Source organism: Burkholderia sp. YIM B11467 (assembly GCF_052952715.1).
Window position 1 is genome coordinate 1 of the sequence record NZ_JBQVSQ010000015.1, and the last position, 44,788, is coordinate 44,788.

Annotated in this window: 46 protein-coding genes; 24 read left to right on the top strand and 22 right to left on the bottom strand. The window is 67.6% G+C overall.

From position 1 onward, the window contains the following. Nucleotides 1-181, top strand: a 181-nt coding sequence (locus ACTRWB_RS33870; protein ID WP_446904451.1) for a hypothetical protein, incomplete at its 5' end; no start/stop codon positions are given. Here ACTRWB_RS33870 and ACTRWB_RS33875 read toward each other — a convergent pair. The 6 genes from ACTRWB_RS33875 to ACTRWB_RS33900 all read right to left on the bottom strand — a co-directional run bounded on the left by ACTRWB_RS33875 (nucleotide 162) and on the right by ACTRWB_RS33900 (nucleotide 7,163). Beyond that, the gene (locus ACTRWB_RS33875) at nucleotides 162-1,706 is read right to left on the bottom strand and encodes a 2-isopropylmalate synthase (RefSeq protein WP_048249346.1); all 1,545 of its coding nucleotides are present in this window, start codon (nucleotides 1,704-1,706) and stop codon (nucleotides 162-164) included. The genes ACTRWB_RS33870 and ACTRWB_RS33875 overlap by 20 nt on opposite strands. A gap of 318 nt (nucleotides 1,707-2,024) precedes the next feature. Then, a complete protein-coding gene (gene pssA / locus ACTRWB_RS33880) occupies nucleotides 2,025-2,897 on the bottom strand; it encodes a CDP-diacylglycerol--serine O-phosphatidyltransferase (protein ID WP_129512616.1) in 873 nt (290 codons plus the stop codon). Between the two features lie 15 nt (nucleotides 2,898-2,912). Beyond that, nucleotides 2,913-3,557 carry a phosphatidylserine decarboxylase gene (locus tag ACTRWB_RS33885; protein WP_048249343.1) on the bottom strand — a complete coding sequence of 215 codons (645 nt, stop codon included), beginning with the start codon at nucleotides 3,555-3,557 and terminating at the stop codon, nucleotides 2,913-2,915. Nucleotides 3,558-3,684: 127 nt separating this feature from the next. Beyond that, on the bottom strand, nucleotides 3,685-4,701 hold the full coding sequence (ilvC, locus tag ACTRWB_RS33890; protein ID WP_048249341.1) for a ketol-acid reductoisomerase: 1,017 nt from the start codon (nucleotides 4,699-4,701) through the stop codon (nucleotides 3,685-3,687). Between the two features lie 95 nt (nucleotides 4,702-4,796). Then, complete coding sequence (gene ilvN / locus ACTRWB_RS33895; RefSeq protein WP_011352712.1) at nucleotides 4,797-5,288, bottom strand: acetolactate synthase small subunit; 492 nt, start codon at nucleotides 5,286-5,288, stop codon at nucleotides 4,797-4,799. 111 nt (nucleotides 5,289-5,399) lie between these two features. After that, nucleotides 5,400-7,163 (bottom strand): acetolactate synthase 3 catalytic subunit, encoded by a 1,764-nt coding sequence (locus ACTRWB_RS33900; RefSeq protein WP_048249340.1) that lies wholly within the window; start codon nucleotides 7,161-7,163, stop codon nucleotides 5,400-5,402. A gap of 352 nt (nucleotides 7,164-7,515) precedes the next feature. Between ACTRWB_RS33900 and ACTRWB_RS33905 the strand changes: the two genes are divergently transcribed. From ACTRWB_RS33905 to ACTRWB_RS33955, 11 genes are all read left to right on the top strand, one after another. Beyond that, nucleotides 7,516-8,079 (top strand): RNA polymerase sigma factor, encoded by a 564-nt coding sequence (locus ACTRWB_RS33905; protein WP_048249338.1) that lies wholly within the window; start codon nucleotides 7,516-7,518, stop codon nucleotides 8,077-8,079. Continuing rightward, nucleotides 8,076-8,504, top strand: a complete 429-nt coding sequence (locus ACTRWB_RS33910) for a DUF3619 family protein (protein ID WP_129512617.1) — start codon at nucleotides 8,076-8,078, stop codon at nucleotides 8,502-8,504. Before ACTRWB_RS33905 ends, ACTRWB_RS33910 begins: the two co-directional genes overlap by 4 nt. A 26-nt stretch (nucleotides 8,505-8,530) precedes the next feature. Next, nucleotides 8,531-9,292: a DUF3106 domain-containing protein gene (locus ACTRWB_RS33915; protein ID WP_446904452.1), complete on the top strand. Its 762-nt coding sequence runs from the start codon at nucleotides 8,531-8,533 to the stop codon at nucleotides 9,290-9,292. A 6-nt stretch (nucleotides 9,293-9,298) separates the two neighbouring features. Next, on the top strand, nucleotides 9,299-9,805 hold the full coding sequence (locus ACTRWB_RS33920; protein WP_446904453.1) for an RDD family protein: 507 nt from the start codon (nucleotides 9,299-9,301) through the stop codon (nucleotides 9,803-9,805). Nucleotides 9,806-10,037: 232 nt separating this feature from the next. Continuing rightward, the gene (locus ACTRWB_RS33925) at nucleotides 10,038-10,976 is read left to right on the top strand and encodes a UDP-2,3-diacylglucosamine diphosphatase (protein ID WP_048249332.1); all 939 of its coding nucleotides are present in this window, start codon (nucleotides 10,038-10,040) and stop codon (nucleotides 10,974-10,976) included. Between the two features lie 29 nt (nucleotides 10,977-11,005). After that, nucleotides 11,006-12,040: a glycosyltransferase family 4 protein gene (locus ACTRWB_RS33930; RefSeq protein ID WP_129512621.1), complete on the top strand. Its 1,035-nt coding sequence runs from the start codon at nucleotides 11,006-11,008 to the stop codon at nucleotides 12,038-12,040. Further along, nucleotides 12,037-12,573, top strand: coding sequence for a diacylglycerol kinase (locus ACTRWB_RS33935; protein WP_193098769.1), 537 nt, complete (start codon nucleotides 12,037-12,039; stop codon nucleotides 12,571-12,573). Before ACTRWB_RS33930 ends, ACTRWB_RS33935 begins: the two co-directional genes overlap by 4 nt. Nucleotides 12,574-12,779: 206 nt before the next feature. After that, entirely contained in the window at nucleotides 12,780-13,538 is a 759-nt protein-coding gene (locus ACTRWB_RS33940; protein WP_048249327.1) for a TetR/AcrR family transcriptional regulator, read from the top strand. Next, complete coding sequence (locus ACTRWB_RS33945; protein ID WP_446904454.1) at nucleotides 13,535-14,116, top strand: LOG family protein; 582 nt, start codon at nucleotides 13,535-13,537, stop codon at nucleotides 14,114-14,116. Before ACTRWB_RS33940 ends, ACTRWB_RS33945 begins: the two co-directional genes overlap by 4 nt. A 22-nt stretch (nucleotides 14,117-14,138) precedes the next feature. After that, nucleotides 14,139-14,900, top strand: coding sequence for an SDR family oxidoreductase (locus ACTRWB_RS33950; RefSeq protein WP_129512623.1), 762 nt, complete (start codon nucleotides 14,139-14,141; stop codon nucleotides 14,898-14,900). Nucleotides 14,901-15,129: 229 nt separating this feature from the next. Continuing rightward, nucleotides 15,130-17,022: an ArnT family glycosyltransferase gene (locus ACTRWB_RS33955; RefSeq protein ID WP_446904455.1), complete on the top strand. Its 1,893-nt coding sequence runs from the start codon at nucleotides 15,130-15,132 to the stop codon at nucleotides 17,020-17,022. A gap of 161 nt (nucleotides 17,023-17,183) precedes the next feature. Here the strand turns inward: ACTRWB_RS33955 and ACTRWB_RS33960 are convergent, their stop codons facing one another. The 14 genes from ACTRWB_RS33960 to ACTRWB_RS34025 all read right to left on the bottom strand — a co-directional run bounded on the left by ACTRWB_RS33960 (nucleotide 17,184) and on the right by ACTRWB_RS34025 (nucleotide 33,044). After that, entirely contained in the window at nucleotides 17,184-17,801 is a 618-nt protein-coding gene (locus ACTRWB_RS33960) for a DUF924 family protein (RefSeq protein ID WP_446904456.1), read from the bottom strand. Next, nucleotides 17,798-18,529 (bottom strand): alanyl-tRNA editing protein, encoded by a 732-nt coding sequence (locus ACTRWB_RS33965; protein ID WP_412023337.1) that lies wholly within the window; start codon nucleotides 18,527-18,529, stop codon nucleotides 17,798-17,800. Before ACTRWB_RS33965 ends, ACTRWB_RS33960 begins: the two co-directional genes overlap by 4 nt. A 104-nt stretch (nucleotides 18,530-18,633) precedes the next feature. Continuing rightward, nucleotides 18,634-19,044: a group II truncated hemoglobin gene (locus ACTRWB_RS33970; protein WP_129512627.1), complete on the bottom strand. Its 411-nt coding sequence runs from the start codon at nucleotides 19,042-19,044 to the stop codon at nucleotides 18,634-18,636. Nucleotides 19,045-19,087: 43 nt separating this feature from the next. Continuing rightward, the gene (locus ACTRWB_RS33975) at nucleotides 19,088-21,649 is read right to left on the bottom strand and encodes an ABC transporter permease (protein ID WP_446904457.1); all 2,562 of its coding nucleotides are present in this window, start codon (nucleotides 21,647-21,649) and stop codon (nucleotides 19,088-19,090) included. 50 nt (nucleotides 21,650-21,699) lie between these two features. Beyond that, the gene (locus ACTRWB_RS33980) at nucleotides 21,700-22,317 is read right to left on the bottom strand and encodes a DUF4126 domain-containing protein (RefSeq protein WP_048249428.1); all 618 of its coding nucleotides are present in this window, start codon (nucleotides 22,315-22,317) and stop codon (nucleotides 21,700-21,702) included. Between the two features lie 211 nt (nucleotides 22,318-22,528). Beyond that, nucleotides 22,529-22,849 (bottom strand): quaternary ammonium compound efflux SMR transporter SugE, encoded by a 321-nt coding sequence (sugE, locus tag ACTRWB_RS33985; protein WP_048249311.1) that lies wholly within the window; start codon nucleotides 22,847-22,849, stop codon nucleotides 22,529-22,531. A 165-nt stretch (nucleotides 22,850-23,014) separates the two neighbouring features. Further along, entirely contained in the window at nucleotides 23,015-23,296 is a 282-nt protein-coding gene (locus tag ACTRWB_RS33990; protein WP_129512628.1) for a DUF333 domain-containing protein, read from the bottom strand. 158 nt (nucleotides 23,297-23,454) lie between these two features. Beyond that, the gene (gene kdpE / locus ACTRWB_RS33995; protein WP_048249307.1) at nucleotides 23,455-24,153 is read right to left on the bottom strand and encodes a two-component system response regulator KdpE; all 699 of its coding nucleotides are present in this window, start codon (nucleotides 24,151-24,153) and stop codon (nucleotides 23,455-23,457) included. Continuing rightward, complete coding sequence (locus tag ACTRWB_RS34000; RefSeq protein ID WP_446904458.1) at nucleotides 24,146-26,989, bottom strand: DUF4118 domain-containing protein; 2,844 nt, start codon at nucleotides 26,987-26,989, stop codon at nucleotides 24,146-24,148. Before ACTRWB_RS34000 ends, kdpE begins: the two co-directional genes overlap by 8 nt. Nucleotides 26,990-27,135: 146 nt before the next feature. After that, a complete protein-coding gene (gene kdpC, locus ACTRWB_RS34005) occupies nucleotides 27,136-27,717 on the bottom strand; it encodes a potassium-transporting ATPase subunit KdpC (RefSeq protein WP_048249304.1) in 582 nt (193 codons plus the stop codon). A gap of 18 nt (nucleotides 27,718-27,735) precedes the next feature. Then, nucleotides 27,736-29,820 (bottom strand): potassium-transporting ATPase subunit KdpB, encoded by a 2,085-nt coding sequence (kdpB, locus tag ACTRWB_RS34010; protein ID WP_419684683.1) that lies wholly within the window; start codon nucleotides 29,818-29,820, stop codon nucleotides 27,736-27,738. A gap of 54 nt (nucleotides 29,821-29,874) precedes the next feature. After that, a complete protein-coding gene (gene kdpA / locus ACTRWB_RS34015; RefSeq protein ID WP_446904459.1) occupies nucleotides 29,875-31,680 on the bottom strand; it encodes a potassium-transporting ATPase subunit KdpA in 1,806 nt (601 codons plus the stop codon). Continuing rightward, nucleotides 31,677-31,769, bottom strand: a complete 93-nt coding sequence (gene kdpF / locus ACTRWB_RS34020; RefSeq protein WP_006752209.1) for a K(+)-transporting ATPase subunit F — start codon at nucleotides 31,767-31,769, stop codon at nucleotides 31,677-31,679. Before kdpF ends, kdpA begins: the two co-directional genes overlap by 4 nt. A gap of 300 nt (nucleotides 31,770-32,069) precedes the next feature. Next, a complete protein-coding gene (locus ACTRWB_RS34025; RefSeq protein WP_446904460.1) occupies nucleotides 32,070-33,044 on the bottom strand; it encodes a quinone oxidoreductase family protein in 975 nt (324 codons plus the stop codon). 254 nt (nucleotides 33,045-33,298) lie between these two features. Here ACTRWB_RS34025 and ACTRWB_RS34030 point away from each other — a divergent pair, with 254 nt between their 5' ends. Continuing rightward, the gene (locus ACTRWB_RS34030) at nucleotides 33,299-33,706 is read left to right on the top strand and encodes a hypothetical protein (protein ID WP_446904461.1); all 408 of its coding nucleotides are present in this window, start codon (nucleotides 33,299-33,301) and stop codon (nucleotides 33,704-33,706) included. Between the two features lie 82 nt (nucleotides 33,707-33,788). Here ACTRWB_RS34030 and ACTRWB_RS34035 read toward each other — a convergent pair whose 3' ends face one another. Next, on the bottom strand, nucleotides 33,789-34,181 hold the full coding sequence (locus tag ACTRWB_RS34035; RefSeq protein WP_129512633.1) for a methylglyoxal synthase: 393 nt from the start codon (nucleotides 34,179-34,181) through the stop codon (nucleotides 33,789-33,791). A gap of 52 nt (nucleotides 34,182-34,233) precedes the next feature. Continuing rightward, complete coding sequence (locus ACTRWB_RS34040; RefSeq protein WP_129512634.1) at nucleotides 34,234-35,013, bottom strand: SDR family oxidoreductase; 780 nt, start codon at nucleotides 35,011-35,013, stop codon at nucleotides 34,234-34,236. 227 nt (nucleotides 35,014-35,240) lie between these two features. Here ACTRWB_RS34040 and upp point away from each other — a divergent pair, with 227 nt between their 5' ends. The 11 genes from upp to ACTRWB_RS34095 all read left to right on the top strand — a co-directional run. Continuing rightward, nucleotides 35,241-35,891 carry a uracil phosphoribosyltransferase gene (upp, locus tag ACTRWB_RS34045; protein WP_048249293.1) on the top strand — a complete coding sequence of 217 codons (651 nt, stop codon included), beginning with the start codon at nucleotides 35,241-35,243 and terminating at the stop codon, nucleotides 35,889-35,891. Between the two features lie 217 nt (nucleotides 35,892-36,108). Next, the gene (locus ACTRWB_RS34050) at nucleotides 36,109-36,837 is read left to right on the top strand and encodes a YebC/PmpR family DNA-binding transcriptional regulator (protein WP_262535237.1); all 729 of its coding nucleotides are present in this window, start codon (nucleotides 36,109-36,111) and stop codon (nucleotides 36,835-36,837) included. A 104-nt stretch (nucleotides 36,838-36,941) separates the two neighbouring features. After that, entirely contained in the window at nucleotides 36,942-38,222 is a 1,281-nt protein-coding gene (gene purD, locus ACTRWB_RS34055) for a phosphoribosylamine--glycine ligase (protein WP_446904462.1), read from the top strand. Between the two features lie 406 nt (nucleotides 38,223-38,628). Further along, nucleotides 38,629-39,552, top strand: coding sequence for an oxygen-dependent coproporphyrinogen oxidase (hemF, locus tag ACTRWB_RS34060; RefSeq protein ID WP_129512636.1), 924 nt, complete (start codon nucleotides 38,629-38,631; stop codon nucleotides 39,550-39,552). 14 nt (nucleotides 39,553-39,566) lie between these two features. Continuing rightward, nucleotides 39,567-40,292, top strand: a complete 726-nt coding sequence (locus ACTRWB_RS34065) for a nicotinate-nucleotide adenylyltransferase (protein ID WP_205704381.1) — start codon at nucleotides 39,567-39,569, stop codon at nucleotides 40,290-40,292. Nucleotides 40,293-40,296: 4 nt separating this feature from the next. Then, the gene (rsfS, locus tag ACTRWB_RS34070; RefSeq protein ID WP_446904463.1) at nucleotides 40,297-40,746 is read left to right on the top strand and encodes a ribosome silencing factor; all 450 of its coding nucleotides are present in this window, start codon (nucleotides 40,297-40,299) and stop codon (nucleotides 40,744-40,746) included. Between the two features lie 19 nt (nucleotides 40,747-40,765). Continuing rightward, a complete protein-coding gene (rlmH, locus tag ACTRWB_RS34075; RefSeq protein ID WP_048249282.1) occupies nucleotides 40,766-41,236 on the top strand; it encodes a 23S rRNA (pseudouridine(1915)-N(3))-methyltransferase RlmH in 471 nt (156 codons plus the stop codon). 51 nt (nucleotides 41,237-41,287) lie between these two features. Further along, nucleotides 41,288-41,920, top strand: coding sequence for a Maf family protein (locus ACTRWB_RS34080; protein ID WP_446904464.1), 633 nt, complete (start codon nucleotides 41,288-41,290; stop codon nucleotides 41,918-41,920). 8 nt (nucleotides 41,921-41,928) lie between these two features. Beyond that, on the top strand, nucleotides 41,929-43,398 hold the full coding sequence (gene rng, locus ACTRWB_RS34085; protein ID WP_129512639.1) for a ribonuclease G: 1,470 nt from the start codon (nucleotides 41,929-41,931) through the stop codon (nucleotides 43,396-43,398). Nucleotides 43,399-43,524: 126 nt separating this feature from the next. Beyond that, on the top strand, nucleotides 43,525-43,860 hold the full coding sequence (locus tag ACTRWB_RS34090) for a YggL 50S ribosome-binding family protein (protein ID WP_419684699.1): 336 nt from the start codon (nucleotides 43,525-43,527) through the stop codon (nucleotides 43,858-43,860). Between the two features lie 321 nt (nucleotides 43,861-44,181). Further along, a partial coding sequence (locus tag ACTRWB_RS34095) for a PRC-barrel domain-containing protein (RefSeq protein ID WP_446904465.1) occupies nucleotides 44,182-44,788 on the top strand: 607 nt, incomplete at its 3' end.

Here is a 44,788-nt window from a genome sequence, read left to right on the forward strand (position 1 = left end):
GCCCCTCGGCCAGATGCTCTTGGACAATTTGTCGTCGAAGCTCATCGCTGTACTTCGTCATGAAAAACACCCCAAAGGTCGGATCAAAATCCAACTTTTGGGGTGCAGTTCAGCGGCACTGGGCCGCACGGGGCGTTTCGGCGATGCGCCGCGCGCGGCGCTTACGAGCGCTGCGGGTTGACCTTGTCGTCCTTCGAATGCAGCTTGTTCAGCGCGGAGATGTACGCCTTCGCGGACGCGGCGACGATGTCCGGATCAGTGCCGACGCCATTGACGATCCGCCCGCTCCTCGACAGCCGGACGGTCACTTCGCCCTGCGCCTGCGTACCTGTCGTGATCGCGTTCACCGAGTACAGCAGCAGCTCGGAACCGCTGCCGACTTCGCCCTCGATCGCGTTGAACGTCGCGTCGACCGGACCGTTGCCGCGCGCTTCGCCGGTCACTTCCTTGCCTTCGACCGCGAACACGATCTTCGCCTGCGGCTGCTCGCCCGTTTCCGAACGCTGCGACAGCGACACGAACTTGAAGTGCTCCTGCTCGTGCGCGAGCGCCGATTCCTCGGACACGATCGCGATGATGTCCTCGTCGAAGATCTCGGACTTGCGGTCGGCCAGATCCTTGAAGCGCATGAACGCGGCGTTCAGTTCCGCTTCGCTGTCGAGCGACACGCCGAGCTCCTGCAGGCGCTGCTTGAACGCGTTACGGCCCGACAGCTTGCCGAGCACGATCTTGTTCGCGGTCCAGCCCACGTCTTCCGCGCGCATGATCTCGTAGGTGTCGCGCGCCTTCAGCACGCCGTCCTGGTGGATGCCCGATGCATGCGCGAACGCGTTCGCGCCGACCACGGCCTTGTTCGGCTGCACGACGAAACCGGTGATCTGCGACACAAGCTTCGACGTCGGCACGATCTGCGTCGTGTCGATGCCGACGTCGAGGCCGAAGTAGTCCTTGCGCGTCTTCACGGCCATCACGATTTCTTCCAGCGACGTGTTGCCCGCGCGCTCGCCGAGACCGTTGATCGTGCACTCGATCTGACGCGCGCCGCCGATCTTCACGCCGGCGAGCGAGTTCGCGACGGCCATCCCGAGGTCGTTATGGCAGTGCACCGAGAAAATCGCCTTGTCCGAGTTCGGAATGCGTTCGCGCAGCGTCTTCACGAGGTTGCCGTAAAGCTCCGGCACGCCATAACCGACCGTGTCGGCAATGTTGATCGTCGTCGCACCTTCGGCAATCACGGCTTCCAGCACGCGGCAGAGGAAATCCAGATCGGAGCGGCTGCCGTCTTCCGGCGAGAATTCGACGTTGTCGGTGAACTTGCGCGCGAAGCGCACCGCGAGGCGCGCCTGCTCGAACACCTGGTCGGGCGTCATCCGCAGCTTCTTTTCCATATGCAGCGGCGACGTCGCGATGAACGTGTGGATCCGGAAGCTGTTGGCCGGCTTCAGCGCGTCGGCCGCGCGCTGGATGTCCTTGTCGTTGGCCCGGGCCAGCGAACAGATCGTGCTGTCCTTCACGAGACCGGCGATCGTGTGAATCGCGTCGAAGTCGCCGTTCGAGCTGGCCGCGAAGCCAGCTTCGATCACGTCGACCTTCATCCGCTCGAGATGCTTCGCGATGCGGATTTTCTCTTCCTTCGTCATCGACGCGCCGGGCGATTGTTCGCCGTCACGCAACGTCGTATCGAAAATGATCAGCTTGTCTGTCATGGGGGGCTCCAGGGCTCTTTATACGGAAGTCAAACGTAATGAGATCGCGCCACCGCTGGCGACGCTCAACAACAGACGAAGCTTGACGGAGGGCGAGAACGGTCAGCGCGGCAGGCGCGCCAACGCTAGCGCGCGTAGCGGCGCACCGGCTAGAAGGAGGGAGAGGCGGGGAAATGCAGTCATGCCGAAGACTATAGCGGCATTCCGCTGGACGCGCAATCGGACGGCACCCGGGCGCTCCGGGCCGCCCCATTCAAACAGGGGCAAATGAAAACGGCGGCCTCGAAGCCGCCGTTTCCGGTCAAATCGCGTATCGGGTCAGTGATCGCGCTGCGACGAGCGCGCCGGGTTCGCCCGCCCGCGGATGGCCATATAGCCCCAGAACACATAGCCGGACAGCCCATACAGCACGAACAGGCAGAACAGCATCAGCGGCGGATCGGACGACACGAGCACGAACGCGACGACGACGAGCAGGATCGCCGCGAACGGCACGCGATGCCGTACGTCGAGCGCCTTGCCGCTGTAGAACGGCGCGTTGGACACCATCGTCACGCCCGCGTAGATCGTCAGCACGAACGCGACCCACGGCAGCCAGCCGAGCTTCATCGGCACGCGGTTGTCGGTCGCGAGCCACACGAAGCCCGCGATCAGCGCGGCGGCGGCCGGGCTCGGCAGCCCCTGGAAGAAGCGCTTGTCGACGACCCCGATGTTGGTATTGAAGCGCGCGAGACGCAGCGCGGCGCCCGAGCAGTAGACGAACGCAGCGAGCCAGCCCCAGCGGCCGAGATCCTTCAGCACCCACTCGTACATCACGAGCGCGGGCGCGACGCCGAACGACACCATGTCGGACAGGCTGTCGAACTGCTCGCCGAACGCGCTCTGCGTATGCGTCATGCGCGCGACGCGCCCGTCCATTCCGTCGAGCACCATCGCGACGAAAATCGCGATCGCGGCGATCTCGAAGCGCACGTTCATCGCCTGCACGACCGCGAAGAAGCCGCAGAACAACGCGGCGGTCGTGAACGCGTTCGGCAGCAGGTAGATGCCGCGCGTCTTCAGGAAGCGCTGGCGCGACGCGCGGCGGCTCTCGATGGGCACCGGATCGGGCGCCATCCCCTTGTTGCGGCGGAACGGGCGTGGCGTCTGGCTGGAGCCGTTGCGCGGCCGGCGCGGTTTGAATGCGGCCATCGTGCGCCCCGCCGCTTACTGTTCGAGCTCGGCGAGGATCGTCGACGACGCGTAGACCTTCTCGCCGATCGACACCTTCGCGCGGCTGCCGATCGGCAGGTACACGTCGACGCGCGAACCGAAGCGGATGAAACCGTAGCGCTGACCGCGCGACAGCGGCTCGCCGGCGCGTACGTAGCAGAGAATCCGGCGGGCAACGAGGCCGGCGATCTGCACGGCAGTGACGGTCTTGCCGCTCGCCGTCTGGATCACGACCGCATTGCGCTCGTTCTCGGTCGACGCCTTGTCGATCGCCGCGTTCAGGAACGCGCCCGGGAAGTATTCGACCTTGGTGATCGCGCCATCGACCGGCGAACGCTGCGAATGGACGTTGAAGACATTCATGAACACGCTGATCTTCAGCGCTTCGCGGTTCGCATACGGATCCTGCGTGGTCTCGACCGCGACGATGCGGCCGTCCGCCGGGCACAGCACCGCGTTCGGCTGCGCCGGGATCGGGCGCTGCGGATCGCGGAAGAACTGGACGACGAAAGCGAGCAGCAGCCAGAACGGCCACGCGAAGCCGAAGCCCCCGACGGCGTGGATCAACAGCGCGATGACGGCAGCAATCGCGATGAACGGCCAGCCTTCGCGCGCGATGATCGGATGAGGATAGTTCATGGATTCGTTCTGTGTTCGGTGAATTGCAAAGCCCGTAGCATAACAAAAGCCGCCCGGGGCACTGCTGCCTTCGGACGGCTTTTTGATGCCGACCCTTCACTCGAAGGGCCGGAACAGCACGCGGTGCTTAGTTCTTCGACTGGTCGACGAGCTTGTTCTTCGCGATCCACGGCATCATCGCGCGCAGCTTCGCGCCGACCTGCTCGATCTCGTGCTCGGCCGTCAGGCGGCGGCGCGATTGCAGCGTCGGAGCGCCTGCCTTGTTCTCGAGAATGAAGCTCTTCGCGTACTCGCCCGTCTGGATGTCGGTCAGGCACTGCTTCATCGCCTTCTTCGTCTCTTCCGTGACGACGCGCGGGCCCGTCACGTACTCGCCGTACTCGGCGTTGTTCGAGATCGAGTAGTTCATGTTCGCGATGCCGCCTTCGTAGATCAGGTCGACGATCAGCTTCAGTTCGTGCAGGCACTCGAAGTACGCCATTTCCGGCGCGTAGCCCGCTTCGACCAGCGTTTCGAAACCAGCCTTGATCAGCTCGACGGTACCGCCGCACAGCACGGCCTGCTCGCCGAACAGGTCGGTTTCGGTCTCTTCACGGAAGTTCGTCTCGATGATGCCCGCACGGCCGCCGCCGTTCGCTGCCGCGTACGACAGCGCGATGTCGCGTGCCGCGCCCGACTTGTTCTGCGCAACCGCGATCAGGTGCGGCACGCCGCCACCTTGCGAGTACGTGCCGCGCACGGTGTGGCCCGGTGCCTTCGGCGCGATCATGATCACGTCGAGGTCGGCGCGCGGGATCACCTGGCCGTAGTGGACGTTGAAGCCGTGCGCGAATGCCAGCGCCGCGCCCTGCTTGATGTTCGCGTGCACTTCCTTCGCGTACACGTCGGCGATCTGCTCGTCCGGCAGCAGCATCATCACGACGTCCGCGCCCTTCACGGCTTCCGCAACTTCCTTGACCGACAGGCCGGCGTTCTCGGCCTTGCTCCACGACGCGCCGCCCTTGCGCAGGCCGACCGTCACGTTCACGCCGCTTTCCTTCAGGTTCAGCGCGTGTGCATGGCCTTGCGAGCCGTAGCCGATGATCGTGACTTGCTTGCCCTTGATGAGGGAGAGGTCAGCGTCTTTGTCGTAGAAAACGTTCATGATGGTTCCTTCGCTAATTCAAAAAATTCAATAATTCGTTCAGATGGAGTACTGCGGGCCGGGACATGACGGCGCACCCGGCGTGCCTTTGGGCATCACACCTTCAGGATGCGCTCGCCGCGTCCGATGCCGGAGCTGCCGGTGCGCACGGTCTCGAGGATCGCGCCCGCGTCCAGCCCCTGGATGAATGCGTCGAGCTTGTCGCTCGCGCCCGTCAATTCGATCGTGTAGGTCTTTTCGGTCACGTCGATGATGCGGCCGCGGAAAATGTCCGCCATCCGCTTCATTTCTTCGCGCTCCTTGCCCACTGCACGTACCTTGATCAGCATCAGCTCGCGTTCGATGTGTGCACCGTCGGTCAGGTCCACCACTTTCACCACCTCGATCAGGCGGTTCAGATGCTTCGTGATCTGTTCGATCACGTCGTCGGAGCCAATGGAAACGATGGTGAGCCGCGACAGCGATTGGTCTTCGGTCGGCGCCACCGTCAAGGTTTCGATGTTGTAGCCGCGTGCGGAAAACAGACCGACCACGCGCGACAGCGCGCCCGGTTCGTTCTCCAGCAGGACGGAAATGATGTGTCTCATGTTCGCTTCTTCCAGAATGTGTCCGTGTCGATTCACTCGCGCCGCGCGCCGCCGCGTGCCGCACCGCCCTTCGTGAAGGCGGCCGCATCCGGGCCCGCGCGCGTCGCGCCGTTACAGATCTTCCGATCCGAGCAGCATCTCGGTGATGCCCTTGCCGGCCTGTACCATCGGCCAGACGTTTTCGGTCGGATCGGTCTGGAAGTCGAGAAACACGGTGCGATCCTTCAGGCGCAGCGCTTCCTTCAGCGCCGGCTCCACATCCGAGGTCTTTTCGATCCGCATGCCGACATGGCCGTACGCTTCGGCGAGCTTCACGAAATCGGGCAGCGCATCCATGTACGAATGCGAATAGCGCTTGCTGTATTCGATCTGCTGCCACTGGCGAACCATGCCGAGGTAGCGGTTGTTCAGCGAAATGATCTTCACGGGCGTGTCGTACTGCAGGCAGGTCGACAGTTCCTGGATGCACATCTGGATCGAGCCTTCGCCCGTGATGCACAGCACGTCGTCGTCCGGGTGCGCCATCTTGACGCCCATCGCTGCCGGCAGGCCGAAGCCCATCGTGCCGAGGCCGCCGGAGTTGATCCAGCGACGCGGCTTGTTGAAACGGTAGAACTGCGCAGCCCACATCTGGTGCTGGCCGACGTCCGAACACACGAACGCATTGCCGTCCGTCAGTTCCCACGCCTTCTCGACCACGTACTGCGGCTTGATGATCTCGCTTTCGCGGTCGAACTTCAGGCAGTCCTTCGAGCGCCAGCCCTCGATGTCCTTCCACCATTGCGCGAGCGCCTCGGTGTCGGGGCCATGCTCGGCCGTCTGCAGTTGCTCGATCAGCTCCTTCAGCACTTCCTTCACGTCGCCGACGATCGGGATATCGACCTTCACGCGCTTCGAGATCGACGACGGGTCGATGTCGATGTGGATGATCTTGCGCGGACGCGACGCGAAGTGCGCCGGGTCGCCGATCACGCGGTCGTCGAAGCGGGCACCGATCGCGATCAGCACGTCGCAGTGCTGCATCGCCATGTTCGCTTCGTAGGTGCCGTGCATGCCGAGCATGCCGAGGAATTTCTTGTCCGACGCGCGATAGCCGCCGAGGCCCATCAGCGTGTTCGTGACCGGGTAGCCGAGCAGGTCCGCGAACTGGTTCAGTTCACGCGACGCGTCGGCGAGGATGATGCCGCCACCCGTGTAGATATAGGGACGCTTCGCCGTCAGCAGCAGCGACACGGCCTTGCGGATCTGACCCGAATGGCCCTTCGTGACGGGGTTGTACGAACGCAGCGACACGCTCTTGACCGGCACATACTCGCACGGCGTCTTCGAGATGTCCTTCGGGATGTCGATCAGCACCGGGCCCGGACGGCCCGTGCGGGCGATGTAGAACGCCTTCTTGACGGTTTCCGCGAGGTCGCGCACGTCCTTCACGAGGAAGTTGTGCTTCACGCAAGGACGCGTGATGCCGACCGTGTCGCATTCCTGGAATGCGTCCTGGCCGATCGCAGCCGTCGGCACCTGGCCGCTGATCACGACCATCGGGATCGAATCCATGTACGCCGTTGCGATGCCGGTCACCGCGTTGGTGACACCGGGGCCGGACGTCACGAGACAGACGCCGACATTGCCGGTGGAACGCGCATACGCATCGGCTGCGTGCACGGCCGCCTGTTCGTGGCGCACCAGCACGTGCTGAATCTTGTCCTGCTTGTAAAGCTCGTCGTAGATGTAGAGAACCGAGCCGCCGGGGTAGCCCCAGATGAATTCGACGTTTTCGTCGGCCAGTGCCTTCATGAGCACGGTACCGCCGATGGAGTCGCTATCGGGAGGGGAAAGGGGTTCCGACGTGGAGAATTCCGCGCTGGGCATGTTCATTTTGACCTTTCGAATTTTCGGCAAAAAATTGATTGGGTGCTCTCTGCCGGGCTTGTGGCTCGGGTTCAAGCGGCGCGTCCAGTTTGAAGGGCGGGCTTCTTGGGCCAGCCTCAAATGAGACCATCACTTCATGTTGCGAATCATTGACGATAGCGGGTCATGATTGGGGCGTCAAGCAAAATATCCCGCAGCGCATCATGCGCGCCGCCCGGCACCCCGCCGCCGCGGCTCGCGCGCAACGCGCGGCGGCCAACCCGGTGCCAATCGGCACGAAAATTTGATAGCATCCGCGGGTTTTACGAAATTTTTCGACCTTTCACACGCCGCAGTCCGCAGCGCATACCTTTACGGAATGGCATCAGACAAGGAACTCGCCGACTTTCTGGCGGGCGTCGAAAGGCGCGCGTTCAAGCAGGCTGCGTACGCCGTGCGTGACGACGATGCGTCGCTCGACATCGTGCAGGACGCGATGATCAAGCTTGCGGAGAAGTACGGCGACCGGCCGGCGGCCGAATTGCCGCTGCTTTTTCAGCGGATCCTGCAGAACGCGATCCACGACTGGTTTCGCCGGCAGAAAGTCCGCAACACCTGGGTTACGCTCTTCTCGTCGCTGAACAACACCGACGACGACGACTTCGACCCCCTCGAAACGCTCGAATCCGCGGACGACAACGCGGGTGTCGAGAGCAGCGAGCACCGCCTCGAACGAGAGCAGGTTCTGGCCCTGATCGACGAAGAAATCCAGAAACTTCCGGCACGTCAACGGGAAGCGTTCCTGATGCGTTATTGGGAAGATATGGATGTCGCCGAGACTGCCGCCGCGATGGGGTGCTCCGAAGGCAGCGTCAAGACGCACTGCTCACGAGCCACCCACACCCTGGCGCACGCGCTCAAGGCCAAAGGAATCACGCTATGAGCTTCGCTCCCGCAAATCGAGAACACGAATTCGCGCTGAAGGTGCGCCGCGCGCTGGACGAGCACGCGGCCGCTCTGCCAGCCGAGACCACCGACCGGCTGGCCGTCGCCCGTCGGGCTGCGCTCGCGCGCAAGAAGCCCGAAGCCGCGACCGCGCCGGTGTTCGTGCCGGCCTTCGCCGGCGCGGCCGGCGGCGCATTCGGCCCGGCGCCCACGAGCCGCCCGCAGGCGTCGCTCGCGCGCCGCCTGCTGCGCGCGTGGCCGCTCGCGCTGCTGCTCGCGGGGCTCGTCGGCATCGCCTACTGGGAAGACCTGCAGCGCACCGCCGAACTCGCCGATATCGATGCGGCGATGCTCAGCGACGACCTGCCGCTCAACGCGTATCTCGATCACGGGTTCAACGCGTATCTTTCGCGCGCTCACTAACAGACAATAACGAGGGGATCGCACGGGTGAGTCAGAAGCGCGGCCTGGCCGTATTTTTCGGATGCGTGATCGCGATCGCCGTTTCCTACGTCGCCACCTATTCGCGATTCAACCCGCCCCCCGCGACGACCACCGTCGCGGCCAGCAACCCTGCCGCGCCCGCATCGGCCGCGACCGGGCTGAGCACCGACCTCACCCCGCTGCCCCTGCCGCTGCCGGCCGCCACCGGCCCGCTGTCGTGGGCGCGTCTCACGCCGGCGCAGCACGCGGCACTCGCGCCGTTCGCCGACCAGTGGGACGGCTTCAGCGATGCCCGCAAGCGTAAATGGCTGAAGATCGCATCGCGTTTCGCGAAATTGACGCCCGATGATCAAAAGCGTCTGCAGGACCGGATGGCCGAATGGGCGCGCATGACACCCGACCAGCGCCGCGTCGCGCGCGAGAACTACCAGAGCGCGAAGGAGCTTTCCGCCCAGGCGCGCGAGCGCGCGTGGAAGGCCTACCAGCAACTCCCCGAGGAGCAGAAGGAACGTCTCGCGGCTGCCGAGCGCCGCCGCCGGCCGAGCGTCGTCAGCGCGCCGCCGACCGTCGCCGACCGTGACGTCCGCCGCCTCGTCAATTCGCACGAACACCCGGCAAGCGGCGCGGCCGCCGCGACGGCGCCCGCATCGGCCGGCGCCGCCGCGACGCCGGTGCCCGCGTCGTCGACGGCCGGCACCGCTTCCGCACCGGCCGCCGTCGCGCCGGTGTCGCCCGCCGACGCACCTTCGCTGTTCAAGGGTTCCTGAGCGACCGTGGCGAACGCCCCCGCACCCGAGACACCGGCCGCCGCGCCGTCCGTGCGGCGGCGCCTCGCCGCGCTGCTCTACGAAGGCGTGCTGCTGTTCGGCGTCGTGTTCTTCGCCGGGCTCGCGTTCAGCCTTGCGACGCAACAACGCAACAGCCTCGTCCACCACAACCTGCTCGCCGCCTGGATCGCGCTCGTCGTCGGCGCGTACTTCGTCTGGTTCTGGACGCACGGCGGCCAGACCCTGCCGATGAAGACCTGGCGGCTGCGGCTCGAATCGTCGAGCGGCCGGCCGTTGAGCGCGGCCCACGCGCTCGCTCGTTATGCGCTCGGCTGGCTGTGGTTCCTGCCGCCGCTCGCGCTGCATCCGCTGCTCGGCCTGTCGGTACCCGTCACGCTCGCGCTCGCCGCCGCGTGGATCGTTGCGTGGGCCGGCGCCGCCCGGCTGCATGCGGGCCGCCAGTTCCCGCACGACCGGCTCGCGCGCACGCGCGTCGTCGCCATGCCGCGCTGACACGCCAACGCGCCGCATTCGCCAGACGAAAGCCATTCACCCAGGCTTCTCCCACCCGATCTGACGACCGGTCGGACAACCGCCGGCCGTTCGGTGCGGCAGATTACACAACACCCTTTCATTCACTGCTAAACACCCTGCAACGGTCGTAATAAGAACGTCTCGTGACTGTCATGGCACAGTCACGCCCGCATGGCGGAATGCCGGTAATGTCAACCGGCGCGAGTCATGCATGGGCCAGAAATCGTCCGCGACCTCCCTCTTCCGTCACCCGATCGGCGCCCGCGCCGTCACCGCCTTCCTGTCCGGCTCGGCCGCAGCCGATGACCTGGCATCGCAAGAACCACCTGCCGAGCACGTCACGCCGCACGACGACCCCGACTCGTCCGCGCATCGCTATCGCACCATCTGGCTGTCCGACATCCACCTCGGCTCGAGCGGCTGCCAGGCGCCGTACCTGCTCGACTTCCTGCGCCACAACGATTCGGAATACCTGTACCTCGTCGGCGACATCATCGACGGCTGGCAGCTGAAGAAGGGCTGGTACTGGCCGCAGGCGCACAACGACGTCGTGCAGAAGATCCTGCGCAAGGCGCGCAAGGGCACGCAGGTCGTCTACATCCCCGGCAACCACGACGAAGGCGCACGGCAGTTCTGCGATCTCGCGTTCGGCGACATCCAGGTGCGCGGCGAGGCGTTCCACACGACGCTCGCGGGCAAACGTTTGTGGATCGTGCACGGCGACCTGTTCGACGGCGTGATCCAGCACGCGAAATGGCTCGCGTACCTCGGCGACACGCTCTACACGCTGATCCTCGTGCTGAACCGCTGGTTCAACCGGATCCGCAGCCGGCTCGGCTTCCAGTACTGGTCGCTGTCGCAATACCTGAAGCACCAGGTGAAGAACGCGGTCAACTTCATCTCGCAGTTCGAAACCGTGATGACCGACGAGGCGCGCCGCCGCGGCTGCGACGGCGTCGTGTGCGGCCACATCCACAAGGCGGAGATCCGCGACATCGACGGCGTGCTGTACTGCAACGACGGCGACTGGGTCGAAAGCCTGTCCGCACTCGTCGAAACGATGGAAGGCGAACTGAAGATCGTCTACTGGACGGTGATGCGCGCCGCACCGTCGGAGACCTCGTCGCGCAAGGCCAAGGCCACTGCCTGACACAACTCTACTTACAGGACAATGCCGCGATGAAGATCATGATCGTCACCGACGCGTGGGAACCGCAGGTCAACGGCGTCGTGCGCACGCTGAAGAGCACGGCGCGCGAACTCACCGCGCTCGGCCATCGCGTCGAACTGCTGACACCGCTGGAATTCCGCACGGTGCCCTGCCCGACCTACCCCGAGATCCGCCTGTCGATCCTGCCGTACCGCAAGCTGCGCGCACGGATCGACGCATTCGCGCCCGACGCACTGCACATCGCGACCGAAGGCCCGCTCGGCCTCGCCGCGCGACGCTATGCACGCTCGCGCAAGCTGCCGTACACGACCGCGTACCACACGCGCTTTCCGGAATACGTGCAGGCGCGCTTCGGCATCCCGCTGGCCGCGACCTACCGCTTCCTGCACTGGTTCCACGGCCCGTCGCTCGCGGTGATGGCGCCGACGCCGGTCGTCAAGGACGACCTCGAGAAATTCGGCTTCACGAACGTCGTGCTGTGGACCCGCGGCGTCGATCTCGACGTGTTCCGGCCGATGGAGTCGAAGGTGCTCAACACCGCGCGGCCGATCTTCCTGTACGTGGGCCGCGTCGCGATCGAGAAGAACGTCGAGGCGTTCCTGCGCCTCGACCTGCCCGGCTCGAAGTGGGTCGCGGGCGAAGGCCCCGCGCTCGCCGAACTGAAGTCGCGCTATCCGGAGGCGAACTATCTCGGCGTGCTGTCACAGGCCGAGCTCGCGAAGGTGTATGCTGCGGCCGACGTGTTCGTGTTCCCGAGTCGCACCGACACGTTCGGCCTCGTGCTGCTCGAGGCGCTCGCCTGCGGCACGCCGGTTGCCGCGTATCCCGTCACGGGCCCGATCGACGTGCTCAGCGGCGGCGACGCGGGCTCGATGCACGAGGACCTGCAAGAAGCCTGCCTCGAAGCGCTGAAGATCGAACGCACGACCGCGCGCGCGTGGGCGGAACGCTTCTCGTGGCGCGCCGCATCCGAGCAGTTCGCGTCGCATCTGAAGCCGCTGCCGAAGACCGCGTACTCGCCAGCCGAAGGTGCCGCCGTTTGAAACGAGACCTGAACGACAAAACCCCGCCCCCCGCCGCGCCGCAGCATCGGCACCGCCCGTTCGACGAGGACGAGCCGCACGCCGAAGCGGACGTGCACGCGCACGAACCGCTCGGCCCCGACGATCAGCTGACCCCGCTGCCGCCGAACCCGTACAAGCGCCACCGCGGCATCACGCGCGCCTGGTACGCACTCAAGCATTCGCTGAACGGCTTTCGTGTCGCGATCCGCGAGGAAAGCGCGTTTCGCCAGGAGCTCACGCTCGCCGCGCTGATGCTCCCGATCGGCGCGTTCGCGCCGGTGCCGGCCGCGTCGCGCGCGCTGCTGATCGCCTCGGTGCTGCTGGTGCTGATCGTCGAGCTGCTGAACTCGAGCGTCGAGGCCGCGATCGACCGCATCTCGCTCGAACGCCATGAGCTGTCCAAGCGCGCGAAAGACCTCGGCAGCGCGGCCGTGACGGTCGCGCTGTTCGCGTGCGTGACGACGTGGGGCTTCGTGCTCGGCCCCGTCGTCGCACACTGGCTCGGCTTCTAGACGGCTGCCCGGCGGGTGCCCCAGGCACCGCCCGCGTGCGGCGCTGCACCATGCGCCGCGCGGGGCCGCGATCACGAAATGCGCCCGATGTGGCGAAACCCCGGTTTATAATCGTCCGCTAGACATAGAACAGCAACCCGCGCCGGACGAATCACGCAGCATCGATTGCAGCGCCCGCCAGTCCGGCACACACAGGGCCGGACGACATGGAAGCGAAACCTCCCCGCCGCACCCGCGAACGGATTCTCGAGTTGTCGTTGAAACTCTTCAACGAGATCGGCGAGCCGAACGTCACGACCACGACGATCGCCGAGGAAATGGAAATCAGTCCAGGCAACCTGTACTACCATTTCCGCAACAAGGACGACATCATCAACAGCATCTTCGCGCAGTTCGAGCAGCAGATCGAACGGCGGCTGCGCTTCCCCGAAGATCATCGTCCGACGATCGACGAAACCTGGTCGTATCTGCAGTACATGGCCGATTTCATGTGGACCTACCGGTTCCTGTATCGCGACCTCAACGACCTGCTCGCCCGCAACCGCACGCTCGAGACGCACTTCAAGCAGATCATCAGTCACAAGGTGCGCTTCGCGCACGACATGTGCGAGCTGCTCGTGTCCGACGCGGAGATGGTCGCGACGCCCGCCGAGATCGAGGTCATCGCGACCAACATGGCTGTCATCTCGACGTACTGGCTGTCGTATCAGTACGTGATGCATCCGCGCAAGTACAACGACCAGGACGCGATCCGCGAGGAACTGCACCAGGTCAGCATGCACGTGATCTCCGTGATGGCGCCGTACCTGCGCGGGCGTTCGCGCCAGCTGTTCGACGATCTGGTCTCCGGCAAGCTGCCCAAGCGCCAGTTCACCGACTACCTGCCGCCGCGCGACGGTTCGCCGCGCCCCGCCGGCGGGCCGGTCACCGTCGGGCAGGCCCCCGCGAAGGACGCCAAGCAATGAAGGCTGTGTGCGTTTATTGCGGCTCGTCGTCAGGCGTGCGGCCCGTCTATGCCGACGCCGCGCGCGCGTTCGGCCGTGCGCTCGTCGATGCGGGCCTCACGCTCGTCTACGGCGGCGGCCGGGTCGGCCTGATGGGCGTGATCGCCGACGAAGTGATGGCGGCCGGCGGCCATGCGGTCGGCGTGATCCCCGAACTGCTCGTCGACAAGGAAGTCGGCCATACGGGGCTGTCGGAACTGCACGTGGTGCCCGACATGCACCACCGCAAGAAAATGATGGCCGACCTCGCCGACGCGTTCGTCGCGATGCCCGGCGGCGCCGGCACGCTCGAGGAGTTCTTCGAGGTCTACACGTGGGCGCAGCTCGGTTATCACCGCAAGCCCGTCGCGCTCTACAACATCGATTCGTTCTACGATCCGCTGATCACGTTGCTGCGCCATACGGTCGACGAGGGTTTCATGCGCCCGACCTATTTCGACGCGCTGTGCGTCGACTCGAAGCCTGTCGAACTGATCGAGCAGTTGCGTCGCTACGAGCCGCCCGCCAGCGACAAGTGGGCGCCCGACGCGGCAAAGTAACCCTCACCGGAAACCGCACGCGATGACCGCACCGTCCGACCGCAAGGCCGTCCTCATCACCGGCGCGAGCCGTGGCATCGGCCGCGCGACCGCCGTGCTCGCGGCCGAACGCGGCTGGGACGTCGGCATCAACTACGCGCGCGACGCGGCGGCGGCCGAACTCACCGCGCAAGCCGTCCGCGACGCGGGCGGCCGTGCGTGCGTGGTCGCGGGCGACGTCGCGAACGAGGCCGACGTCGTCGCGATGTTCGACGGTGTCACCGCCGCATTCGGACGCCTCGACGCGCTCGTCAACAACGCGGGCATCGTCGCGCCGTCAATGCCGCTCGCCGACATGCCGGCCGACCGGCTGCGGCGGATGTTCGACACCAACGTGCTCGGCGCATACCTGTGCGCGCGCGAAGCCGCGCGCCGGTTGTCCACCGACCGTGGCGGCCGCGGCGGCGCGATCGTCAACGTGTCGTCGATCGCGTCCCGGCTCGGCTCGCCGAACGAATACGTCGACTACGCGGGCTCGAAAGGCGCGGTCGACTCGCTGACGATCGGTCTTGCGAAGGAGCTCGGCCCGCACGGCGTGCGCGTCAACGCGGTGCGCCCCGGCCTGATCGAGACTGAAATCCACGCAAGCGGCGGCCAGCCGGGCCGTGCGGCCCGCCTCGGCGTGCAGACGCCGCTCGGCCGTGCAGGCGAAGCGCACGAGATCGCCGAAGCGATCGTCTGGCTGCTGGGCGACGCGGCATCCTACACGACGGGCGCCCTGCTCGACGTCGGCGGCGGCCGCTAAACCCGCATTCGCGGTACATAAAAATCGCCGCCTGAAACGATCTGTCGTCACGACACCACAAATCTCCACAATTTTGTGACAGTTTCAGTAAACACCCGTAACAATTCCGTGTTCTACTAGCGGACATTCAGACAGGTGTCATCCAAGCCTGTCCGCCGCCCCCTGATGTGGCCCTTATCGGTCCTGCCCATGCCGCCGGACCGGCTCGACTCGACCCGAGATCCTTTCCATGCCTGGAACCGCAGCGCCCAGCCGGCGACGCACGTCTGTGCCCGCTCCGGCCCAGCACACCCGCTCGACCGCCGACGCCAACCTCACCGCGACACTGGACGCCGCCGGCACGCCCGTCGTGGCTGCGACGGCCGCGACCAGCGCCACGAGTGGCCGCTCGCTGCTGCTCGGCTGGCGGGCCTGGCTGCTCGTCGCCGCACTGGTCTGCGCGTATGTGCTGCCGGGCGTGCTCGGCCACGATCCGTGGAAACAGGACGAAACCTACACGTTCGGCATCATCCAGCACATGCTCGAGACCGGCGATTTCGTCGTGCCGACCAATGCCGGCCTGCCGTTCATGGAAAAGCCGCCGCTTTACGCATGGGTGGCGACCAGCCTCGCATGGCTGCTGCAGCGCGTGATGCCGCTGCACGACGCGGCACGGCTCGCAAGCGCGCTGTTCGCGGCGCTCGCATTCGGCTTCATCGCGCGCGCCGCGCGCGTGGCCAGCCGCGCGGACAGCTGGTTCGACCTGCGCGTGATCGGCCCCGTCGTGCTGAGCGCAGGCACGCTCGTCGTCATCAAGCACATGCACGACATGATGACGGACGTCGCGCTGTTCGCCGGCACGGCAATGGGCTTCTGCGGGCTGCTCGAACTCGTGATGCAGCACGTCGCGCGCGCGCAGCAGATGCGGCACGGACTGCCGGTCCGGCCGTCGGGTCGCTGGGCCGCGCCGATCTTCGGCGCGGGCGTCGGCATCGCGCTGATGACGAAGGGGCTGTTCGTGCCGCTCGTGTTCGCGGCCACGCTCATGGGCACGCTGGTGCTCTACCCGGCCTGCCGCACCCGCGCGTTCGCGCGCTCGCTCGGCATTGCCGCGCTCGTATTCGCGCCGTTCGCGCTGATCTGGCCGACCGCGCTGTTCCTGCGCTCCGAAACGCTGTTCATGACGTGGTTCTGGGATAACAACGTCGGACGCTTCTTCGGCTTCTCCGTCCCGGAACTGGGCGCAGAAAACGACAAGCCGTTCTTCATCCTGCGCGCATTCCTGCTCGTCGGCTTCCCGGTCGCGCCGCTCGCGATCGTCGCACTCGCGCGCGGTGCCTGGCGCGACTGGCGCACGCCGCGCATCGCGCTGCCCGTGCTGTTCACCGGCATCGGGCTCGCGGTACTGCAAGTGTCCGCGACGTCGCGCCAGCTCTACATCCTGCCGTTCTTCGCGCCGCTCGCGCTGGTCGCCGCACAGGCGATCGAACGCCTGCCGCGCCAGCTGCATCTCGCATGGGATTACCTGAGCCGCATCCTGTTCGGCACCACCGCCGCACTCGCATGGGCGATCTGGGCGGTGATGGCCGACCCGGCCGCGTCGCGCGCGGATCTCGCACCGCTCGGCCGCTGGCTGCCGCTCGACTGGACGATGCCGATCGAGCCCGCGCTCGTGACCGGTGCGCTCGCGCTGACGATCGGCTGGCTGACGCTGCTGCCGAAGCTGCGCACGACGGGCCGCTGGCGCGGTGCGCTGTCGTGGGGTGCCGGCGCACTCGTCGCATGGGGGCTCGTCTATACGCTGCTGCTGCCGTGGCTCGATATCGCGAAGAGCTACCGCTCGGTGTTCGACGACCTGAACGCGCATCTCGCGCTCGAATGGAACGACGGCGACTGCATGGCGAGCCTGCACGGGCTCGGCGAATCGGAAGCGCCGATGCTGTACTACTTCTCCGGCATCCAGCACACGCCGATCGACAACGCGCGGACGACGCGCTGTACCTGGATGATTGTCCAGGGTGTGCGGGCCGTCGATCCGGCGCCCGGCAGCGAATGGAAACTGTTCTGGACCGGCGCCCGCCCGGGCGACAACGAGGAACTGCTGCGCGTCTACGTACGCACGCCCGAACAGCATTTGCAGTGACGCAGGACGGCGCGCCGCGCCGTCGTGCCTGGCTTGATGTGCGGCAGCGGTCGGGATCGGCCGCCTGAGCGCAACCGTCTCGCATCTTCCGTTGACCGCCACGGCGCCCGCACGACTCCGCGGGTGTGCCACTTCTCCTCAGCGGGCAGCCGCCCGACCGCTCAAAACGACGAACCCGGTTCGCGCAGGAACGCCGTCTCCTCATCGGTCGACGCGCGGCCGAGAATCGCGTTCCGGTGCGGGAAGCGGCCGAAGCGCTCGACGACGGCCGCATGCCGCAACGCGAAGCGGTGATAACTCTCGCACCCTGCCTCGTCGCGAATGCCCGCGCACAGGCGCACGGCCTCGCGCTGGCTCTCGACCGACTCGTCGTGCTCGAACGGCAGATACGCGAATGCGCGGTGATGCCCGCTCGGCAACTGCGCATCCCACCCGGCCGCGACGACGCGGCGCGCGAGCGCGAGCGCCCTCGGATCGGCGGCAAACGCGCGCGGCGTGCCGCGATGGATGTTGCGCGAGAACTGGTCGAGCACGACGATCAGCGCCAGCGCCCCCGACGGCGAGCCGGCCCAGTGATCGCATGCGCCGTCGCACGCGGCGTCGAGCAACGCGCCGTAGCGCGTGCGCAGCACATCGTCGAACGCCGCGCCGCCGTTGAACCAGATCTTGCGTTCCTGCCCGAACTCGGCCGAACCCGGTTCGCCGAACCAGAAATCCAGAATTTCCGCCGCTTGCGAATCCAGCGACGCCGCGCCCGCCGTGCCGGTGCCGATCGTCATGCAAACTCCAGTACGAGGCGCCGAGTCCGCGCGCTCTTCTTTTCAAGTTTCGCGACCCGCAGCCCGCCGATTTCCGACGTGTTGCGCACATGCGTGCCGCCGCACGGCTGCAGGTCGACATTCTCGATGCGCAGCAGCCGCACGCGGCCGAGGCCCATCGGCGGCTTCACGCTCATCGTACGCACGAGTTCGGGCCGCTCGGCCATCTCGTCGTCGGTGATCCATTCGGTCGTGACCGGATGTGCGCCGACGACCAGACCGGCAAGGCGCCGCTCGACGTCGTCGCGGTCGATCGCTTCGGACGTCGCGAAATCGAGCCGCACATAGTCGGCCGTCACGCTGCAGCCGTCGACCGCGTACGGCAGCACCGCGCACATCAGGTGCGCGGCCGTATGCAGGCGCATGTGCCGGTAGCGGCGCAGCCAGTCGATCGTCGCGACCACGCGCGTGCCGGGCTCGAGCGCGGCGACGCGCGCCTCCTGCCCCGGCGCCGGCACGTGCACGGCGTCGTCGGGCGTCGCGCCGTCGAACTTTGCCTTGCGCGTATCGGCAATGTCGATCGTGCTGCCGTCGGGCAGCGTCAGCGTGCCGGTGTCGCCGGCCTGACCGCCGCCGAGCGGATAGAACACGGTGCGGTCGAGCCGGATGCCGTCGTCGCCGACGGCCTGAACGATCGCATCGCATTGCGTGAGGTACGCGTCTTCGCGAAACAGCGCTTGTGTCGTCATCGGGCGAGCCTCGTATCGATGGGGGAAACGATCAGTGTCGCGCCGCGCGGCGTGCGCGCCCAGACGCAGATCGTCCCGCGCGTGGGCAGCGGCGTACCGGTCGATCAACCGGGCCGGTTGCGCATCCAGTCGGCCGTTTCGTAAAACGAATGCATGAGCCGCTCGCGCAACGGCTCGGGCAGCCCGATATCCTCCATTGCCCACGCCATGCAGCGCAGCCACTGGTCGCGCTCGACCGACGCGATCGGGAACGGCAGGTGCCGCGCGCGCAGCCGCGGATGGCCGAACCGGCTGATGTAGTGGTCGGGGCCGCCGAGCCAGCCGCACAGGAACCAGAACAGCTTGTCGCGCGAACCGTCGAGCGAGGCCGGGTGCACCGCGCGAATCTGCGCGAACTCGGGCTCGAGGTCCATCAGGTCGTAGAAGCGGTCCACCATTTCGCGCACGCGGGCTTCGCCGCCCACGAGTTCGAACGCCGTCGGTTGCGACGGCGCATCGTCATTCACATCGGTCATACGGATAGTCGGAAAACAGGATCTTCGGGGCCGCCAGCGACGCTCATGCGTCGCGCAGCGACTGCAGCGCGGGGCGCCGCAACACATTATGCAGGCTCAGCCAGCCGGCCGCACCGGCGCATGCGACGCCAGCCACGATGCCGGCCGGCACGAGCCACGGATCGACGGCCAGCTGGAAGTCGAATACGCGCGACGCCAGCACCCAGCCGACCGCGATCGCGCCCGCCGACGCCAGCACGCCGGCCAGTGCGCCGACCACGACGAATTCCGCGCGCTGCACCGCGTTGACCTGCGCACGCGACGCGCCGAGCGCGCGCAGCAGCGCGGCCTCGCCCACCCGCTCGTCGCGCGAGCCGGCGAGCGCCGTGTACAGCACGAGCACGCCGGCCGCGAGCGTGAACAGAAACAGGAACTGCACCGCGCCGACCACCTGCAGCATCATCCGCTGCAACTGCGCGAGGATCGGCGCGACGTCGATCGCGGTCAGGTTCGGGTAGCGCGCGATCAGCGGATCGAGCAGCGCGGCATCCGATGCCGGTAGATGGAAGCTCGTGAGGTAGACGGCCGGGAAATCCTTCAGCGCCGCCGGCGGCATCAGCACGAAAAAGTTGACGCGGAACGTACCCCAGTCGAGCTTGCGCACGCTCGTGATCGGCGCGTCGACCGTCAGCCCCGTCACGTCGAAGCGCAGCACGTCGCCCGGTTTCACGTTCAGCGTCTTCGCCAGGCCGGCCTCGATCGAGATCTGCGGTGTGGCGGCAGTGCCGAACCAGTCGCCTTCGACGATCCGGTTGTCGGACGGCAACTCGGTCGTGTACGACAGGTTGAACTCGCGGTCGACGAGCCGGCGCGCCTCGTCGGACGGGTAGGCGTCCGGATTCACCGGCTTGCCGTTGATCGCGACGAGGCGGCCGCGCACCATCGGCGCGAGCACCGCGTCGCGCACGCCGTGCGCGGTCAGATAGGCCGCGACGTCGTTGCGCTGGTCGGGCTGGATGTCGATCAGGAACTGGTTCGGCGCATCGGGCGGTGTCGATTGCCGCCAGCCCGCGACGAGGTCGTTGCGCGTGATCGCGATCAGCAGCAGACACATCAGGCCAAGCGCCAGCGCGGTGATCTGCAGCGCGCTGGAGGTGCCGCGCCGGTGCAGCGACGCGAGCGCGTAGCGCCAGCCGACGCCCGCCGCCACGCGCGCGTTGCGCACCGCGCGCGCGGCCGCGAACAGCACGAGCCGAGCGATCAGCGCGAAACCGACCAGCGCACCGGCGAAGCCGCCCGCGACGATCAGGCCGAGCTTCAAGTTGCCGGCCGCGACGATCAGCAGCCCCGCGAACAGCACGACGCCGATCGCATACGCGGCCCACGCGGTGCGCGACGCATCGCCCCACTCACGCCGCAGCACGCGTACCGGCGGCACGCGCGTGAGCGGCACGAGCGGCGGCAGCGCGAAGCCGAGCAGCAGCACGAGTGCGGCGGCCACGCCGATGAGCGCCGGCCACAGCGTGGGCGGCGGCAGTGCGACCTCGATCAGCCCGCCGAGCGCGGTCAGCAACGCCCAGTGGCCGCCGTAGCCGAGCGCCGCGCCCACGGCGCCCGCCACGACCCCGATGCCGACGAATTCGAGCGCGAACAGCGCGCCGAGCGTGCGGCGGCTCACGCCGAGGCAGCGCATCGTCGCGCAGCCATCGAGATGGCGCCGCATGTAGCGCTGCGCGGCCATCGCGATCGCGACCGCCGCGAGCAGCGCGGTCAGCAGCGCGACGAGCGTCAGGAAACGGCGCGCGCGATCGAGCGTCTGCCGCACTTGCGGCTGGCCTTCCTGCAACGACTCGAGCCCGACTCCACGCAGCTTCCCGCCGTCGACGCGCGCGTGCGCATACGTTTCGAAGCGCGTGACGGCCTGCGCGTCGCCGGCGACCAGCAACCGGTACGTGACGCGGCTGCCATAGCCGGTGAGCCCGGTCGCGGCGAGTTCGTCCGCGCGCATCATCAGCCGCGGCGAAAAATTGACGAACGAAAAACCGCGATCGAGTTCGCGGGAAATCGACGCGGCGACCGTGAACGTGCGCAGCCCGACGCGCACCGTATCACCCGCCTTCAGGTGCAGCGCGTCGAGCAGCGCGGGATCGGCCCAGACGGTGCCGGGCGCCGGAATCGCGGCCGCCTTGTGCGCGACGGTGGCGCCGGCCGGCAGGATATCGACCGCGCCGCGCAGCGGATACCCGGGCGACACGGCCTTCACGGCAGCGAGGCGCGAGGGTGCCGCGTCGGTCGCCTGCCCGCCCGCGGCGGACGCGATCATGCTCGGGAAGATCGCGGTCGTTGCGGTCTGCAGGCCGAGCGCGCGGGCCTGCCGGTCGAACGACGGATCGACGGGGCGATCGGCGCGCACGACAAAATCGGCGCCGAGCATCTGGCGCGCGTCGCGCTCGAGCCCCTGCCGCAGCCGGTCGGCAAGAAAGCCGACGCTCGTCAGCGCCGCGACCGCGAGCACCAGCGCGAGCACGAGCAAGGTCAGCTCGCCCGCGCGCCAGTCGCGCGCGGTCATCCGCGCGGCCTGGCGGACCAGGTCGCGCAGGCCGAAGCGGCCGGCATGCGCGTGCATGTCAGGGCCGGGGTGCCCGGCCGGCGGCTGCGCCGCGTGTTGCGGCCCCTTCAATCGCGCTTCCCCCCGATCGAGTTAAGCCGCGACACCATGTGGTTCGCCATCCCGCGAAAACCGCCCGACACACCGCGCCACAGGCGCGGCAGCGCCCACGCCGAAGCGGCGATGAAGGCGGCAAGCAGCACGAGGAACGCGAGCGGAACGAAGAACGCGAGTACCAGCCCGCCGACCACGAGGCCATCCTCGGTCGACGACGCGACCCAGTTCGAAATCGGTTCGGGAGACAGGTTGATCAGCGCGCGCGTACCGGCCTTCGCCACGTGCGCGGCACCGGCAAGCGAGCCGCCGGCGAGCCCCGCGACCGCCAGCACGGTCGGATCGGCATGGCCGAGCGCGCCGGCCGCGAGCACGGCACCGGCCGGGATGCGGATGAAGGTGTGCACGGCATCCCACAGCGAGTCGAACGCGGGGATCTTGTCGGCAAGAAATTCGGTGAGGGCAAGCACAGCCGCGGCGCCGATGACCCACGGCGACATCAGGACGGCAAGCGTGTCGGGCAGATGGAGCCAGCCGACCCGCGCCAGCACGCCGGCGATCAGCACCGTCAGGTACAGGCGCAGCCCGCTCGCCCACGCGAGCCCCGCGCCGAGCGAAATGGCTTCGATCATGGCCCTCTCCTTGCACTTTCCGTGCGATTTGCCGATTGATCGGATCGGGTCGGTCTGACCGGCCGCGCGGCGCGTGGCGACCGGCACCGCGTGCCGCGAACGGCGCATCGGCATTCAGGCCCGAATGCGTTCCATTATAGACAGGCTATCCGGGCGACCGGCGCAATTCCGCAGCGCGGCCCCCGGGTGCTCGCGCGCCCGGGGGCCGGCATCAGGCGGCCGACGACAGCTTGAGGCCGATCAGCCCCGCGACGATCAACGCAGCGCTCGCGACGCGCGCGGCGGTCAGCGCCTCGCCCATCATCACGATGCCGAACACGAATGCGCCGACCGCGCCGATGCCCGTCCACACCGCGTACGCGGTGCCGAGCGGCAACTGGCGCATCGCGACCGCGAGCAGCCCGAAGCTGGCCAGCGCGGTGACGATCGTAAACACCGACGGACCGAGCTTCGTGAAGCCGTCCGACGATTTCATGCCGGCCGCCCAGGCCACTTCCAGCAAACCGGCAATCAACAACAATACCCACGCCATCTCGACGTACTCCGTATCGGATGGGGTCGTCCCCGTTGAAGCGAATGACCCGGGGTCGTCCCCGGGCGGCGCCGAGTATAACAAGATGCTTACGGACACGCCGGGCGCGGCGCACGGCCGGCGGCCGATCCGGGGCAGGATCGGCCGGGCCCGCTCAAAACGACGTCAGTTCGACACGCGCTTCGGCGCGGCGCCGCCGACGCAGCGGTCGTCGCGGTACAGCGTCCACTCCTCGCACACGCGGCCATCCTTGAACATGCACATCCCGACTTGCCCGCGCGGCAGGCTGCGGATCACGTGGCGACCGCCGAGTTTCTCGCAGTTGACCGACGCGGGATTGGCCAGCGCCGCCTGACCGGGCGGCTGTTGCCCCGGCGGCAGCGGTTGGGCGAACGCGCCGGGCGCAGCAAGCGCCAGCGCACAGATGACGGTCAGACGGACGGACATTGCACGCTCCTTGTTTTTGTTCGCTGAGCGGTCAGCATAACGGGGAATCCGCGGCCGGTGTGCACGGCGGGCGTCGGTCGCGAGACTGTCGCGTCGCCGCAACCCCGCCGGCGCGTGGCGTCACGCCCGCATGCGCTGCTGGCGCCGGGCGCTGCCCGTCACGCGGCGCCGACGAGCCGGTAGCCGACGCCCGTCTCGGTGACGATGTACTCGGGCTGCGCCGGATCGCGCTCGAGCTTCTGGCGCAGGTGCGCCATGTAGATGCGCAGGTAATGATGGCTTTCGACGTGCGACGGCCCCCACACGTCGCGCAGCAACTGGCGGTGCGTGAGCACGCGCCCTGCGTGCCGCACGAGCGTCGCGAGCAGCCGGTATTCGAGCGGCGTCAGGTGCACGATCTCGTTGTCGCGCCACACCTGGCGCAGCGCGAGATCAACGATCACGGTGCCGAAGCTCACCTTCGGCGACTCGTTCGCGCCGCCCTGGTTGCGCCGGCGCAATTGCGCGCGGATCCGCGCGCGCAGTTCGGACACGCCGAACGGCTTGGTCAGGTAGTCGTCGGCGCCCGCGTCGAGCGCGGCGACCTTCTCTTCTTCCTGGGTTCGCGCGGACAGCACGATCACCGGCACCTCGGACCAGCCGCGCAGCTCGCGGATCACGTCGAGGCCGTCGGTATCGGGCAGGCCGAGGTCGACGATCACGAGATCGGGCTTGCGCGTCGCCGCGTCGATCAGCCCCTGTTTGCCCGTCTCGGCCTCGAACACGGCGATGTCCTCCTCTTCGAGCGCGGCGCGCACGAAACGGCGGATCTGCTTTTCGTCCTCGATCAGGACGACGGTCAGGCTGGGTTCACTCATGGTCTGGCAATGGCTCGGATGGGGACGATGCGCCCGGCACGTCGGCTTCGTCATCGGGTACGGCGGGTGCGGCCGGCGGCGTCTCGACCGGCAGCGTGAACCAGAAGCGCGCGCCCGTCACGTGGCCGTCGGGCGCGGTGCGGTTGAGCGCGCCGATTTTACCGCCGTGCGCCTCGACGATCGCGCGGCAGATCGCGAGGCCGAGCCCGATGCCCGGCGTCGCCGATTCCTTCTCGCCGCGCGTGAACTTGTCGAAGATTCGCGTTTCCATGCCGGCCGGCAGGCCCGGGCCGTGATCGTCGACGTGTACGCGCACGAACGGCAACCCGTCGTCGGTCATGCGCTCCGCGCCGATATCGATAGGCGTGTCGGGCGGCGTGTACTTCGCCGCGTTCTCGAACAGGTTGGTGAACAGGCGCTCCATCAGCACCGCGTCCATCTGCAGCAGCGGCAGGTCGGCCGGCAGCGTGACACGGGCGGGATGGCGCGCGAGCACGCGCTTGCACGCGGCGAGCGCGGCGCCGACGGCTTCCTCGAGCAGCGACCACTGGCGCTTCAGCTGCAGGCTGCCGGCCTGCAGCCGCGCCATGTCGAGCAGGTTCGTGACGATGCCCGTCATGCGCAGCGCCTCGTCGTGAATCGCGTCGACGAGCTCGCCCTCGCGCTGCGCGAACCGTTCGGCCGCCGCAACGTCGCCGCCCTGCGCGGCCGCACGCCCGTTCGCGAGCATCGACGAGAAGCCGACGATCGTCGTGAGCGGCGTGCGCAGGTCGTGCGAAATCGCCGACAGCAGCGAGTTGCGCAGTCGCTCGGACTCCATGTTGACGAGCGCGTCGCGCGCGATTTCAACGTAGTGCACACGTTCGAGCGCGAGCGCGATCTGCGCGGCGAATGCGTCGAGCATCCGCTGCTGCTCGGGCACCTCGAGTTCGCGCGGCTCGCGCGACGCGACCGCGAGCACGCCGCGCGTGCGCATCGGCGCCTTCAGCGGCAGGTACAGCGCGACCGTCGCGGGCAGCGTATCGGTGCCGCGGCCGGCCGGCTTCTGCTGGTCGTACACCCACTGGCCGACGTCGCTGTCGAGATCGGCGCCCGTCAGCGTGACGGCCGCATCGGGCTCCTCGATCTTCTGGCGCACCTTGTCCGCGCTGTCCGGCAGCAGGAACGCGACGCGCGCGCGGAACACCTCGCCCACGTGACGGCTGCCGATCTCGACGATCTGCTCGGTCGTCAGCGCCGCGCCCAGCTCGCGCGCCATCGCATAGATCGCGCCGGTGCGGCGCTCGCGGCGCTGCGCGACGCTCGCCTGGCGCGTCAGCGTCGACGTCAGGTGGCTGATCACGAGCGACGTCAGCAGCATGCCGAAGAAGGTCAGCAGGTACTGCGTGTCGCTGACCGAGAACGACATGCGCGGCGGCACGAAGAAGAAATCGAACGCGGCCACCGACAGGAACGACTGCAGCACGCCCGGGCCGCGCCCGAGCCGCACGGCCGAGAACACGACGCCGAGCAGGTACAGCATGACGAGGTTCGTGAGGTCGAGCCGCTCGGACACGAGGCTCGCGACGACCGTGATCGCCGCGCAGATCGCGGCCGCGTACGCATAGTGCCGCGGCGGCGAACGATGTGTGCCGAACTGCGCGAACGCGTCGCGCCAGTCGCGCGCACGCGGGTCGAGCGGCGCGGCGCGCGCCTCGTCGCTCGCGGACGCGCGGATCAGCATCAGATCGACGTCGCCCGCGCGCTCGGCGAGCTTCTCGCCGAACGGCCGCGCGAAGCGGCGCATCAGCCCGACCTTCGGCGAGCCGCCCGCGACGATCTTCGACACGTTGCGGACTTTCGCATAACCGATCAGCGCAGCGACCGCGTCGGTGCCGGCGAGCGTCGCCGTCTCGGCGCCCAGCTCGGCCGCGAGCTTCAGCGCGTCGAGCGTGCGCTGTCGCTGCGCATCGGGCAGCCGCTGCAGGCGCGGCGTTTCGACATACACGGCGATCCAGTCGGCCTTCAGGCTCGCGGCGAGCCGCGCGGCCGCGCGCACGAGCGTCGGCGCTTCGGCGCCGGGCCCGACGCACACGAGCAGCCGCTCGCGCGCCTGCCAAATGCGCTGGATCGAACGGTCGGCGCGGTATTCGCGCATCTGCGCGTCGACGCGATCGGCCGTGCGCCGCAGCGCCAATTCGCGCAGCGCGATCAGGTTGCCCTTGCGGAAGAAGTTGCGCACCGCGCGCTCGGCCTGCTGCGCGAGATAGACCTTGCCGTCGCGCATCCGCTCGAGCAGTTCCTCGGCCGGCAGGTCGACGAGCGTGACCTCGTCGGCCGCGTCGAACACGCGGTCCGGCACGGTCTCCCACACACGGATGCCGGTGATCGCGCCGACCACGTCGTTGAGGCTCTCGAGGTGCTGGACATTGACGGTCGTATAGACGTCGATACCCGCGTCGAGCAGTTCGTAGACGTCCTGCCAGCGCTTCAGGTGCCGTGCGCCCTGCACGTTCGAGTGCGCGAGTTCGTCGACGAGGATCAGTTGCGGCTGGCGGGCGAGCGCGCCGTCGAGATCGAATTCGGCGAGCGTGCGGCCGCGATAGTCGATGCGCGCGAGCGGCAGCACGTCGAGGCCGTCGAGCAACGCGGCGGTTTCGCTGCGGCCGTGGGTCTCGACGATGCCGACGACGACGTCGACGCCTTCCTGCAGGCGCTGGCGCGCGGCCTGCAGCATCGCGTAGGTCTTGCCGACACCGGCCGATGCGCCGAAGAAGATCTTGAGCTGGCCGCGCCGCTGCTTTTCTTCGTCTCGCTGCAGCTTGTCGAGGAGTTGGTCTGGGTCGGGACGGTTCATGCGTCAGGAAGGCGGAGCGCCCGGATGCGCGCGAGTACGAGCATTGTTGTTCCAAATCGCCGCAAAAGGCAAAGACGGCGCATGCGCCGTCGGAAAATACGCGTCCGGCGCGGGTCGAACCGCGCCGGACGCCGATCAGTGTGCGATCAGTGCGCGGCCTGCGCCGCGTCGAGCGCGAGGTTCAGCTTCAGCACGTTCACGCGCGGCTCGCCGAGCACGCCGAACTGGCGGCCCGTCGTGTTCGCGGCGACGATCTGCGCGACCGCATCGGGCGTCAGGTTGCGCACCTTCGCCACCCGATCGACCTGATACGCGGCGGCGGCCGGCGTGATCTCCGGATCGAGGCCGCTCGCCGACGCCGTCACGAGGTCGACCGGCACGGGCTTCGACATGTCGGTGCCCGCGTCGCGCAGCGCGGCGATGCGCCCCTTCACCTGGTCGGCGAGCGACGGGTTCAGCGGGCCGAGGTTCGAGCCGCCGGAGCCGGTCGCGTTGTACGGCATCGGCGACGTGGCCGACAGCCGGCCCCAGAAGTACTTCGGCGCATCGAACTGCTGGCCGATCAGCGCGGAGCCGACCGCCTTGCCATCCTTCTCGATCAGGCTGCCGTTCGCCTGCGACGGGAACACGGCCTGGCCGAACACGGTCATCACGGCCGGATACGCGAGCCCCGTCACCGCGGTAAGCACGACGAAGAGCACGACGAGCGGACGAATCAACGTTTTCATGATGTTTCCTTCAAGACCTCAGGCCCAGCCGAGTGCGGCGAGCGTCATGTCGATCAGCTTGATGAACGGGAACGGCAGCAGCACGCCGCCGAGGCCGTAGACCAGCAGGTTGCGGCGCAGCAGCGACGCGGCGCCGAGCGGCCGGTAGGTCACGCCCTTCAGCGCGAGCGGGATCAGCGCGACGATGATCAGCGCGTTGAAGATCACCGCCGACAGGATCGCCGACGCCGGCGACGTCAGGTGCATGATGTCGAGCACGCGCAGTTGCGGATAGGTGGTCACGAACGCGGCAGGGATGATCGCGAAGTACTTCGCGATGTCGTTCGCGATCGAGAACGTCGTCAGCGAGCCGCGCGTCATCAGCATCTGCTTGCCGATCTCGACGATCTCGATCAGCTTCGTCGGGTTCGAGTCGAGGTCGACCATGTTGCCCGCTTCCTTCGCGGCCTGCGTGCCCGTGTTCATCGCCACCGCGACGTCGGCCTGCGCGAGCGCCGGCGCGTCGTTGGTTCCGTCGCCCGTCATCGCAACAAGCCGGCCGGCCGCCTGGTGTTCGCGGATCGTCGCGAGCTTGGTTTCCGGCGTCGCTTCCGCGAGGAAATCGTCGACGCCTGCTTCCGCCGCGATCGCCGCCGCCGTCAGCCGGTTGTCGCCCGTCACCATCACGGTCTTGATGCCCATCTTGCGCAGTTCCGCGAAGCGCTCCTTGATGCCGCCCTTCACGATGTCCTTCAGCTCGATCACGCCGAGCACGCGTGCCGCCCCTTCATGCAGGTCGGCCACGACGAGCGGCGTGCTGCCGCGGCGCGCGACTTCGTCGACCGCGCGGCGCACTTCTTCCGGGAAGCGGCTGCCGTGCGTCTCGACGTAGCGGCGGATCGCGTCGGCCGCGCCCTTGCGAATTTCACGGCCCGGGAGATCGACGCCGCTCATCCGCGTCTGCGCGGAGAAGCCGATGAACGTCGCATGAAGCTGGGCCATGTCGCGCTGGCGAATGTTGAAGCGCTCCTTCGCGAGCACGACGATGCTGCGGCCTTCCGGCGTTTCGTCGGCGAGCGAGGACAGTTGCGCGGCGTCGGCCAGCGCTTCCTCGGTCACGCCCGGCGCGGGCACGAACATCGATGCCTGGCGGTTGCCGAGCGTGATCGTGCCGGTCTTGTCGAGCAGCAGCACGTCGACGTCGCCGGCCGCTTCCACCGCGCGGCCCGACGTCGCGATCACGTTCGCCTGCATCATCCGGCTCATCCCGGCCACGCCGATCGCGGACAACAAGCCGCCGATCGTCGTCGGGATCAGGCACACGAGCAGCGCGACGAGCGCGGTGATCGTCACCACATGGCCGGCCTTCATCGCTTCGACCGAGAACATCGAGAACGGCAGCAGCGTCGCGGTCGCGAGCAGCATCACGATGGTCAGCGCGACGAGCAGGATCGTCAGCGCGATTTCGTTCGGTGTCTTCTTGCGTTTCGCGCCTTCGACCATCGCGATCATCCGGTCGAGGAACGCCTCGCCGGGGTTCGCGGTGACCTTGACGACGATCCAGTCGGACAGCACGCGCGTGCCGCCCGTCACCGACGAGAAGTCGCCGCCCGATTCGCGGATCACCGGCGCGGATTCACCGGTGATCGCCGATTCGTCGACCGATGCGACGCCGTCGACGACCTCGCCGTCGGCCGGGATCACGTCGCCGGCCTCGACGAGCACGACGTCGCCCTTGCGCAGCTCGGTCGCGGTCGTGATGCGGATCGGCGACTTCGGATGCGGCTCGTTGAGCTTCTTCGCCATCACGTCTTTCTTCGCGCTGCGCAGCGATGCGGCCTGCGCCTTCGAGCGCCCTTCGGCGAGCGCTTCGGCGAAGTTCGCGAACAGCACCGTGAACCACAGCCACAGCGCGATCGCGAGGATGAAGCCCGACGGCGCCTCGGCCTGGCCGGAGAGCGCCGCGATCCACAGGATCGTGGTCAGGATGCTGCCGACGTACACGCAGAACATCACCGGGTTGCGGAACTGCGTGCGCGGCGTGAGTTTCTTGAACGAGTCCACGATCGCCGGGCGCAGCAGCGCCGGATCGAACATGGACCGTGTTGCGGAATGTTGAGTCATTGCGATCTCTTCAATCTCTTCAGTCTTTTCAATGTGTCGCCATGCGGGCGCGCTTTACGCGCCCAGCCACATCATCAGGTGCTCGACGCCAGGGCCGAGCGCAAGCGCCGGCACGTAGGTCAGCGCGCCCACCAGCAGCACGGTGCCGAGCAGCAGCACGACGAACAGCGGACCGTGCGTCGGCAACGTGCCGCTCGTTACCGCGATGCGCTTCTTCGCGGCGAGCGAGCCGGCAATCGCCAGCACCGGCACGATCGTGCCGAAGCGGCCGAACCACATCGCGATCGCGGTCATCCAGTTGTAGAACGGCGTGCCGACCGTCAGGCCCGCGAACGCGCTGCCGTTGTTGTTCGCGGCCGAGCTGAACGCGTACAGGATTTCCGAGAAGCCGTGCGGACCCGGGTTCGCGATGCCGGCCTTGCCCGCATCGGCGAGCACGGCGATCGACGTGCCGACCAGCACGAGCAGCGGCGTGAGCAGCACGACGATCGACACCATCTTCATCTCGTACGACTCGATCTTCTTGCCGACGTATTCCGGCGTGCGGCCGATCATCAGGCCGGCGACGAACACCGCGAGCAGCGCGAACACGAGCATCCCGTAGAGGCCCGAGCCGACCCCGCCGAAGATCACCTCGCCGAGCTGCATCAACAGCATCGGCACGAGACCGCCGAGCGGCGTCAGCGAATCGTGCATCGTGTCGACCGCGCCGCACGACGCGGCCGTCGTCGCGACCGTGAAGATGCCGGTCTGCGCGATCCCGAAGCGCGTTTCCTTGCCTTCCATGTTGCCGCCCGGCTGCAGCGCGCTCGTCGACTGGTCGACGTGCAGCGCGGCGAGCGTCGGGTTGCCGCCCTGCTCGGCGCTCACCTCGAAGCCGACCGCGACCACGAACGCAACCGTCATCGCCGCGAGCACGGCGATGCCCTGCCGGCGGTCGCCGATCATGCGGCCGAACACGAGACACAACGCGGCCGGGATGATCAGGATCGAGAAGATCTGCAGGAAGTTCGCGAACGGCGTCGGGTTCTCGTACGGGTGCGCGGAGTTCGCGTTGAAGAAGCCGCCACCGTTGGTGCCGAGCATCTTGATCGCTTCCTGCGATGCGACCGGGCCCATCGCGAGCGTCTGCTTCGTGAGCGGGGTCGGCACCGTCACCGGGTTGCCCTTGTCGTCCTTCACCGGGTTGCCTTGCGCGTCGAGCTTCGGCGCCGCATAGGTGCTCGTCTGCAGCACCGGCACGTCCTCGTACGACTTCATGTTCTGGATCACGCCCTGGCTCATCAGCAGCCCGGCGATGATCATCGCCATCGGCACGAGCACGTACATCGTCACGCGCGTGAGGTCGACCCAGAAGTTGCCGATCGTCTGCGCCGTGTGACGCGCGAAGCCGCGGATCAGCGCGATCACGACGACGATGCCGGTCGCCGCCGACAGGAAGTTCTGCACGGTGAAGCCGAGCATCTGCGCCAGGTAGCTGACGGTCTGTTCGGGCGTGTAGTCCTGCCAGTTCGTGTTGGTGACGAAGCTGACGGCCGTGTTGAATGCGCCGTCGACCGTCATCGCGCCGAACTGCTGCGGGTTGCCGGGCAGGAAACCCTGCAGGCGCAGCAGGCCATAGAGGAACAATGCGCCGAGCGCGTTGAACGCGATCGTCGCGATCGCGTACTGCTTCCAGCTCATCTCGCTGCCGGCGTCGACGCCGGCGATGCGGTACAGCACGCGCTCGAGCGGCCCGAACACGCGCACGACGCGCGAAGTGCCGTCCATCACCGCCGTCAGGTAGCGGGCGACCGGAACGGCCGCCGCCAGCAGCACGACGATGAACAACAGCGATTGCAACAGGTTGTTCGCGTTCATTCGATGTCCTCCGCGCGCAGCAGCGCAAAGACGAGATACGCGAACAGCAGGGCCGTCGATGCGCCCGCCAGCCAAAGCATCCAGGTCATGCTCGCCCCCCGCGACCGTATTGCACGAGCTTCTCGCAACCGGCGATCAAACCGAGGATCAGCGCGGTGAAAAGCACCAGGGCGCCGACAAATACCCCATCCATTTTTGTGTTCTCCGTCATCGAAGTGAGACGACTAGAACCTTATGGGAACGCACGTAAAGGACGGGTCAAAGGTATCGGGGCGGATATAAAAAACGTGTAAACGCGAGGGCGGGAGCGATTCGGGGGCGGGACGGGCGGCGCCGCAGCGCCGCCCGCGAAGGCGCGTGCCGGCATGGCGCCGGCACGGAGGGAACGGTCAGGGAACGAGGATCGTCGAGCCGGTGGTCTTGCGCGCTTCGAGATCGTCATGCGCGCGGCCGACTTCCGCGAGCGGATAGCGCTGGTTGATGCTCGTCTTCACCTTGCCCGACAGGAGCACGTCGAACAATTCGGCCGCGGCCGCTTCGAGATCGGCGCGCTTCGCGATGTACGAGAACAGCGTCGGCCGCGTGAAGAACAGCGAGCCGCGCGACGAGAACTCCTTCGAGTCGATCGGCGGCAGCGGGCCCGACGCATTGCCGAAGCTGACGAACAGCCCGAGCAGCGCGAGGCTGTCGAGCGAACCGATGTAGGTGTCCTTGCCGATCGAATCGTAGACGACCGGCACGCCCGCGCCGTTCGTGATCTCCTTCACGCGCTGCGTGAAGTTCTCGCGCGTGTAGACGATCGGATGGTCGCAGCCGTGCGCCTTCGCGAGCGCGGCTTTCTCGTCGGAGCCGACCGTCCCGATCACGGTCGCGCCGAGCGCCTTCGCCCATTGGCACACGAGCAGGCCGACACCGCCGGCCGCCGCGTGGATCAGGATCGTGTCGCCGGCCTTCACCGGGTACGTGCGGCGCAGCAGGTAGTGCGCGGTCAGCCCCTGCAGCATCACCGATGCCGCGTCGTCGTAGCTGATGCCGTCCGGCAGCTTCACGAGCCGCTCGGCCGGCATCACGCGCTCCTGCGCATACGCGCCCGGCGGCTGCCCGACATAGGCGACGCGGTCGCCGACCTTGAGCGCGGTCACGCCATCGCCGACGGCCGTCACCTCGCCCGCCGCCTCCATCCCGAGGCCGCCGGGCAGCGGCTGCGGGTAGAGGCCCGTGCGGAAATACACGTCGATGTAGTTGAGACCGACCGCATGCTGCCGGATGCGGACTTCGCCCGCCTTCGGCGCGCCGACCTCGACATCGACCCACTTCATCACGTCCGGGCCGCCGGGCTGGTCGTATCGGATTGCTTTCGGCATGCGTCGTACTCCTGGGTTGGAAGTTCAGGGAAGATTCGGCCGTCTGACGACGGAACGCCTGATTTTCGCGCATCGGCGAATTCCTTGCTCGCGCCGCCTCGGGAAGGCGACAAGACGACTCGATGCGATCCCCGTCAAACAAACTCACATGAAAGCATAAAGACAGGTTCGTGCATGCCGTTAAGCAAGAGGTCGGCCAAGTCGCGCCGATGTGCCTTCAAAAAACCATTACATTCAAACCGAGGATTCGAGTCATGCGCATTCCCGTCATTGCATCCATACTGCTTGCCCTTGCCTCCTACACCGCGCAAGCGGCGACCTCCATCACGATCGATGCGAAGCAGAACTGCATTCAAAACGCGATCGTGCCAGGCCCGTCGTACGGCAATTCGGCTACCGTCCAGCTCGCGCCTGGCCGGTACGTGATGTCACTTTCGACGAACACCATGAGCTGCACGGGCGGGAGCGGCTGCCTGATCGATGCCGTGCATCTGGTCGGTGGCATGGGCAGCGCGCGATGGGGCACGACGGTGACGAAGCAGCCAACCATCGTCGACGTCGGCGGTAGCGCGACCGCCCTCACCCTCTGGAGCTTCGTCACCGACGACGCCTGCTCTGACAACAGCGGGCAGGCCACACTACTGATCCAGACGGTCAACTGATCCGCAGGCGACGGTTAAAACCGAAAAGCAGGCAAACGACCGACGACGAGCGTACCGGCACGATCGCTCGTCGCCCCCAGCGTCAGCAAACGTCCTGCATGTTGCGCGCCAGATCGTCGAGCAGCATCCGCGCGGTCGCGACGTTGGTCGCGACCGGCACGTCGTGCACGTCGCACGCGCGCACGAGCGCGGTGATGTCGGGGTCGTGCGGCTGCGCGGTCATCGGATCGCGCAGGAACACGACGATGTCGATGCGGCCGTCGGCCAGTTCCGCGCCGATCTGCAGGTCGCCGCCGAGCGGCCCCGACAGCTTGCGCTCGACCTCGAGCCCGTGCGCGGCCGCGATGCGGCCGCCCGTCGTGCCCGTCGCGACCAGCCGGCATTGCGCGAGCGTCGCGCGGAATTGACCCGCGAGTGCGACGATCTCGTCCTTCTTCGCGTCGTGCGCAATCAGTGCGATGCGGGGTTTGCTCATCTCCAGTTCCTTCGTCGTTCGGTTATTGTCGTGATCGTGAATCGGGCGCGCGTCAGAACGTGCCCGGGTACGCGCCGCCGTCGAGCAGCCAGTTCTGCCCGGTGATATAGCCGGCATGCACGCTGCACAGGAACGCGCACGCCGCGCCGAATTCGTCGCGCGTGCCGAGGCGGCCGGCCGGGATGTCCTTCGTGCGCCGCGCACGCATTTCGTCGACCGTCACGCCCTGCGCCTTCGCCGATGCGGTAAGCGTCGTCGCGATCCGGTCGGTGTCGAACAGCCCCGGCAGCAGGTTGTTGATCGTCACGCCCTGGCCGGCGACCTTGCGCGACAGGCCGGCGACGAAGCCGGTCAGCCCGGAGCGCGCGCCGTTCGACAGCGCGAGCACGTCGATCGGCGCCTTCACGGCCGAACTCGTGATGTTGACGATCCGGCCGAAGCCGCGCGCGATCATCGGGTCGATGGTCGCGCGGATCAGCTCGATCGGCGTCAGCATGTTCGACTCGAGCGCGCGGATCCAGTCGTCGTGCGAGAAGTCGCGGAAGTCGCCGGGCGGCGGGCCGCCGGCATTCGTCACGAGAATGTCCGGCTGCGGGCACGCGGCGAGCGCGGCCGCGCGACCGTCCGGCGTCGTGATGTCGCAGGCGACCGCCGTAACCGTCACGCCGGACGCCGCGCGGATCGCGTCGGCCGTCGCATCGAGCGTGTCGCGCGTGCGCGCCACGATCACGAGATTCACGCCTTCGGCGGCCAGCGCTTCCGCGCAGCCGCGACCGAGCCCCTTGCTTGCCGCGCATACGAGCGCGGTCTTTCCTGCGATGCCGAGATCCATCGTCGACTCCTGGTTGGCGACGCGCGCCCGCGGCCCGGTCGCTTCGGCCCATGACCACGGGCGGGCCAGGCAGGCGAACGGGCGGGCGCAGGCGCGCGGATTGTCGTGAGACGTCGATATTATCCGGATCATGCGGCGCGCCTTGGTAAAATTGCGGGCATAAGCGCGCGGCCGGCTTGCGCCCGCCCCCGCCCCCGATCCTCTTTTGCCGTAAAGGCGCCCCCGTCATGAAACAGGACAGCCGTTTCCCGAATCTCTTCATCACCGATCACCCGCTGATCCAGCACAAGCTCACGCACATGCGCGACAAGGACACGTCCACGCGCACGTTCCGCGAGCTGCTGCGCGAAATCACGCTGCTGATGGGTTACGAGATCACCCGCAACCTGCCGATCACGACCAAGCGGGTCGAAACCCCGCTCGTCGAGGTCGACGCGCCGGTGATCGCGGGCAAGAAACTGGCGATCGTGCCGGTGCTGCGCGCAGGTATCGGGATGTCGGACGGCCTGCTCGACCTGGTTCCGTCCGCGCGCGTCGGCCACATCGGCGTCTACCGCGCCGAGGACCACCGCCCGGTCGAATACCTGGTGCGCCTGCCGGATCTGGAAGACCGCATCTTCATCCTGTGCGACCCGATGGTCGCGACCGGCTACTCGGCCGTGCATGCGGTCGACGTGCTCAAGCGCCGCAACGTGCCGGCCGCGAACATCACGTTCGTCGCGCTGGTCGCCGCGCCCGAGGGCGTGCAGGTGTTCCAGGACGCGCACCCCGACGTGAAGCTGTTCGTCGCGTCGCTCGATTCGCACCTGAACGAGCATGCGTACATCGTGCCGGGCCTCGGCGACGCGGGCGACCGCCTGTTCGGCACCAAGAACTGACGGCCTGGGCCGCCGCGCGGCGCGCGGCCCGGTCCGCGGCGGCCTGCCCGGCCGTTCGGCCATGCGCGGCGGCCCCGATCCGACGGTCGCCGCGTGATAAAATCTCGATCCACTCGACACGCGCGGCCCCGCGGCTTCATGCCCGCCGAAACGGCCGCCGATTCAACGACACATTGGCACAATCGCCCGCGCAGCGCGCCCGGGCACGGAGAAAGGTATGGCTGGTCATTCGAAATGGGCCAACATCAAGCATAAGAAGGCAGCGGCCGACGCGAAGCGCGGCAAGATCTGGACCCGCCTGATCAAGGAAATCCAGGTCGCGGCGCGCCTCGGCGGCGGCGACGTCAGCTCGAACCCGCGCCTGCGTCTCGCGGTCGACAAGGCGGCCGACGCGAACATGCCGAAGGACAACGTCAAGCGCGCGATCGATCGCGGCGTCGGCGGCGCGGACGGCGCGAACTACGAGGAAATCCGCTACGAAGGCTACGGCATCAGCGGCGCGGCGATCATCGTCGACACGCTGACCGACAACCGCACCCGCACGGTCGCGGAAGTCCGCCACGCGTTCTCGAAGTTCGGCGGCAACATGGGCACCGACGGTTCGGTCGCGTTCATGTTCGATCACGTCGGCCAGTTCCTGTTCGCCCCCGGCACATCGGAAGACGCGCTGATGGAAGCCGCGCTCGAAGCCGGCGCGAACGACGTGAACACGAACGACGACGGCTCGATCGAAGTGCTGTGCGACTGGCAGGCATTCTCGGCGGTGAAGGACGCGCTCGAAGCCGCCGGCTTCAAGGCAGAACTCGCCGAAGTGACGATGAAGCCGCAGAACGAAGTCGAATTCACCGGCGACGACGCGGCGAAGATGCAGAAGCTCCTGGACGCGCTCGAGAACCTCGACGACGTGCAGGACGTGTATACGAACGCCGTCATCGTCGAGGAATGAAATGCCGGCCGCCGTGCTCCTGTCGCGGCGGCGGCCCGACCGAATCCGCGGCCGGCGCGCCTGAGCGTGCCGGCCGCCCTGTTTTCTAGTCTGCGGGGAATCCCATGAAACTACTCGTCGTCGGTTCCGGCGGCCGCGAACATGCGCTGGCGTGGAAGCTCGCGCAGTCGCCGCGCGTCCAGATGGTCTACGTCGCACCGGGCAATGGCGGCACGGCGCAGGACGAGCGCCTGAAGAACGTCGACATCACGGCGCTCGACGAACTCGCCGATTTCGCGGAACGCGAAGGCGTCGCGTTCACGCTCGTCGGGCCGGAAGCACCGCTCGCGGCCGGCATCGTCAACCTGTTCCGCGCGCGCGGCCTGAAGGTATTCGGCCCGACCCGCGAAGCCGCGCAGCTCGAAAGCTCGAAGGATTTCGCGAAGGCGTTCATGAAGCGCCACGGCATCCCGACTGCCGACTACGAAACCTTCGCCGATGCCGCCGCCGCACACGCATACATCGACGCGAAGGGTGCGCCGATCGTCGTAAAGGCCGACGGCCTCGCGGCCGGCAAGGGTGTCGTCGTCGCGATGACGCTCGAGGAAGCGCATGCGGCCGTCGACATGATGCTGTCGGGCAACAAGCTCGGCGATGCTGGCGCGCGCGTCGTGATCGAGGAATTCCTCGACGGCGAGGAAGCGAGCTTCATCGTGATGGTCGACGGCAAGCACGCGCTGGCGCTGGCTTCCAGCCAGGACCACAAGCGCCTGCTCGACGAGGACCGCGGCCCGAACACCGGCGGCATGGGCGCGTATTCGCCCGCGCCGATCGTCACGCCGCAGATGCACGCACGCGTGATGCGCGAGATCATCATGCCGACCGTGCGCGGGATGGAGAAGGACGGCATCCGCTTCACGGGCTTCCTGTATGCGGGCCTGATGATCGACAAGGAAGGCAATCCGCGCACGCTCGAGTTCAACTGCCGGATGGGCGACCCGGAAACGCAGCCGATCATGGCGCGCCTGAAGAGCGATTTCTCGAAGATCGTCGAGCAGGCGATCGCGGGCACGCTCGACACGGTCGAGCTCGACTGGGACCGCCGCACCGCGCTCGGCGTCGTGCTGGCCGCGCACGGCTACCCGGACGCGCCGCGCAAGGGCGACCGCATCAACGGGATCCCGGCCGAGACCGAACAGGCAGTCACGTTCCATGCGGGTACGACGCTCGGCGACGGCGACAAGCTGACGACGTCCGGCGGCCGCGTGCTGTGCGTGGTCGGCCTCGCCGATTCGGTGCGCGAAGCGCAGCAGCATGCGTACGACACGATCAACCAGATCAATTTCGAAGGCATGCAGTACCGCCGCGACATCGGCTTCCGCGCGCTCAACCGCAAGAACGCGTGACGTTCGCTTCGGCCGCGCCGATAGGCTGCGCGGCCGAAGGGGCCTGTTCCCGCTAATTACGGGCTTGCGCTGGCCACCAGAAGGGCCGAGCGCAAGGATTGCGACGAAGCGAATACTCGACGTATTCGCAAGGAGCATGACGCGGCGATCGGCCCTTCTGGTGGCCAGCCCCAGGGATGGAATTTTGTTAGTTTCGGGAACGTGCCTTGCCGGCCGCATTGCGGCGTTGCTCGTCGCTTGTTTGGCTCGGCCAAACGGCGCTCCTCGCGCCTTGCACTGCGACCGGCAAGGCACGTTCGCAAGCCCGTTATTAGCGGGAACAGGCCCCTCTGCCGGGGTTCGATAGAATGCCCGGCAGATGCCTTTTTTACGGCCCCCGCTTCGGGCGGGGGCACCCAGTCCAGACATGACCGATTCAACCTACGACGTGGCGCGCGTGCGCACGTACCTCCAGGGCCTGCAGGCACGCATCGCCGACGCGCTAGGCGCGCTCGACGGCACGCCGCTCGCGACCGACGCATGGCAGCGCGGCCCGGCCGAACGCCTGCGCGGCGGCGGCTGCACGCGGATTCTCGAGGGCGGCCGCGTGTTCGAACGCGCGGGAATCGGCTTTTCCGACGTCGCGGGCGACGCGCTGCCGCCGTCGGCGAGCGCGGCGCGCCCGCAGCTCGCGGGCCGCGGCTTCGAGGCGCTCGGCGTGTCGCTCGTGCTGCACCCGCGCAATCCGTACTGCCCGACCGTGCACATGAATGTGCGGATGCTGATCGCGACGAAACCGGGCGAGGAGCCCGTGTTCTGGTTCGGCGGCGGCATGGATCTGACACCGGTTTACGGTTTCGAGGACGACGCACGGCATTTCCACCAGACCTGCAAGGATGCGCTCGACCCGTTCGGCGTCGAGCTGTACCCGCGCTTCAAGAAGTGGTGCGACGAATATTTCTTCCTGAAGCACCGCAACGAGATGCGCGGCATCGGCGGGATCTTCTTCGACGATTTCTCCGAGCCCGGTTTCGAACGCTCGTTTGACATGATGCAAAGTGTCGGCGATGCGTTCCTGCAGGCCTACCTGCCGATCGTCGAGCGCCGCGTCGACCTGCCGTACGGCGAGCGCGAGCGCGATTTCCAGGCGTACCGCCGCGGCCGCTATGTCGAATTCAACCTCGTGTTCGACCGTGGCACGCTGTTCGGCCTGCAAAGCGGCGGCCGGACCGAGTCGATCCTGATGTCGATGCCGCCGGTCGCGAACTGGCGCTACAACTGGCAGCCCGAGCCGGGCACGCCCGAAGCGCGCCTGTACAGCGACTTCATCGTGCCGCGCGACTGGGTGTGAGCCCGCGCGCCCCGCTGCCCCAAGAAAAGGACGCGTTTCTGGACACCACCCTCCGCCCCGCCCCGCTGCCGCGTCGTATCGGCTTGCTGGGCGGCACTTTCGACCCGATCCACGACGGCCATCTCGCGCTCGCGCGCCGGTTCGCCGAGCTGCTCGGTCTGACCGAGCTCGTGCTGCTGCCCGCCGGGCAGCCGTACCAGAAGCGCGACGTGTCGGCCGCCGAGCACCGGCTCGCGATGACGCGCGCGGCCGCGGATGCGCTCGTGCTGCCGGGCGTGACCGTGACCGTCGCCACCGACGAGATCGAGCACGCCGGCCCGACCTACACGGTCGACACGCTCGCGCGCTGGCGCGAGCGGATCGGCCCGGACGCGTCGCTGTCGCTGCTGATCGGCGCCGACCAGCTCGTGCGCCTCGACACGTGGCGCGACTGGCGCAAGCTGTTCGACTACGCGCACATCTGCGCGTCGACGCGACCGGGCTTCGAGCTCGGCGCGGCGCCGCCGGACGTCGCGCGGGAAATCGCCGCGCGGCAGGCCGGCGCCGACGTGCTGAAGGCCACGCCGGCCGGCAGCCTGCTGATCGACACGACACTCGCGTTCGACATTGCCGCGACCGACATCCGCGCGCACCTGCGCGAATGCATCGCGCGCCATGCGCAAATGCCCGACGCGTCGGCCGAGCATGTGCCGGCCGCCGTATGGGCCTATATTCTTCAACATCGCCTCTACCACACCTGATTCCATGGATATTCGCAAACTGCAGCGCGTGATCGTCGACGCCCTCGAAGACGTCAAGGCGCAAGACATCAAGGTGTTCAACACCAGCCACCTGACCGAACTGTTCGACCGCGTGGTCGTCGCCTCGGGCACCTCCAACCGCCAGACCAAGGCACTCGCGTCGAACGTGCGCGACAAGGTCAAGGAAGCCGGCGGCGACGTCGTCAGCTCCGAAGGCGAAGATACCGGCGAATGGGTGCTGGTCGACTGCGGCGACGCGGTCGTGCACATCCTGCAGCCGGCCCTGCGCCAGTACTACAACCTCGAGGAAATCTGGGGCGACAAGCCTGTCCGGATGAAGCTCGGCGGCGGCAAGGGCGCGAACGGCTTCGCCACCGCAAGCGAAGACGAGGACGACGAGGAAGAAGCACCGGCAGCCCGCCCAGCACGCAAAACGGCCGCCCGCCGCCGCTAAGTCGTCACGAATCGTCCCGATGAAGCTTTTCATCCTCGCGGTCGGCCACAAGATGCCGGGCTGGATCGCATCCGGCTTCGACGAATACACGAAGCGGATGCCGCCCGAGCTGCGCATCGAGTTGCGCGAAATCAAGCCCGAACTGCGTTCGGGCGGCCGTAGCGCCGACAGCGTGATGGCAGCCGAGCGGCAGAAGATCGAGGCCGCGCTGCCGAAGGGCGCGCGCCTCGTCGCGCTCGACGAGCGCGGCCGCGACTGGACCACGATGCAGCTCGCGCAGGCGCTGCCCGGCTGGCAGCAGGACGGCCGCGACGTCGCATTCGTGATCGGCGGCGCCGACGGGCTCGATCCGGAACTGAAAGCACGCGCCGACGTGCTGCTGCGCATCTCGAGCATGACGCTGCCGCACGGGATGGTGCGCGTGCTGCTCGCCGAACAGCTTTACCGGGCGTGGAGCATCACGCAGAATCACCCCTATCACCGCGCATGACGTGTCGTCCTCGAGACGCGCGCCGCGCGCGCTCACCGAGATAACGACACCATGCCGTCCAGCACGTCCCCCGCGCTTTTCCCCACCCTTTACCTCGCTTCGCAAAGCCCGCGCCGCCAGGAGCTGCTGCAGCAGATCGGCGTACGCTTCGAGCTGCTGCTGCCGCGCCCCGACGAGGACGCCGAGGCGCTCGAGGCCGAACTGCCCGGCGAAGCCGCCGATGCGTACGTGCGGCGCGTGACCGTCGCGAAGGCCGAGGCCGCGCGTGCGCGCCTCCTCGCGAGCGGCAAGCCGGCCGCGCCGGTACTGGTCGCCGATACGACCGTGACCATCGACGGCGCGATCCTCGGCAAGCCGGCCGACGCCGATGACGCACTCGCGATGCTGACGCGCCTTGCGGGCCGCGAACACGCGGTGCTGACCGCCGTCGCCGTGATCGATGCCGGCGGCGAACTGCTGCCGCCCGCGCTGTCGCGCTCGTCGGTGCGCTTCGCGGCCGCGTCGCACGACGCCTACGCGCGCTACGTGGAAACGGGCGAGCCGTTCGGCAAGGCCGGTGCGTACGCGATCCAGGGGCGCGCCGCCGAATTCATCGAGCGGATCGACGGTTCCCATTCGGGTATCATGGGTCTGCCCCTCTTTGAGACCGCCGCACTGCTGCGTGCGGCGCGTGTCGCCTTCTGAATCCCACCATGAACGAAGAAATCCTGATCAACCTCACGCCGCAGGAAACGCGGGTCGCACTCGTCCAGCAAGGCGCGGTGCAGGAGCTTCACGTCGAGCGCACGCTGTCGCGCGGGCGGGTCGGCAACATCTATCTCGGCAAGGTCGTGCGCGTGCTGCCCGGCATGCAGTCGGCGTTCATCGACATCGGCCTCGAGCGCGCGGCGTTTCTGCACGTCGCCGATATCTGGCAGCCGCGCATCGCGGGTGAGCCGCAGTCGAGCGCGCCGCACCAGCCGATCGAAAAGACCGTGTTCGAAGGCCAGACGCTGATGGTCCAGGTGATCAAGGATCCGATCGGCACGAAGGGCGCGCGACTGTCGACGCAGGTCAGCATCGCGGGCCGCACGCTCGTCTACCTGCCGCAGGAGCCGCATATCGGCATCTCGCAGAAGATCGAGAGCGAGGCCGAGCGCGAGGCCGTGCGTGCGCGCCTGACGGCCGTGATCCCGCCGGACGAGAAAGGCGGCTACATCGTGCGGACGATCGCCGAGGACGCCACCTCCGACGAACTGGCCGGCGACGTCACGTACCTGCGCAAGACCTGGGCGACCATCGTCGGGCTTGCGCAGCGGCTGCCGGCGACGAGCCTGCTGTACCAGGATCTCGATCTCGCGCAGCGCGTGCTGCGCGATTTCTCGAACGACGACACGACGCGCATCCAGGTCGATTCGCGCGAGACGTACCAGCGCCTCGCGGAATTCGCGTCCGAGTTCACGCCGGCCGTGGCCCCGAAGCTGCACCACTACACGGGCGAGCGGCCGCTGTTCGACCTGTACAACATCGAGACCGAAATCCAGCGTGCGCTGTCGCGCCGCGTCGACCTGAAGTCGGGCGGCTACCTGATGATCGACCAGACCGAGGCGATGACGACGATCGACGTCAACACGGGCGGTTATGTCGGCGCGCGCAACTTCGACGACACGATCTTCAAGACCAACCTCGAGGCCGCGCACACGATCGCGCGGCAGCTGCGGCTGCGCAACCTCGGCGGGATCATCATCATCGACTTCATCGACATGGAGAACGCCGAGCATCGCGACGCGGTGCTGTCGGAGCTGAAGAAAGCACTGTCGCGCGACCGCACGCGCGTGACGGTCAACGGCTTCTCGCAGCTCGGTCTCGTCGAGATGACCCGCAAGCGCACGCGCGAATCGCTCGCGCACGTGCTGTGCGAACCGTGCCCGACCTGCCAGGGCAAGGGCCAGGTGAAGACGTCGCGCACCGTGTGCTACGACGTCCTGCGCGAGATCCTGCGCGAATCGCGGCAGTTCAACCCGCGCGAATTCCGCGTGATCGCCGCGCAACAGGTGATCGACCTGTTCCTCGACGAGGAGTCGCAGCATCTCGCGATGCTGATCGACTTCATCGGCAAGCCGGTATCGCTGCAGGTCGAATCGAACCTGAGCCAGGAGCAGTACGATATCGTGCTGATGTAAGGTTCCGCCCATCCCGCCGCCGGCATTGCCGCGCGGCGCTTCGATGCGGCGCCCGGGTCGCTCGCGCACGCCGCGTCCGCACCCGCCGCCGCCCTTTCACACCCCTTTTCGCATTCACGACATACCATGAGCCAAGGCCACAACCGCCGCCAGCGCAAGAAACTCCACATCGGCGAGTTCCAGGAACTCGCGTTCAACGCAACCGCGCATTACCGCAACGAACTGACCGACCTCGAACGCGGCGAGCTGATCGACGCATTCATCGATTTCGTCGAAGCGCACGGGCTCCTGACCGTCGCGTCCGCGGACGAAGGCATCGGCGCTTACGTGATCTCCGGCGCACCGCGCGGCACGACGACCGACGCCGATCGCGAGCTCGTGCGTGGCTGGCTGGTGGCACGGCCGGAACTGACCGACGTCAAGGTCAGCGAATTCACCGACGCGTGGTATCCGGACGCCTGACGTTCCGGCTCCTCCCTGCATCGGGCAGCGCCCGCGCCTGTCCGCCTTGAAGGCGGGCCAGGCCGGCGCCGTCTGAGGCGCCTGCGCGCGCCCCTCTCCTCCCGCCGCTCGGCACCCAGCGCCACCGGTAGTACCGACTCCACGAATCGCACCGCGCCGATCCCTACCTTTTCCCGACAGTTCGCCTCCAACAGGCCATCGAAATCGGTCCTGAAAGCAAGACACGTTAAACTCTCACCTCGCGTGGTGCGCCGCCCGCACCCGCCATCCATCGCCAGCCGCGTGCCCTCGGGCCGCCCCCGACCCATGGAGTGAGTGTCAATGAGCGGCGGACTCCCGTTTCCCGCATCCCGCAAGTCGTTTCCGTCCTCGACGGTCTTCCTGATTCTCGCCGTCGCCGCGCTGCTGTCCGGCTGCGGGCTGCTGCCGACCCAGAATCCGCCCGCGCCGATCAGCGAAGCGCTCGTCGAGCCTGTCGAGGAAACGGCCGGCGAGCCGCTGACGATGCCGCCCGTGCCGGCGCCGACGCATCCGGAAGAACCGGAAGCGCCGAAGAAGCCGCACCGCGAGGTGACGCGGCCGAAGCCCGTGCAGCGCCCCGAAACGCCGACACCGCCCCCGCCGCCACCCGCGCCGCTCGTCGCGACGCGCCCGATCGACCGCACCCAGATCCATGCGCTGCTCGACAGCGAAGTCGCGCGCCGCAACGGCAAGGTGATCGGCCGCGCGGTCGACATGGTGGTCGACGCGGGCGGCAAGCCGCGCGAGATGATCGTCAACCTGCAGGGCTTCATGGGCGTCGGCGACCGCAAGGTCATCTTCCCGTGGAACGTGTTCCGCTTCACGCCGGGCGGCAAACAGGAGCCGATCGTGCTCGACGTACCGTCGGGCGACCTGCCTTCGGCCGCGCGGCCGAAGGCCGTGCCGC

Excerpts from the sequence above, each read along its gene's own strand:
- ACTRWB_RS33875 (WP_048249346.1), bottom strand. The coding sequence starts at position 1,706 with ATGACAGACAAGCTGATCATTTTCGATACGACGTTGCGTGACGGCGAA.
- pssA (WP_129512616.1), bottom strand. The coding sequence starts at position 2,897 with ATGGCCGCATTCAAACCGCGCCGGCCGCGCAACGGCTCCAGCCAGACG.
- ACTRWB_RS33885 (WP_048249343.1), bottom strand. The coding sequence starts at position 3,557 with ATGAACTATCCTCATCCGATCATCGCGCGCGAAGGCTGGCCGTTCATC.
- ilvC (WP_048249341.1), bottom strand. The coding sequence starts at position 4,701 with ATGAACGTTTTCTACGACAAAGACGCTGACCTCTCCCTCATCAAGGGC.
- ilvN (WP_011352712.1), bottom strand. The coding sequence starts at position 5,288 with ATGAGACACATCATTTCCGTCCTGCTGGAGAACGAACCGGGCGCGCTG.
- ACTRWB_RS33900 (WP_048249340.1), bottom strand. The coding sequence starts at position 7,163 with ATGAACATGCCCAGCGCGGAATTCTCCACGTCGGAACCCCTTTCCCCT.
- ACTRWB_RS33905 (WP_048249338.1), top strand. The coding sequence starts at position 7,516 with ATGGCATCAGACAAGGAACTCGCCGACTTTCTGGCGGGCGTCGAAAGG.
- ACTRWB_RS33910 (WP_129512617.1), top strand. The coding sequence starts at position 8,076 with ATGAGCTTCGCTCCCGCAAATCGAGAACACGAATTCGCGCTGAAGGTG.
- ACTRWB_RS33925 (WP_048249332.1), top strand. The coding sequence starts at position 10,038 with ATGGGCCAGAAATCGTCCGCGACCTCCCTCTTCCGTCACCCGATCGGC.
- ACTRWB_RS33930 (WP_129512621.1), top strand. The coding sequence starts at position 11,006 with ATGAAGATCATGATCGTCACCGACGCGTGGGAACCGCAGGTCAACGGC.
- ACTRWB_RS33940 (WP_048249327.1), top strand. The coding sequence starts at position 12,780 with ATGGAAGCGAAACCTCCCCGCCGCACCCGCGAACGGATTCTCGAGTTG.
- ACTRWB_RS33945 (WP_446904454.1), top strand. The coding sequence starts at position 13,535 with ATGAAGGCTGTGTGCGTTTATTGCGGCTCGTCGTCAGGCGTGCGGCCC.
- ACTRWB_RS33950 (WP_129512623.1), top strand. The coding sequence starts at position 14,139 with ATGACCGCACCGTCCGACCGCAAGGCCGTCCTCATCACCGGCGCGAGC.
- ACTRWB_RS33955 (WP_446904455.1), top strand. The coding sequence starts at position 15,130 with ATGCCTGGAACCGCAGCGCCCAGCCGGCGACGCACGTCTGTGCCCGCT.
- ACTRWB_RS33960 (WP_446904456.1), bottom strand. The coding sequence starts at position 17,801 with ATGACGATCGGCACCGGCACGGCGGGCGCGGCGTCGCTGGATTCGCAA.
- ACTRWB_RS33965 (WP_412023337.1), bottom strand. The coding sequence starts at position 18,529 with ATGACGACACAAGCGCTGTTTCGCGAAGACGCGTACCTCACGCAATGC.
- ACTRWB_RS33970 (WP_129512627.1), bottom strand. The coding sequence starts at position 19,044 with ATGACCGATGTGAATGACGATGCGCCGTCGCAACCGACGGCGTTCGAA.
- ACTRWB_RS33975 (WP_446904457.1), bottom strand. The coding sequence starts at position 21,649 with ATGCACGCGCATGCCGGCCGCTTCGGCCTGCGCGACCTGGTCCGCCAG.
- ACTRWB_RS33980 (WP_048249428.1), bottom strand. The coding sequence starts at position 22,317 with ATGATCGAAGCCATTTCGCTCGGCGCGGGGCTCGCGTGGGCGAGCGGG.
- sugE (WP_048249311.1), bottom strand. The coding sequence starts at position 22,849 with ATGGCGTGGGTATTGTTGTTGATTGCCGGTTTGCTGGAAGTGGCCTGG.
- ACTRWB_RS33990 (WP_129512628.1), bottom strand. The coding sequence starts at position 23,296 with ATGTCCGTCCGTCTGACCGTCATCTGTGCGCTGGCGCTTGCTGCGCCC.
- kdpE (WP_048249307.1), bottom strand. The coding sequence starts at position 24,153 with ATGAGTGAACCCAGCCTGACCGTCGTCCTGATCGAGGACGAAAAGCAG.
- ACTRWB_RS34000 (WP_446904458.1), bottom strand. The coding sequence starts at position 26,989 with ATGAACCGTCCCGACCCAGACCAACTCCTCGACAAGCTGCAGCGAGAC.
- kdpC (WP_048249304.1), bottom strand. The coding sequence starts at position 27,717 with ATGAAAACGTTGATTCGTCCGCTCGTCGTGCTCTTCGTCGTGCTTACC.
- kdpB (WP_419684683.1), bottom strand. The coding sequence starts at position 29,820 with ATGACTCAACATTCCGCAACACGGTCCATGTTCGATCCGGCGCTGCTG.
- kdpA (WP_446904459.1), bottom strand. The coding sequence starts at position 31,680 with ATGAACGCGAACAACCTGTTGCAATCGCTGTTGTTCATCGTCGTGCTG.
- kdpF (WP_006752209.1), bottom strand. The coding sequence starts at position 31,769 with ATGACCTGGATGCTTTGGCTGGCGGGCGCATCGACGGCCCTGCTGTTC.
- ACTRWB_RS34025 (WP_446904460.1), bottom strand. The coding sequence starts at position 33,044 with ATGCCGAAAGCAATCCGATACGACCAGCCCGGCGGCCCGGACGTGATG.
- ACTRWB_RS34030 (WP_446904461.1), top strand. The coding sequence starts at position 33,299 with ATGCGCATTCCCGTCATTGCATCCATACTGCTTGCCCTTGCCTCCTAC.
- ACTRWB_RS34035 (WP_129512633.1), bottom strand. The coding sequence starts at position 34,181 with ATGAGCAAACCCCGCATCGCACTGATTGCGCACGACGCGAAGAAGGAC.
- ACTRWB_RS34040 (WP_129512634.1), bottom strand. The coding sequence starts at position 35,013 with ATGGATCTCGGCATCGCAGGAAAGACCGCGCTCGTATGCGCGGCAAGC.
- upp (WP_048249293.1), top strand. The coding sequence starts at position 35,241 with ATGAAACAGGACAGCCGTTTCCCGAATCTCTTCATCACCGATCACCCG.
- ACTRWB_RS34050 (WP_262535237.1), top strand. The coding sequence starts at position 36,109 with ATGGCTGGTCATTCGAAATGGGCCAACATCAAGCATAAGAAGGCAGCG.
- purD (WP_446904462.1), top strand. The coding sequence starts at position 36,942 with ATGAAACTACTCGTCGTCGGTTCCGGCGGCCGCGAACATGCGCTGGCG.
- hemF (WP_129512636.1), top strand. The coding sequence starts at position 38,629 with ATGACCGATTCAACCTACGACGTGGCGCGCGTGCGCACGTACCTCCAG.
- rsfS (WP_446904463.1), top strand. The coding sequence starts at position 40,297 with ATGGATATTCGCAAACTGCAGCGCGTGATCGTCGACGCCCTCGAAGAC.
- rlmH (WP_048249282.1), top strand. The coding sequence starts at position 40,766 with ATGAAGCTTTTCATCCTCGCGGTCGGCCACAAGATGCCGGGCTGGATC.
- ACTRWB_RS34080 (WP_446904464.1), top strand. The coding sequence starts at position 41,288 with ATGCCGTCCAGCACGTCCCCCGCGCTTTTCCCCACCCTTTACCTCGCT.
- rng (WP_129512639.1), top strand. The coding sequence starts at position 41,929 with ATGAACGAAGAAATCCTGATCAACCTCACGCCGCAGGAAACGCGGGTC.
- ACTRWB_RS34090 (WP_419684699.1), top strand. The coding sequence starts at position 43,525 with ATGAGCCAAGGCCACAACCGCCGCCAGCGCAAGAAACTCCACATCGGC.